55 protein-coding genes and 1 tRNA gene (1 of these 56 cut by a window edge) are annotated in these 56,521 nt (G+C 61.6%); 38 read left to right on the top strand and 18 right to left on the bottom strand.

Annotated elements, in window-relative coordinates:
• The 3 genes in view from SB772_RS16875 to SB772_RS16865 are tightly spaced (at most 16 nt apart) and all read right to left on the bottom strand, a layout consistent with a single transcriptional unit that may run on beyond the window.
• Positions 1-438, bottom strand: the 5' portion of a protein-coding gene (locus tag SB772_RS16875) for a DUF3106 domain-containing protein (RefSeq protein ID WP_410834374.1). The gene continues 315 nt to the left of window position 1, outside the view; the window shows 438 of its 753 coding nt (coding positions 1-438); its start codon is at positions 436-438; its stop codon lies beyond the left edge, outside the window.
• Between the two features lie 16 nt (positions 439-454).
• Entirely contained in the window at positions 455-883 is a 429-nt protein-coding gene (locus SB772_RS16870; protein WP_410834373.1) for a DUF3619 family protein, read from the bottom strand.
• On the bottom strand, positions 880-1,443 hold the full coding sequence (locus tag SB772_RS16865) for an RNA polymerase sigma factor (protein ID WP_341315800.1): 564 nt from the start codon (positions 1,441-1,443) through the stop codon (positions 880-882). The genes SB772_RS16870 and SB772_RS16865 overlap by 4 nt, the downstream gene beginning before the upstream one ends.
• Positions 1,444-1,795: 352 nt before the next feature.
• Here SB772_RS16865 and SB772_RS16860 point away from each other — a divergent pair, with 352 nt between their 5' ends.
• The 6 genes from SB772_RS16860 to SB772_RS16835 all read left to right on the top strand — a co-directional run bounded on the left by SB772_RS16860 (position 1,796) and on the right by SB772_RS16835 (position 8,911).
• Positions 1,796-3,559 carry an acetolactate synthase 3 catalytic subunit gene (locus tag SB772_RS16860; protein ID WP_410834372.1) on the top strand — a complete coding sequence of 588 codons (1,764 nt, stop codon included), beginning with the start codon at positions 1,796-1,798 and terminating at the stop codon, positions 3,557-3,559.
• A gap of 111 nt (positions 3,560-3,670) precedes the next feature.
• Positions 3,671-4,162: an acetolactate synthase small subunit gene (ilvN, locus tag SB772_RS16855; protein WP_410834371.1), complete on the top strand. Its 492-nt coding sequence runs from the start codon at positions 3,671-3,673 to the stop codon at positions 4,160-4,162.
• A 134-nt stretch (positions 4,163-4,296) separates the two neighbouring features.
• The gene (ilvC, locus tag SB772_RS16850; RefSeq protein ID WP_073429564.1) at positions 4,297-5,313 is read left to right on the top strand and encodes a ketol-acid reductoisomerase; all 1,017 of its coding nucleotides are present in this window, start codon (positions 4,297-4,299) and stop codon (positions 5,311-5,313) included.
• 141 nt (positions 5,314-5,454) lie between these two features.
• Positions 5,455-6,093, top strand: coding sequence for a phosphatidylserine decarboxylase (locus SB772_RS16845; RefSeq protein ID WP_410834370.1), 639 nt, complete (start codon positions 5,455-5,457; stop codon positions 6,091-6,093).
• A gap of 23 nt (positions 6,094-6,116) precedes the next feature.
• Entirely contained in the window at positions 6,117-6,986 is an 870-nt protein-coding gene (gene pssA / locus SB772_RS16840; protein WP_410834369.1) for a CDP-diacylglycerol--serine O-phosphatidyltransferase, read from the top strand.
• A gap of 377 nt (positions 6,987-7,363) precedes the next feature.
• Positions 7,364-8,911: a 2-isopropylmalate synthase gene (locus SB772_RS16835; protein WP_410834368.1), complete on the top strand. Its 1,548-nt coding sequence runs from the start codon at positions 7,364-7,366 to the stop codon at positions 8,909-8,911.
• Between the two features lie 120 nt (positions 8,912-9,031).
• Here SB772_RS16835 and SB772_RS16830 read toward each other — a convergent pair whose 3' ends face one another.
• The 3 genes from SB772_RS16830 to SB772_RS16820 form a co-directional block, all read right to left on the bottom strand.
• Entirely contained in the window at positions 9,032-10,612 is a 1,581-nt protein-coding gene (locus SB772_RS16830; protein ID WP_410834367.1) for a SulP family inorganic anion transporter, read from the bottom strand.
• An 83-nt stretch (positions 10,613-10,695) separates the two neighbouring features.
• Complete coding sequence (locus SB772_RS16825) at positions 10,696-11,331, bottom strand: carbonic anhydrase (RefSeq protein ID WP_410834366.1); 636 nt, start codon at positions 11,329-11,331, stop codon at positions 10,696-10,698.
• Between the two features lie 227 nt (positions 11,332-11,558).
• On the bottom strand, positions 11,559-12,110 hold the full coding sequence (locus SB772_RS16820; protein ID WP_410834365.1) for a hypothetical protein: 552 nt from the start codon (positions 12,108-12,110) through the stop codon (positions 11,559-11,561).
• Positions 12,111-12,312: 202 nt separating this feature from the next.
• Between SB772_RS16820 and SB772_RS16815 the strand changes: the two genes are divergently transcribed.
• The 28 genes from SB772_RS16815 to SB772_RS16680 all read left to right on the top strand — a co-directional run bounded on the left by SB772_RS16815 (position 12,313) and on the right by SB772_RS16680 (position 39,587).
• Complete coding sequence (locus tag SB772_RS16815) at positions 12,313-13,608, top strand: branched-chain amino acid ABC transporter substrate-binding protein (protein ID WP_410834364.1); 1,296 nt, start codon at positions 12,313-12,315, stop codon at positions 13,606-13,608.
• A 178-nt stretch (positions 13,609-13,786) separates the two neighbouring features.
• Positions 13,787-14,059 (top strand): 30S ribosomal protein S15, encoded by a 273-nt coding sequence (rpsO, locus tag SB772_RS16810; protein ID WP_011487489.1) that lies wholly within the window; start codon positions 13,787-13,789, stop codon positions 14,057-14,059.
• Between the two features lie 347 nt (positions 14,060-14,406).
• On the top strand, positions 14,407-16,554 hold the full coding sequence (pnp, locus tag SB772_RS16805; RefSeq protein WP_410834363.1) for a polyribonucleotide nucleotidyltransferase: 2,148 nt from the start codon (positions 14,407-14,409) through the stop codon (positions 16,552-16,554).
• Positions 16,555-16,788: 234 nt separating this feature from the next.
• Entirely contained in the window at positions 16,789-17,805 is a 1,017-nt protein-coding gene (locus tag SB772_RS16800; protein ID WP_410834362.1) for an NAD(P)H-quinone oxidoreductase, read from the top strand.
• Positions 17,806-17,948: 143 nt separating this feature from the next.
• Positions 17,949-18,728 carry a triose-phosphate isomerase gene (gene tpiA, locus SB772_RS16795; protein WP_410834361.1) on the top strand — a complete coding sequence of 260 codons (780 nt, stop codon included), beginning with the start codon at positions 17,949-17,951 and terminating at the stop codon, positions 18,726-18,728.
• 82 nt (positions 18,729-18,810) lie between these two features.
• Positions 18,811-19,188, top strand: coding sequence for a preprotein translocase subunit SecG (gene secG, locus SB772_RS16790; protein WP_410834360.1), 378 nt, complete (start codon positions 18,811-18,813; stop codon positions 19,186-19,188).
• Positions 19,189-19,301: 113 nt separating this feature from the next.
• Positions 19,302-19,386, top strand: a tRNA-Leu gene (locus SB772_RS16785).
• Between the two features lie 159 nt (positions 19,387-19,545).
• Positions 19,546-19,905 carry an NADH-quinone oxidoreductase subunit A gene (locus SB772_RS16780; RefSeq protein WP_013339872.1) on the top strand — a complete coding sequence of 120 codons (360 nt, stop codon included), beginning with the start codon at positions 19,546-19,548 and terminating at the stop codon, positions 19,903-19,905.
• Positions 19,906-19,968: 63 nt separating this feature from the next.
• The gene (locus SB772_RS16775) at positions 19,969-20,448 is read left to right on the top strand and encodes a NuoB/complex I 20 kDa subunit family protein (protein WP_006052903.1); all 480 of its coding nucleotides are present in this window, start codon (positions 19,969-19,971) and stop codon (positions 20,446-20,448) included.
• Positions 20,449-20,469: 21 nt separating this feature from the next.
• Positions 20,470-21,072, top strand: a complete 603-nt coding sequence (locus SB772_RS16770) for an NADH-quinone oxidoreductase subunit C (protein ID WP_410834359.1) — start codon at positions 20,470-20,472, stop codon at positions 21,070-21,072.
• 9 nt (positions 21,073-21,081) lie between these two features.
• Complete coding sequence (locus tag SB772_RS16765; RefSeq protein ID WP_410834358.1) at positions 21,082-22,335, top strand: NADH-quinone oxidoreductase subunit D; 1,254 nt, start codon at positions 21,082-21,084, stop codon at positions 22,333-22,335.
• A gap of 131 nt (positions 22,336-22,466) precedes the next feature.
• Entirely contained in the window at positions 22,467-22,952 is a 486-nt protein-coding gene (gene nuoE / locus SB772_RS16760; protein WP_054034960.1) for an NADH-quinone oxidoreductase subunit NuoE, read from the top strand.
• On the top strand, positions 22,949-24,277 hold the full coding sequence (nuoF, locus tag SB772_RS16755; protein WP_410834357.1) for an NADH-quinone oxidoreductase subunit NuoF: 1,329 nt from the start codon (positions 22,949-22,951) through the stop codon (positions 24,275-24,277). Before nuoE ends, nuoF begins: the two co-directional genes overlap by 4 nt.
• A 112-nt stretch (positions 24,278-24,389) precedes the next feature.
• A complete protein-coding gene (gene nuoG / locus SB772_RS16750; RefSeq protein WP_410834356.1) occupies positions 24,390-26,723 on the top strand; it encodes an NADH-quinone oxidoreductase subunit NuoG in 2,334 nt (777 codons plus the stop codon).
• Complete coding sequence (nuoH, locus tag SB772_RS16745) at positions 26,724-27,788, top strand: NADH-quinone oxidoreductase subunit NuoH (RefSeq protein ID WP_410834355.1); 1,065 nt, start codon at positions 26,724-26,726, stop codon at positions 27,786-27,788. It abuts the gene before it with no gap.
• 15 nt (positions 27,789-27,803) lie between these two features.
• On the top strand, positions 27,804-28,292 hold the full coding sequence (gene nuoI / locus SB772_RS16740; protein WP_063495298.1) for an NADH-quinone oxidoreductase subunit NuoI: 489 nt from the start codon (positions 27,804-27,806) through the stop codon (positions 28,290-28,292).
• Between the two features lie 159 nt (positions 28,293-28,451).
• Positions 28,452-29,129: an NADH-quinone oxidoreductase subunit J gene (locus SB772_RS16735; RefSeq protein WP_410834354.1), complete on the top strand. Its 678-nt coding sequence runs from the start codon at positions 28,452-28,454 to the stop codon at positions 29,127-29,129.
• A 20-nt stretch (positions 29,130-29,149) separates the two neighbouring features.
• Positions 29,150-29,455: an NADH-quinone oxidoreductase subunit NuoK gene (nuoK, locus tag SB772_RS16730; RefSeq protein ID WP_410834353.1), complete on the top strand. Its 306-nt coding sequence runs from the start codon at positions 29,150-29,152 to the stop codon at positions 29,453-29,455.
• Between the two features lie 17 nt (positions 29,456-29,472).
• Complete coding sequence (gene nuoL, locus SB772_RS16725; protein ID WP_410834352.1) at positions 29,473-31,527, top strand: NADH-quinone oxidoreductase subunit L; 2,055 nt, start codon at positions 29,473-29,475, stop codon at positions 31,525-31,527.
• A 14-nt stretch (positions 31,528-31,541) separates the two neighbouring features.
• Positions 31,542-33,032: an NADH-quinone oxidoreductase subunit M gene (locus tag SB772_RS16720; protein WP_410834351.1), complete on the top strand. Its 1,491-nt coding sequence runs from the start codon at positions 31,542-31,544 to the stop codon at positions 33,030-33,032.
• Between the two features lie 25 nt (positions 33,033-33,057).
• The gene (gene nuoN / locus SB772_RS16715; RefSeq protein WP_410834350.1) at positions 33,058-34,530 is read left to right on the top strand and encodes an NADH-quinone oxidoreductase subunit NuoN; all 1,473 of its coding nucleotides are present in this window, start codon (positions 33,058-33,060) and stop codon (positions 34,528-34,530) included.
• Positions 34,530-34,826 carry a DUF2818 family protein gene (locus SB772_RS16710; protein ID WP_007175603.1) on the top strand — a complete coding sequence of 99 codons (297 nt, stop codon included), beginning with the start codon at positions 34,530-34,532 and terminating at the stop codon, positions 34,824-34,826. The genes nuoN and SB772_RS16710 overlap by 1 nt, the downstream gene beginning before the upstream one ends.
• Positions 34,827-34,868: 42 nt before the next feature.
• On the top strand, positions 34,869-35,453 hold the full coding sequence (locus SB772_RS16705) for an NUDIX domain-containing protein (RefSeq protein WP_410834349.1): 585 nt from the start codon (positions 34,869-34,871) through the stop codon (positions 35,451-35,453).
• Positions 35,454-35,810: 357 nt separating this feature from the next.
• The gene (locus SB772_RS16700) at positions 35,811-36,236 is read left to right on the top strand and encodes a DUF1178 family protein (protein WP_410834348.1); all 426 of its coding nucleotides are present in this window, start codon (positions 35,811-35,813) and stop codon (positions 36,234-36,236) included.
• Positions 36,237-36,284: 48 nt separating this feature from the next.
• A complete protein-coding gene (locus tag SB772_RS16695) occupies positions 36,285-37,481 on the top strand; it encodes an acyl-CoA dehydrogenase family protein (RefSeq protein ID WP_410834347.1) in 1,197 nt (398 codons plus the stop codon).
• 10 nt (positions 37,482-37,491) lie between these two features.
• Entirely contained in the window at positions 37,492-38,619 is a 1,128-nt protein-coding gene (locus tag SB772_RS16690) for an acyl-CoA dehydrogenase family protein (RefSeq protein ID WP_410834346.1), read from the top strand.
• 36 nt (positions 38,620-38,655) lie between these two features.
• Entirely contained in the window at positions 38,656-39,114 is a 459-nt protein-coding gene (locus SB772_RS16685) for a MaoC family dehydratase (RefSeq protein WP_410834345.1), read from the top strand.
• The gene (locus SB772_RS16680; RefSeq protein ID WP_410834344.1) at positions 39,111-39,587 is read left to right on the top strand and encodes a MaoC family dehydratase; all 477 of its coding nucleotides are present in this window, start codon (positions 39,111-39,113) and stop codon (positions 39,585-39,587) included. The genes SB772_RS16685 and SB772_RS16680 overlap by 4 nt, the downstream gene beginning before the upstream one ends.
• A 92-nt stretch (positions 39,588-39,679) precedes the next feature.
• Here the strand turns inward: SB772_RS16680 and SB772_RS16675 are convergent, their stop codons facing one another.
• The 6 genes from SB772_RS16675 to SB772_RS16650 form a co-directional block, all read right to left on the bottom strand.
• Positions 39,680-40,381: a glutathione binding-like protein gene (locus SB772_RS16675; RefSeq protein WP_410834343.1), complete on the bottom strand. Its 702-nt coding sequence runs from the start codon at positions 40,379-40,381 to the stop codon at positions 39,680-39,682.
• Between the two features lie 152 nt (positions 40,382-40,533).
• Entirely contained in the window at positions 40,534-41,793 is a 1,260-nt protein-coding gene (locus tag SB772_RS16670) for an acyl-CoA dehydrogenase family protein (protein WP_410834342.1), read from the bottom strand.
• A gap of 64 nt (positions 41,794-41,857) precedes the next feature.
• The gene (locus SB772_RS16665) at positions 41,858-42,964 is read right to left on the bottom strand and encodes a phosphotransferase (protein WP_410834341.1); all 1,107 of its coding nucleotides are present in this window, start codon (positions 42,962-42,964) and stop codon (positions 41,858-41,860) included.
• A gap of 20 nt (positions 42,965-42,984) precedes the next feature.
• The gene (locus SB772_RS16660) at positions 42,985-43,701 is read right to left on the bottom strand and encodes a histidine phosphatase family protein (RefSeq protein ID WP_410834340.1); all 717 of its coding nucleotides are present in this window, start codon (positions 43,699-43,701) and stop codon (positions 42,985-42,987) included.
• A 22-nt stretch (positions 43,702-43,723) separates the two neighbouring features.
• Positions 43,724-44,512: an oxepin-CoA hydrolase, alternative type gene (locus tag SB772_RS16655; protein WP_410834339.1), complete on the bottom strand. Its 789-nt coding sequence runs from the start codon at positions 44,510-44,512 to the stop codon at positions 43,724-43,726.
• Positions 44,509-46,065: a 3-hydroxyacyl-CoA dehydrogenase gene (locus SB772_RS16650; RefSeq protein ID WP_410834338.1), complete on the bottom strand. Its 1,557-nt coding sequence runs from the start codon at positions 46,063-46,065 to the stop codon at positions 44,509-44,511. The genes SB772_RS16655 and SB772_RS16650 overlap by 4 nt, the downstream gene beginning before the upstream one ends.
• 125 nt (positions 46,066-46,190) lie before the next feature.
• Between SB772_RS16650 and SB772_RS16645 the strand changes: the two genes are divergently transcribed.
• Positions 46,191-46,838 carry a glutathione S-transferase gene (locus tag SB772_RS16645; RefSeq protein ID WP_410834337.1) on the top strand — a complete coding sequence of 216 codons (648 nt, stop codon included), beginning with the start codon at positions 46,191-46,193 and terminating at the stop codon, positions 46,836-46,838.
• Between the two features lie 118 nt (positions 46,839-46,956).
• Here SB772_RS16645 and SB772_RS16640 read toward each other — a convergent pair whose 3' ends face one another.
• Both SB772_RS16640 and SB772_RS16635 read right to left on the bottom strand, forming a co-directional pair.
• Positions 46,957-48,129, bottom strand: coding sequence for a pyridoxal phosphate-dependent aminotransferase (locus SB772_RS16640; RefSeq protein WP_410834336.1), 1,173 nt, complete (start codon positions 48,127-48,129; stop codon positions 46,957-46,959).
• 127 nt (positions 48,130-48,256) lie between these two features.
• The gene (locus SB772_RS16635; protein WP_410834335.1) at positions 48,257-48,754 is read right to left on the bottom strand and encodes a putative toxin-antitoxin system toxin component, PIN family; all 498 of its coding nucleotides are present in this window, start codon (positions 48,752-48,754) and stop codon (positions 48,257-48,259) included.
• A gap of 57 nt (positions 48,755-48,811) precedes the next feature.
• Between SB772_RS16635 and yaaA the strand changes: the two genes are divergently transcribed.
• Together yaaA and SB772_RS16625 are read left to right on the top strand one after the other, a co-directional pair.
• Positions 48,812-49,594, top strand: coding sequence for a peroxide stress protein YaaA (yaaA, locus tag SB772_RS16630; RefSeq protein ID WP_410834334.1), 783 nt, complete (start codon positions 48,812-48,814; stop codon positions 49,592-49,594).
• 36 nt (positions 49,595-49,630) lie between these two features.
• Complete coding sequence (locus SB772_RS16625; RefSeq protein ID WP_410834333.1) at positions 49,631-50,785, top strand: M14-type cytosolic carboxypeptidase; 1,155 nt, start codon at positions 49,631-49,633, stop codon at positions 50,783-50,785.
• Positions 50,786-50,905: 120 nt separating this feature from the next.
• Here the strand turns inward: SB772_RS16625 and SB772_RS16620 are convergent, their stop codons facing one another.
• The 4 genes from SB772_RS16620 to SB772_RS16605 form a co-directional block, all read right to left on the bottom strand.
• Positions 50,906-51,538, bottom strand: a complete 633-nt coding sequence (locus SB772_RS16620) for a BspC domain-containing protein (RefSeq protein WP_410834332.1) — start codon at positions 51,536-51,538, stop codon at positions 50,906-50,908.
• Positions 51,539-51,706: 168 nt separating this feature from the next.
• Positions 51,707-52,381, bottom strand: a complete 675-nt coding sequence (locus tag SB772_RS16615; RefSeq protein WP_410834582.1) for an energy-coupling factor ABC transporter permease — start codon at positions 52,379-52,381, stop codon at positions 51,707-51,709.
• Between the two features lie 113 nt (positions 52,382-52,494).
• Entirely contained in the window at positions 52,495-53,373 is an 879-nt protein-coding gene (locus SB772_RS16610) for a LuxR C-terminal-related transcriptional regulator (protein ID WP_410834331.1), read from the bottom strand.
• A gap of 217 nt (positions 53,374-53,590) precedes the next feature.
• Positions 53,591-54,805 (bottom strand): DUF2863 family protein, encoded by a 1,215-nt coding sequence (locus tag SB772_RS16605; protein ID WP_410834330.1) that lies wholly within the window; start codon positions 54,803-54,805, stop codon positions 53,591-53,593.
• 270 nt (positions 54,806-55,075) lie between these two features.
• Here SB772_RS16605 and SB772_RS16600 point away from each other — a divergent pair, with 270 nt between their 5' ends.
• Positions 55,076-56,191 carry an AI-2E family transporter gene (locus tag SB772_RS16600; protein ID WP_410834329.1) on the top strand — a complete coding sequence of 372 codons (1,116 nt, stop codon included), beginning with the start codon at positions 55,076-55,078 and terminating at the stop codon, positions 56,189-56,191.
• The last annotated feature ends 330 nt before the right edge of the window (positions 56,192-56,521 follow it).

Genomic DNA, 56,521 nt, shown 5'->3' with positions numbered 1-56,521 from the left:
CTCGCGCGGCAATTCCTTCGAAACCTGGTAGTTTTCGCGTGCGACGCGCCGCTGATCGGGCGTCATGCGCACCCATTCAGCCATCCGGTCGTGCAGGCGTTTTTGCGCATCGGGTGATAACTTCGAGTAACGCGACGCGATCTTGAGCCATTTGCGCTTACGTTCGTCGCTGAAGGAGTCCCATTGGCTGGCGAACGGCGCCAGCGCCACGCGCTCGGCAGTAGTGAGACGCGCCCATGCCATCGGGCTGTTGCTGCCGGGCAGGCTGGGCAAATCGACGGAGAGGGTCGGGGCAGGCGCTTTGGCGGTCGCGCCGCCGGCGGCAGGCGCGGCGGCGGTCGATTGGCTCGGATAAAAGCGCGGATACGTTGCGGCGAACGACACCAGGGCCGCAATCGCACATCCGAAAACAACGGCCAAGCCGCGCTTGTAACTCACCCGAGGAATCTCCCGCTCAGTGCGCGCGCGATAGGTACGCGTTGAAGCCGTGGTCGAGATACGCATTGAGCGGCAGATCGTCGCTCAGCATGGCGGCATCGATATCGGCAAGTTCGGCGGTGCGCTGCTGGTCTTCCCAGTAGGCGATGCCCACGAGGCTCACAACCAGCGCCACGAGCGGCCAGGCGAGCGCAAAGCGGCGCAGCGGCGAACGGCGGCGCTGCGGGGCTTCGAGTTGCGGCATACCGGCCGGCATGCCGGCGCCGGCGAATGCGGGCACGAACACCGGTGCGCTCACCGTTTCGGGCTTCTTGCGGGCAAGCGCCGCGCGGCGCGCCGCTGCAAGTCGATCGACTGCGGCGGGCGGAATGCTGGCGGCGTTTTCGTCGAGCGCCCGGCGTACCTGCCGGGCGAACTCGAGTTCTTTAGTTTCGAGGGAGCTCATAGCGTGATTCCTTTAGCCTTGAGCGCTTGCGCCAGCGTGTGGGTGGCCCGCGAGCAGTGCGTTTTCACACTGCCTTCGGAGCAGCCCATCGCGGCGGCAGTCTCGGCGACATCCATATCTTCCCAATAACGCATGAGAAACGCCTCCCGTTGACGTGCCGGTAATTTTTGGATCTCGTCGTCGATTAACTGTAAGACCTGCTCGCGTTCGAGCTTCTGCTCGTTGCTCTCGGAGCCCGCCGAGCCTTGCTGGGCCTCGAAGGTTTCGAGGGGGTCGAATTCGTCGTCATCGGGGTTGCCGAGCGACGAAAACAGACTGACCCAAGTATTGCGCACTTTCTGCCGACGAAAATAGTCATGCATCGCATTCTGGAGAATACGCTGAAACAATAGCGGCAGTTCGGCGGCCGGACGGTCGCCATATTTTTCGGCGAGCTTGATCATCGCGTCCTGCACGATATCCAGCGAGGCGTCGTCGTCCCGCACGGCGTAGACCGTCTGCTTGAATGCGCGCCTTTCGACGCCCGCCAGAAAATCGGCGAGTTCCTTGTCTGATGCCATCCGTTTGGGGGTCGGCGCAGCGAGCGTGCGCGTAATCGATCGAAAAATGTCGTAAAACTCGCGGATGCTAACAAACTTTTGCGCCGCTGGGGCGAAACGCGGCCTACCTTGCATCTCTATAACAAACTTTCGCTCAATAAGGAGACAGAGGGGCAGGGTGCCAAGGCAATATTTACTTGACCGTCCGGCGTTCTGCAGATATCGTCGCTGGTTCGCAACATAAGTGACTTGTCTCAATTGAGGTGTGGCCCAAGAAGCTCGCCTGTCAACTGGACGCGCCGCTTGAACCCGAGCCACAAGCCCGGCAGAGAGCACCCGATCAATTTTTTGCCGAAAATTCGAAAGGTGAATAATGAATATGCCCAGCGCGGAATTCTCCACGTCGGATACGACTTCCCCTCCTGAAGCTGACTCTATCGGCGCCACCGTGCTCATGAAGGCACTGGCCGACGAAGACGTCGAGTTTGTGTGGGGCTATCCCGGCGGCTCGGTACTTTACATTTACGACGAGCTGTACAAGCAGGACAAATTCCAGCACATCCTCGTGCGCCACGAGCAGGCCGCGGTCCACGCTGCCGACGCCTATGCGCGTTCCACCGGCAAGGTCGGTGTATGCCTCGTGACCTCCGGCCCCGGCGTCACCAATGCGGTGACCGGCATTGCCACCGCCTACATGGATTCGATCCCGATGGTGGTGATCAGCGGGCAGGTGCCGACCGCCGCGATCGGCCAGGATGCGTTTCAGGAGTGCGACACGGTCGGCATCACGCGTCCTTGCGTGAAGCACAACTTCCTCGTGAAGGACGTGCGCGATCTCGCTGCCACCGTAAAGAAAGCGTTCTACATCGCCCGTACCGGCCGGCCCGGCCCGGTGCTGATCGACATTCCGAAAGACGTGTCGAAGGCGCCTTGCCAGTACGAACCGCTCAAGACGGTTTCGTTGCGCTCGTACAACCCGGTCACGAAGGGTCACTCCGGCCAGATCCGCAAGGCGGTTGCCTTGCTGCTGTCGGCGAGGCGCCCATACATCTACACCGGCGGCGGCATTATCCTCGCGGATGCATCGCGTGAGCTGAACCAGTTCGCCGATCTGCTCGGCTACCCGGTCACCAATACGTTGATGGGGCTGGGCGGCTACCGCGCGAGCGACAGGAAATTCCTCGGCATGCTCGGCATGCACGGTACGTACGAAGCCAACATGGCGATGCAGCACTGCGACGTGCTGATCGCCATCGGCGCGCGTTTCGACGACCGTGTGATCGGCGACCCGGCGCACTTCGCGTCGCGTCCGCGCAAGATCATCCATATCGACATCGATCCTTCTTCCATCTCCAAGCGCGTCAAGGTCGACATTCCGATCGTCGGCGACGTGAAGGAAGTGCTCAAGGAGCTGATCGAGCAGTTGCAAACGGCCGACCATGGCCCGGACACCGCGGCGCTTGCCGACTGGTGGAAGGACATCGAGGCCTGGCGCGCGAAAGACTGCCTGAAGTTCGACCGCAAGAGCGACATCATCAAGCCGCAATACGTGGTGGAAAAGGCGTGGGAACTGACCGACGGCAATGCCTTCGTGTGTTCCGACGTCGGCCAGCACCAGATGTGGGCCGCGCAGTTCTATCGCTTCAACAAGCCGCGCCGCTGGATCAATTCCGGTGGTCTCGGCACCATGGGCTTCGGCCTGCCGGCGGCGATGGGCGTGAAGATGGCGCACCCGGACGACGACGTGCTCTGCATCACGGGCGAAGGCTCGATCCAGATGTGCATTCAGGAACTGTCGACCTGCAAGCAGTACGAGACGCCGGTCAAGATCATTTCGCTGAACAACCGCTATCTGGGCATGGTGCGCCAGTGGCAGCAGATCGAATACAGCAAGCGCTATTCGCATTCGTACATGGATGCGCTGCCGGATTTCGTGAAGCTCGCTGAAGCGTACGGCCATGTCGGCATGCGTATCGAACGCACGGCGGACGTCGAGCCGGCGCTGAAAGAAGCGCTGCGCCTGAAAGATCGCACGGTGTTTCTCGACTTCCAGACCGATCCGACCGAAAACGTCTGGCCGATGGTTCAGGCCGGCAAGGGCATCACCGAGATGCTCATGGGTTCGGAAGATCTATAACGACGGCATCTGCGTTGGCTTCGTCATGCGCGCCTCCACAAAGGGCGAAAGCGGACGAAGCGGCGCGAAGCCGCTCGCATACATCGACAAAACATCTGGAAGAAGCGAAACATGAGACACATCATTTCCGTCCTGCTGGAAAACGAACCGGGCGCGTTGTCACGCGTGGTCGGTCTCTTCTCCGCACGCGGCTACAACATTGAAACCTTGACGGTGGCTCCGACCGAAGACCGATCGCTGTCGCGCATGACCATCGTCTCCATTGGCTCGGACGACGTGATCGAACAGATCACGAAGCATCTGAACCGCCTGATCGAGGTGGTGAAAGTGGTCGACCTTACCGAGGGCGCCCACATCGAGCGCGAGCTGATGTTGATCAAGGTGAGGGCGGTCGGCAAGGAACGTGAGGAGATGAAGCGGATGGCGGATATTTTCCGCGGCCGCATCATCGACGTCACCGAAAAGACCTATACGATCGAACTGACGGGCGCGAGCGATAAGCTCGATGCCTTTATCGAAGGGCTCGACGCCACCGCGATTCTCGAAACGGTCCGTACAGGCAGCTCGGGGATCGGCCGCGGCGAGCGCATTCTGAAGGTTTGACGCGCGAGCCGGTTTGCGGTTATCAACCGTCTCGATCGAGGCCGGGCAATGCCGTCGAGAAGCCCGGCCAGGCAACACAACATTCGCAGTATTTGAATTTCACTGATTTCACTGAATTTAGCCAAGGAACCGACATGAAAGTTTTCTACGACAAGGACGCCGACCTCTCCCTCATCAAGGGCAAGCAAGTCACCATCATCGGCTATGGCTCGCAAGGCCATGCGCATGCACTGAACCTGAGCGAAAGCGGCGTGAAGGTGACGGTCGGTCTGCGCAAGGGCGGCGCATCGTGGAGCAAGGCTGAGAACGCCGGTCTGCAAGTCAAGGAAGTGGCAGAAGCCGTCAAGGGCGCGGACGTCGTCATGATGCTGCTGCCGGACGAGCAGATCGCCGAAGTCTATGCAAAGGAAGTGCACGCCAACATCAAGCAAGGCGCTGCGCTCGCATTCGCGCACGGTTTCAACGTGCACTACGGTCAAGTGATCCCGCGTGCGGATCTTGACGTCATCATGATTGCGCCGAAGGCGCCGGGCCACACGGTTCGCGGCACGTACTCGCAAGGTGGCGGCGTGCCCCACCTGATCGCCGTTGCGCAAGACAAGTCGGGCGCGGCACGTGACATCGCTCTGTCGTACGCGGCAGCGAACGGCGGCGGCCGTGCCGGCATCATCGAAACCAACTTCCGCGAAGAAACCGAAACCGACCTGTTCGGCGAACAAGCCGTGCTGTGCGGCGGTACCGTCGACCTGATCAAGGCCGGCTTCGAAACGCTGGTGGAAGCAGGCTACGCGCCGGAAATGGCGTACTTCGAGTGCCTGCACGAACTGAAGCTGATCGTCGACCTGATCTACGAAGGCGGCATCGCGAACATGAACTACTCGATCTCGAACAACGCCGAATACGGCGAGTACGTAACGGGTCCGCGTATCGTCACGGCTGAAACGAAGAAGGCGATGAAGGCTGTGCTGACCGACATTCAGACCGGCGAGTACGCAAAGAGCTTCATCCTCGAAAACAAGGCTGGCGCACCGACGCTGCAATCGCGCCGCCGTCTGACGGCCGAGCACCAGATCGAACAGGTCGGTTCGAAGCTGCGCGCGATGATGCCGTGGATCGCGAAAAACAAGCTGGTCGATCAGTCGAAGAACTAAGCCAGAGTCGCTTTTGTCCGGCGCCGCGCACTGCCGCCGCAGTCGCGTATCAGTCGGGCAATTCAAAAAGCCGTCCAAGGGTGCTGAACCCTGGGCGGCTTTTGCTATCCTACGGTTTTACAAAAAATACAGAAGCCATCCATGAATTACCCTCATCCGATCATCGCGCGAGAAGGCTGGCCGTTCATCGCCATCGCGGCCGTCGTAGCATTGCTGGTCCATGCCTTCGCGGGGTTCGGCTTTGCATGGCTGTTCTGGCTGATCCTGATCTTCGTCGTGCAGTTCTTCCGCGATCCGGCACGGCCGATTCCTACTCAGGCGAATGCCGTGCTGTGCCCGGCCGACGGCCGCATCGTCGCGGTCGAAACAGCGCATGATCCGTATGCCAACCGTGAAGCGCTGAAAATCAGCGTGTTCATGAACGTCTTCAACGTCCATTCGCAACGCTCGCCGGTGGATGGTGCGATCTCGAAGGTCGAATACTTCCCGGGCGCCTATCTGAATGCCGCGGTGGACAAAGCTTCGCTCGAAAACGAGCGCAATGCGCTGGTGATCGAAATGGCCGGCGGTCAGACCGTGACGTCGGTACAGATCGCCGGGCTGATCGCGCGGCGAATTCTTTGCTACGTTCGAGCGGGTGAGCCGCTCACGCGTGGTCAACGTTATGGATTCATCCGTTTTGGCTCGCGCGTCGACGTGTATCTGCCGGTCGGCAGCCGTCCGCGTGTGTCGATCGGCGAGAAGGTTTCCGCGTCGTCCACGATCCTCGCTGAACTATAAAGCGGCACTAAGGAGGTTTTCCGATGGCCGCATTCAAACCGCGTCGACCCCGCAACAATGGGCCGCTACCGCGTCCGTTCCGCCGCAACAAGCCGATCGTGGCGGAGTCGCCGGCAGTCGATAGCCGGCGTGCGCAGCGTCAGCAGTTCCTGAGAAAGCGCGGCATTTATCTGCTGCCGAACGCCTTCACCACCGCTGCACTCTTCTGCGGCTTCTTCGCCGTGGTGCAGGCGATGAACGTGCGCTTCGAGATCGCGGCGATCGCGATCTTCGTGGCGATGGTGCTCGACGGGATGGACGGCCGCGTCGCCCGAATGACGCATACCCAGAGCGCATTCGGCGAACAGTTCGACAGCCTGTCGGACATGGTGTCGTTCGGCGTGGCGCCGGCGCTGGTGATGTACGAGTGGATCCTGAAGGATCTCGGCCGCTGGGGCTGGCTCGCGGCGTTCGTTTACTGTTCGGGGGCGGCGCTGCGTCTTGCGCGCTTCAATACGAACATCGGCGTGGTCGATAAGCGCTTCTTCCAGGGCATGCCGAGTCCGGCCGCGGCGGCGCTGATCGCCGGTTTTGTGTGGCTCGCCACCGATAACCGCGTGCCGCTCAAGCTGGTGTGGCTGCCTTGGGTGGCTTTTGCGCTGACCATCTACGCCGGTGTGACGATGGTGTCGAACGCGCCGTTCTACAGCGGCAAGGCGCTCGACGTGCGGCACCGCGTGCCGTTCGGCGTGATTCTGCTGGTGGTGGTCGCCTTCGTGCTGGTGTCGTCCGATCCGCCGCTGATGCTGTTCGGTCTGTTCGTGCTGTACGGTCTGTCGGGCTATGTGTTCTGGGCCTATCAGGCGGTGCGGGGCAGGGCGAATCCGGCTCGTTCGGTGCAACGCGACAGGTAAGCCAGGCAAGTAAGCGCGGCAGCACATTCGCATGTCGGCAAGATGAAAAAACGGCAGCCTTCGGGCTGCCGTTTCTCGTTGTTCAGGCCGTGTTCCAGGTCGCGCAGGGGCAGGTGTGACGCCAATTGCACGATCGAAGGAATGCCGCTATAGTCGTCGGATGACTGCGCTCCCGCTTCCCGAAACGTTTCAATACGAGCCTCACCAGGCCGGCGCGCCGCTAGGCGTGCTAGCGCTAGCGCGCCTACCGCGCTGATCGCTTACGTTTCCTGCCCTCCGTCTGCCTCGTCTGTGGTTGAGCGTCGCCAGCGGTGGCGCAAACCCCCGAATTCCAATATCCGATCCCCACAATTGACCGACTCCTCAGGAGACCCGACATGGCCGACAAACTGATCATATTCGACACGACCTTGCGTGACGGCGAACAATCGCCCGGTGCGTCGATGACGAAAGAAGAAAAAATCCGCATCGCGAAGCAACTGGAACGGATGAAGGTGGATGTGATCGAAGCGGGTTTCGCGGCCAGTTCGAACGGCGACTTCGATTCGATCCACACGATCGCGGGGCTGATCAAGGACAGCACGATCTGCTCGCTCGCCCGCGCCAACGACAAAGACATCCAGCGCGCCGCCGACGCGCTCAAGCCCGCCGATCGTTTCCGCATCCACACGTTCATCGCAACGTCGCCGCTGCACATGGAAAAGAAGCTGCGGATGACGCCGGACCAAGTATTCGAGCAGGCGAAGCTGGCGGTGCGTTTCGCACGCAAGTTCACCGACGACGTCGAGTTTTCGCCGGAAGACGGCAGCCGCTCGGATATGGATTTCCTGTGCCGCGTGCTCGAAGCGGTGATCGCCGAAGGCGCGACCACCATCAATATCGCGGACACGGTCGGTTACGGCGTGCCGGAACTGTACGGCCAGCTCGTGAAGACGCTGCGCGAGCGCATTCCGAACTCGCATAAGGCGGTGTTCTCCGTGCATTGCCATAACGACCTCGGCATGGCGGTTGCAAACTCGCTGGCCGGCGTGCAGATCGGCGGCGCGCGCCAGGTCGAGTGCACGATCAACGGTTTGGGCGAGCGCGCGGGCAATACGTCGCTTGAAGAAATCGTGATGGCGGTGAAGACCCGCAAGGATTACTTCGGCCTCGATATCGGTCTCGATACGACGCAGATCGTGCCGGCTTCGAAGCTGGTGTCGCAAATCACCGGTTTCGTCGTGCAGCCGAACAAGGCGGTGGTCGGTGCGAATGCGTTTGCGCATGCATCGGGCATCCATCAGGATGGCGTGCTGAAGGCGCGCGACACCTACGAAATCATGCGTGCCGAAGACGTGGGCTGGAGCGCGAACAAGATCGTGCTCGGCAAGTTGTCGGGCCGCAATGCATTCAAGCAGCGTCTGCAGGAACTCGGTATCGCGCTCGATAGCGAAGGCGAACTGAACACCGCGTTCGCGCGCTTTAAGGAACTCGCCGATCGCAAGTCGGAAATCTTCGACGAAGACATCATCGCGATCGTGACCGAGGAATCGGCCGAGGCGCAGGAAAGGGAGCACTACAAGTTCCTGTCGCTGTCGCAGCATTCGGAAACCGGCGAGCAGCCGCACGCGAAAGTCGTGTTCTCGGTCGAAGGCAAGGAAGTGACCGGCGAAGCGCGTGGCAACGGTCCGGTCGACGCCACGCTCAATGCGATCGAAACGGAAGTCGGCAGCGGTTCGGAATTGCTGCTGTATTCGGTGAACGCGATTACCACGGGCACGCAGGCACAGGGCGAAGTGACTGTGCGGCTGTCGAAGAGCGGGCGCATCGTCAACGGCGTGGGCACCGATCCGGATATCGTCGCGGCTTCCGCGAAGGCGTATATCTCGGCGCTCAACAAGCTGTATTCGAACGTGGATAAGGTGAATCCGCAGCGTTCGGAATAACGAGGAAACAGGGCGCCGACTGCGTTCCTGATTCGACGATGTAACTGGAAGCCCTGTGCCGTGAAAAGCGCAGGGCTTCGTTGTTTGCAGCGCGTGTTTTATGTGTCGCGTGCGTCACGGCTACTCCGCAGCAGTCCGCCGCATCGACCAGCCGCGCGCCGCGCGCGCCTGCGCTTGCACCTGATGCCGTACTTCAACGGCAATCCCGCGCCGTGGCGCTTCGGCGACAAACGCGTCGAGCAGTTCACGCACATCGTGATCGACGAAATCGGCACGCGTGGCGTCGACGATCAACGTCGCGCCATCGGGAATCTGTTGCAGATAGTGCTTCAGCGGCACCTTGCCGAGAAACGACACATCTTTGCGAAACGACAGCAGATAGTGATCGCCGTGCTGCGCGAGCACGATCGGGCTGCGCAGGTTCGCATACAGCGCGATCAACACGCTGCACAGAACGCCGAGCACGATGCCGATCAGCAGATCGGTGGCCAGCACGCCGGCCACCGTGACGATGAACGGCGCAAACGGCGCGAAGCCCTGCCTGGCGACAGTGACGAACAACGACGGCTTGGCCAGCTTGAAGCCCGTGAAGATCAGGATCGCGGCGAGGCAGGCAAGCGGAATCAGGTTGATGATGCTGGTGAGCGCGACCCCGCTGACGAGCAGCAAAACACCGTGGATGATCGCCGACAGCCGGCTCTGCGCGCCCGCATGCACATTGGCCGAACTGCGCACGATGACCGAGGTGATCGGCAGGCCGCCGATCGCGCCGGCGATCAGATTGCCGATGCCTTGCGCCTTCAACTCGCGATCCGGCGGCGCGGCTTGCCGTTGCGGATCGATCTGCTCGACCGCTTCGAGACTGAGCAGCGTTTCGAGACTCGCGACGATCGCCAGTGTGATGGCCACGCGCCAGACGTCAGGGTTCACGAGCTGCGCGAAGTGCGGCCCGAAGTCGACCCATTCCAGCGCGACGCTCAACGCGGCGAACGATTCGAGCGGCGGCAGCGCGACGCGATGTTCGGCGGGCGGCGCGAGCGACGGCGCTAGTAGGCCGAGCAGCAGGGTCGCGCCGATGCCAAGCAAAACCACCGCGAGCGGCGCGGGTACGAGGCGCACCAGCGTGAAGCGGCGCAGCGCGCGGGTTTCCCAGCCGGCCAGAATGGCAAGTGACAGCAGCGTGATCGCGCAGGCGGCGAGCGAGATCGAGCCGAACGGCGTGGCGACCGTGCCGGCCGCCTGGGCGGCAGCTAGCGAGGCTTGCGACGCGTGCGGGCCGAACAGTCCGAGAGCAAGCGGGAATTGCTTGACGATCAACAGCACGCCGATTGCCGCCAGCATGCCCTTGATCACTGGCGACGGCACATAGGCGGCGAACCGGCCGGCCTTGAGCATGCCGAAACCGAACTGGATGACGCCCGACAGCAATACGGCCAGCAGAAACGCGGCAAAGCTGCCGAGCTGCGCGATCCCGTCGACGACGATCACGACGAGGCCCGCGGCCGGGCCGCTCACGCTCAGTCGCGAACCGCTCAGCACGGCAACCACCAGTCCGCCGACGATGCCGGACACCAGCCCGGCAAACGGCTCGACGCCCGACGCGTTGGCGATGCCCAGACACAGCGGCAGCGCCACTAGAAAAACGACCGTGCCCGCAAACAGATCACGCTGGAACGTGGAGAAGAAAGCTCGAGGATTCATGGTGGCAGTGCAGTGAGTTGAGGCGCCTTGCCTTACATACGGCGAAGGCGAAATGGGGGCTGGTTCAGTCCGGGTGCGCTGTGCTATGCGGCGCTACGGGAACTCGCTGTGGAGGTCATCGCGCCATCGGCTTCGTAGCCGGACGTGAGCACCTTGATGCGCCCATCGTCGAGCGCGAAGATCCAGCCGTGCACGAGCGGCGCCGGCGCGCCTTCCTGCACGATCGGGCTCGCTCGTAACTGGCGCACCTGTTCAAGCACATTCAGTTCAGCAAGGCGATCGACGCGGGCACGCTCGGCAGTGTGCCCTTCAAGTTCCTCGCGATGGGTTTGCGCCAACTTGCATAAAGGTGCGATCCGGCGATTCACATGCGGCAGCCGTGGTTCCGGCGGCAGCAGCGCCGCTCGCACGCCGCCGCAGCCATAGTGGCCGCAGACGATCACATGACCGACCTTCAAAACCCGCACGGCGTATTCGAGAACGCTTGCGGAGTTGTCGTCGTCCGGATCAAAGAGGTTGGCGATATTGCGGTGAACGAACAGATCGCCCGGCTCGCAATGCGTGATGGTCTCGGCGGGCACGCGGCTGTCCGAGCAGCCGATCCATAGCACGTGCGGATTTTGACCTCGTACCAGATCGCGAAAAAAATCGGGGTTGCGCGCGGCGGTTTCTTGTGCCCAGGCGACGTTGGCGACCAGCAGGCGTTTGGGACGGTTCATCGATAGCGGCTCCGGAAGTGGGGCAGATTCGGCGGGGAATTCGCACCTGCGTCGTGTCGACGTAGTAAGCGAGCGTCAGTACCGAATTTATTCTTACGGATACCTTTCTACCAAAAAAATAAATCCGTTGGTGCGAAATAAAATCCACAAATATGCGCAATAAATGAATAAAAAAGCCGCCCGGGAAGGCGGCTTGGTTGACTCACGCGTATTGAATCCGGGAGCGTTTAGAACAGGTTGCGGCGATCCGGATCGTGCAACGGGTCGGGCGTTTTCTGCGTGAGCCGCAGAACGCCCTGGTCGTCGAAATAGAAGCTGTACATCATGTACCAGACGTTGTCTTCCAGATAGCGGTACGTCCAGACCTCGCGCTTCATCAACGGGAAGTACGAGGTTTCGACCGGGCGGCCGAAATTCACCAGCACGTCGCTGCGGGTCCATTTGCCGATTTCGGCCCGATAGAACTCATTGGGTTGGAGCACCTGACGCACGTTGACGATCTTGCCCGACGCGTCGATGTCCGCGGCAGTGGTGGTTTCGCCCATCGGCTGGGTTGGCCACATCAGCCGCTTGCCGCCGTTAGGCAGATCGTAGCTTTCGCGTGGCGCGCCGAGCCGCGCGACGATAGTCGACTCGTCCGCGCCTTGCTGGTATTGCTGCCACGGCTGTACGCAGCCGGCTAGCGTCAACGCGCTCAGACAGACGAACGCCGCACGGCGCAGGCGCCCAGCGGCCGGTGCCTCGATCGTGGCCGCCGTGGATAGGTGGCGGTTGAACATGAATCCCTCCGATGGCATTTCAATAGCGGTTTTTATCATCGAGCCGCATTATTTTGACACGCGCTGCGGCAAAAGGCTGCGGCAAAAGATTTGCGCTTCGTGCAAGGTTGAGCCGGAATCTGGGTAACGGATCCGCTGGCTTGCTTATTCCGTCCTGAACGTCCTATGATCCGCGCTTCGAACGATTCAGGCGGGCCAGGCGATGGTGGCAAAGTGGCAGCGGGCGGCGGCAGCGGCTCTGGCGGCAGTCTCGATGATGGCGGCTCACGCCGCGGGAGAGCCGGCGGCTGATCTGGCAAACAAGCCCGTGGGGAAGCCGATCCAGTTGGCGCTGATCGAAGGCATGTCCGGCCCGTTTGCGAATGCGGGCGCGGCGGTCGAGCGCAATGTGCGCTTCGGCGTCGAACAGGTGAATGCGCATGGCGGTGTCAAGCTCTCCGACGGCGCGCATCCGCTCGAGCTGGTTGTGCTGGACAGCAAGGGCAGCACCGAAGAGGCGCTGGTGCAACTGCGCGCGGCGGCCGACCGGCATATCGGCTACATCATGCAAGGAAATAGCTCGGCGGTGGCCGCCGCGCTGATCGGCGCGATCGACAAGCAGAATAGCCGCGAACCGGACAACCGGGAGGTGTTCCTCAACTATTCCGCCGACGATCCCGCGCTGACCAATGCCAATTGCAGCTTCTGGCACTTCCGCTTCGACGCGCACGCGGGCATGCGCATGGACGCGCTGGCCGACGTGATCCAGCGCGACAAATCCGTGAAGAAGGTCTATCTGCTGAATCAGGACTACAGCTTCGGCCACGACGTCAGCAACCTCGCGCGCTCGGCGCTAGCTACGAAACGCCCGGATATCGCTGTCGTCGGAGACGAATTTCATCCGATTGGCCGGGTGAAGGATTTTGCGCCGTACATCGCGAAGATCCGTGCGAGCGGCGCGGATGCTGTCATCACGGGCAACTGGGGCAACGATCTGACGCTGCTCGTCAAGGCGGCGCGCGAGCAGGGCCTGGACGCCAGGTTCTACACGTTCTATGGCAATAGTCTCGGTGCGCCAGCCGCGTTGGGCGATGCCGGCGTCAAGCGCGTGATCGCGGTAGCGGACTGGCACCCGAACGCGGGCGGTGCGGCTTCCGACGCCTGGTACGCGGCGTTTCGCGCCCGATTCCCGGCCGCGCAGGACGATTACCCGGTGCTGCGCATGCCGCTGATGATCGAAACCCTGGCCGCGGCGATGGGCCGCGCCGGCAGCGCTGACCCGACGGTCGTCGCGAAGGCGTTGGAAGGGATCAAGTTCGACAACGGCTTCCATGCGTCGTGGATGCGCGCCGACGACCACCAACTGATCCAGCCCCTTTACGTGATGGAGATGGATAGGGCGGGCACGCCGGGCGTGCACTTCGATAACGAAGGCTCCGGCTACGGCTTTCGCACGGTGCTGGCGGTGCCGCCTGAACGTACCGTGCCGCTGAGCGTCTGCCGGATGAAACGGCCGTAAAGCGTCAGTCAGGCATCCGTGATCCGGCCCGGCACAGCAGGGTTCGCGGCCGGTTTGGGCTGTGCTACAATACGCCTCCCGTTGTGAAGCATGGCTGTAGTTATTTGTATTGCACACGGGTAACCCACGGCACGGCCTTTCTTCCGTGACCGCCTGTCTAGTTCTCAAGGAAATCGACATGTCCGCAGTTGAAACAAGCAAGAAGTCCGAAGTCGTTGCGCAATTTGCACGCGCAGCTAACGATACCGGCTCCCCCGAAGTTCAGGTCGCGCTGCTCACGACCCGCATCAACGAACTGACCGTTCACTTCAAGGCCCACACGAAGGACCACCACAGCCGCCGCGGTCTGCTGCGCATGGTGAGCCGCCGTCGTAAGCTGCTCGACTACCTGAAGGGTAAGGACGCGGATCGTTACCGCGCACTGATCGAGAAGCTGGGTCTGCGTAAGTAATCGGCCAGTCGTTCAGCAAGATGCCTGTGTCAGTTCCACTGATGCAGGCATTTTGTTTTTGCGCGGTGCGCTTCATGTGGCGCGCGCCGTCTGTCGTCCGCGGTAGCGTGCATGATCCATGCGGCGGCTGACAGGAAAAAGCAGGAAAAAGCAGGAAAAAGCAGTAAAAAGCAGTAAAAAGAGAGAAACACGGCCGGGCTTCAGGGGCGGAGCTTTGTGTCATTCCAGCGGTTCGCGCGTAGAGCGTGGTTCTCTGGAATGGCATAACACTACTCTTCCCATGTGGCGCCGGTCCTGGCGTTGTCGCGCCGCTTCTGGTCCGCGCGGCATAACGATGAGGAAAAGCAATGACTATGTTCAATAAGATCGTCAAAGAATTTCAGTGGGGACAACATAAGGTTCGCCTCGAAACGGGCGAAATCGCTCGTCAGGCGAACGGTGCGGTGATCGTCGACGTCGAAGACACCGTTGTGCTGGCGACTGTGGTCGGCGCCAAGACGGCCAAGCCGGGTCAGGACTTCTTCCCGCTGACCGTCGATTACCTCGAAAAGACCTACGCCGCCGGCAAGATCCCGGGCGGCTTTTTCCGCCGCGAAGGCCGTCCGTCGGAAGGCGAAACGCTGATTTCGCGCCTGATCGACCGTCCGCTGCGCCCGCTGTTCCCGGAAGGCTTCTACAACGAAGTCCAGGTCGTGATCCACGTCCTGTCGCTGAACCCCGAAATCCCCGCCGACATCCCCGCGCTGATCGGCGCGTCGGCGGCGCTCGCCGTGTCCGGCCTGCCGTTCAACGGCCCGGTCGGCGCAGCACGCGTGGCCTACATCAACAACGAATACATGTTGAACCCGACGCGTCCGCAAATGAAGGAATCGGCGCTCGACCTGATCGTCGCCGGTACGGAACGTGCGGTGCTGATGGTGGAATCGGAAGCGCAGCAGCTGACCGAAGAAGTGATGCTGGGCGCCGTGGTGTTCGGCCACGAGCAGATGCAGATCGCGATCGACGCGATTCATGATCTGGTCCGCGAAGGCGGCAAGCCGGAATGGGATTGGCAGCCGGCGGCGAAGAACGAGCCGCTGATCGCGCGTGTGACGGAACTGGCGCAAGCCGATCTGCTCGCCGCTTACCAGATCCGCGACAAGCAGGCGCGTTCGGCCAGGCTGAAGGAAGTCTACGCAGCAACGTCGGCGAAGCTGGAAGAAGAAGCGGCGGCAGCGGGCACGGTTGCGGCAGACAAAGCAAGCGTCGGCAATGTGCTGTTCGACATCGAAGCGAAGATCGTCCGTACGCAGATCCTGAATGGCGAACCGCGTATCGACGGCCGCGACACGCGCACCGTCCGTCCGATCGAAATCCGCACCGGCGTGCTGCCGCGTACGCACGGTTCGGCCTTGTTCACGCGTGGCGAAACGCAGGCGCTGGTTGTCGCGACGCTGGGCACCAAGGGTGACGAGCAGAACATCGACGCGCTCGAAGGCGAGTACCGCGAACGCTTCATGCTCCACTACAACATGCCTCCGTTCGCAACCGGCGAAACGGGCCGCGTCGGTTCGCCGAAGCGCCGTGAAATCGGTCACGGCCGTCTGGCCAAGCGCGCGCTGGCTGCGTGCCTGCCGAGCGCCGACGAATTCGGCTACTCGATTCGCGTCGTGTCGGAAATCACCGAATCGAACGGTTCGTCGTCGATGGCGTCGGTGTGCGGCGGCTGCCTCGCATTGATGGACGCCGGCGTGCCGATGAAGGCGCACGTCGCCGGCATCGCGATGGGCCTGATCCTCGAAGGCAACAAGTTTGCCGTGCTGACCGACATCCTCGGCGACGAAGATCACCTCGGCGACATGGACTTCAAGGTGGCGGGTACCGAGCAAGGCGTGACCGCGCTGCAGATGGACATCAAGATCCAGGGCATCACGAAGGAAATCATGCAGGTCGCCCTCGCGCAAGCGAAGGAAGGCCGTATGCACATCCTCGGCAAGATGACCTCGGCTGTGTCGGGCGCGAACACGCAACTGTCGGAGTTCGCACCGCGCATGATCACCATCAAGATCAATCCGGAAAAGATCCGCGACGTGATCGGCAAGGGTGGTTCGGTGATCCGCGCGCTGACCGAAGAAACCGGTACGACGATCGATATTTCGGACGACGGCGTCGTCACCATCGCCAGCACCAGCAGCGAAGGGATGGCCGAAGCGAAGAAGCGTATCGAGAACATCACGCTGGAAGTCGAAGTGGGTCAGGTGTACGAAGGCACCGTGCTCAAGCTGCTCGATTTCGGCGCGATCGTGAATATCCTGCCGGGCAAGGATGGTCTGCTGCACATCTCCGAAATCGCCAACGAGCGTATCAAGGACATCAACGACTACCTGAAGGACGGCCAGCAGGTGAAGGTCAAGGTCATCCAGACGGACGAAAAGGGCCGCGTGCGTTTGTCGGCCAAGGCGTTGCTGAACGAAGGTGCAAACGGCGCGCCACAAGGCGAACCGACGCCGCAGTAATGCGGTAGCAAGGCGACGGCCGGCAGCGCGAATGCGCGCCGGCCGTTTTTCTTGCGGGATGCAGGGTGGATTGCGTTACAAACGGGTACTCTGTTTGCTTATGGCGGTTCGCGGCGATTTGAAGCGATTCGCGTTCCCCAATCCCCCAATCCCCCAAGGGGACTTCCTTCGGGGCGGGGGACTTCCTTCGGGGCGCCAGTGTGCAACGCAATCCAAACCTTGGAGTTGACGCAGATGAAAGCGATCGAAATCACTGAATTCGGTGCGCCGGAAGTCCTGAAACTGGCGGAGCGGCCCATGCCGCAGCCGAAGGCAGGCGAGGTGCTGATCAAGGTGGCGGCTTCCGGCATCAACCGTCCGGACGTGTTCCAGCGCAAGGGCGGCTATGCGCCGCCGCCGGGCGCGTCGGATCTGCCGGGGCTGGAGGTGGCGGGCGAGATCGTCGGCGGCGCGATCGACGAGAAACACAATCCGTTCGGTCTGAAAATCGGCGATCGCGTGTGCGCGTTGCTGGCGGGTGGTGGTTACGCCGAATATGCGGCCGCGCCGCTGTTGCAATGTTTGCCGGTGCCTGCCGGCTTGTCGGATGTCGAGGCCGCGTCGCTGCCGGAAACGTTCTTCACGGTGTGGAGCAATGTGTTCGACCGTGCGCAGCTCGGCGCGGGCGAAGGCGGCCCGAACGAAACGCTGCTGGTGCAGGGCGGCTCGAGTGGCATCGGCGTGACGGCGATCCAGATTGCGCATGCGCTCGGCTTTCGCGTGTTCGCCACGGCGGGTTTGGAGGACAAGTGCCGCGCGTGCGAAGCACTCGGCGCCGAGCGTGCGATCAACTATAAGACTGAGGATTTCGTCGAAGTCATCAAATCGCTGACCAACGATCGCGGCGTCGACGTGGTCCTCGATATGGTGGCGGGCAGCTATGTGCCGCGCGAATTGACGGCCTTGGCGGATGGCGGCCGAATCGTGCTGATTGCGTTGCTGGGCGGCGCGAAAGCGGAACTGAACCTCAACGAAGTGCTGCGCCGCCGATTGACGGTGACCGGCTCGACGTTGCGTCCGCGGCCGATTGAGTTCAAGGCGAAGATTGCCGCGCAGCTGAAAGAGCGCGTGTGGCCGCATCTCGAGGATGGCAGCATCAAGCCGGTCGTGCATCGTGTGTTTCCGGCCGCACAGGCTGCCGAAGCGCATGCGCTGATGGAAAGCAGCGCGCACGTCGGCAAGATCGTACTAGCTTGGGGTCAGGACGCTTGACACGGTCGGTTTGACCCGATCCACCCCAAGCAGTAAAATTGCGCGTTTTGCGCACGCCGCATGAATCTGAAGGCGGGCTGTCGGCGCAATCAAGGCACCAACATGGCGCCACGCGAAGTCCGCCGCCACGACAAGACGAGACGATGTCGAAACAACGAGTCAAACTGGTAGTCGGTAACTGGAAGATGCACGGGCGCCTCGCCGACAACGCAACGCTGTTGCAGGCGGTGGCGCAGGGCGTCGGCGAATTGCCGGCCGATGTGCGCGTCGGCGTCTGTGTGCCGTGTCCGTATCTCGCGCAGACGCAATCGTTGCTGGAAGGCAGCCGGGTCGTGTGGGGCGTGCAGGACGTATCCGCATTTACGCACGGTGCCTATACCGGCGAAGTGGCCGCACAGATGGCTGTGGATTTCGGTGCGTCGCTGGCGATCGTCGGGCATTCGGAGCGCCGCGCCTACCATCGCGAAAGCGCGGAACTGGTGGCGGTGAAGACGCAGCGGGCGCTGGAAGCGGGTTTGACGCCGATCGTCTGCGTCGGAGAAACGCTTGAAGAGCGCGAGGCCGGTTCGACCGAGCAGATAGTCGGCGCGCAACTAAATGAAGTGCTGGCGAAATTGTCGGCGCAAGACGCGGCTCGTATCGTTGTCGCGTATGAGCCGGTCTGGGCAATCGGCACCGGTAAGAGCGCGACGTCGGAACAGGCGCAGGCAGTCCACGCGTTTCTGCGTTCGCGTCTTGCGGCAAAGGGTGCGGCTGTTGCGGAGGTGCCGCTGTTGTATGGCGGCAGCGTGAAGCCGGAGAACGCGGAAGAATTGTTCCGTCAACCGGATATCGACGGTGGCCTGATCGGCGGCGCGTCGTTGAAAGACCAGGATTTCCTGGCGATCTGCAAAGCGGCAGGCGTGGCAAGCGTCGCCATTTAAGCAGGGCGCCTCGGCGAGGATGACCCAATCCCGCGCGGCATACTTTGTGTGGTGCGGTTAAATAAAGACTCAGGTGAGTGTGATGCTGTATTTGAAAACATTGATTATCGTCGTTCAGTTGTTGTCGGCGCTCGGGGTTATCGGCCTCGTCTTGCTGCAGCACGGCAAAGGCGCCGATATGGGCGCTGCTTTCGGTAGCGGTGCGTCAGGCAGCCTGTTCGGCGCGACGGGTTCGGCGAACTTTTTGTCGCGTACAACGGCAGTTCTCGCGGCGGTGTTTTTCGTCACGACGTTGGCGCTCACGTACCTCGGCGCGTATCGCTCAAAACCGTCCGCAGGCCTGCTGGGCACGGCTGTGAGCGCACCGGTCGCGGCTTCCGCTGCGTCTGCACCGGCAGGCGGTTCGACTGCATTGGCGGCATCGGCGGCTTCCGTCCCGGCTACGGACGTGCCGAAATAAATTTTCGTACAAAGTGCCTTTTGTGCGTTGAACAAACTGTTTGAACCAGTTAGAATCTAAGTCTTGAAGCGATTCGCGGGTTTTATAAGTTGTTTTCCCGGATTGCATGCAGTGCCGACGTGGTGAAATTGGTAGACACGCTATCTTGAGGGGGTAGTGGCGTAAGCTGTGCGAGTTCGAGTCTCGCCGTCGGCACCAATGTTATCGAATGCCAGCCGATTGCTTTGCTCCGGCTGGCATTTTCACTTCTGGCGCGCTGCTTGCGTTGTGCTTGCGACGCTGAGCATGCCGAAGTGATTTCGCGTCAGAAGTGCTATGCTCCTGACGGCACTCAGAACCAACCGATTGAGGATAGTCTTGAACCTCGCAGCCTATTTCCCCGTCTTGTTGTTCCTCGTTGTGGGCACCGGTTTAGGCGTAGCACTGGTCAGTATTGGCAAGATCCTCGGTCCCAACAAGCCCGATACCGAGAAAAACGCACCGTACGAGTGCGGCTTCGAAGCATTCGAAGATGCGCGCATGAAGTTCGATGTGCGCTATTACCTCGTCGCCATTCTTTTCATCATTTTCGATCTTGAAACCGCGTTCCTGTTCCCGTGGGGTGTAGCTCTGCGCGACATCGGCTGGCCGGGCTTCATGGCGATGATGATTTTCCTGCTCGAATTCCTGCTGGGCTTCGCCTATATCTGGAAGAAGGGCGGCCTCGACTGGGAATGATGGATTAATCGCCGGTTTGCGTGGGCGGCCAAGGCTTGTCGCCCCGTCTGGAGTGGAAAGCAAATGAGTATCGAAGGGGTTTTGAAGGAAGGGTTTGTCACCACCACGGCTGACAAGCTGATCAACTGGACGCGCACCGGCTCGTTGTGGCCGATGACGTTCGGTCTTGCGTGCTGTGCGGTCGAGATGATGCATGCGGGTGCTGCCCGTTATGACCTCGACCGTTTTGGTGTGGTGTTTCGTCCCAGTCCACGTCAGTCGGACGTGATGATCGTCGCCGGCACGCTGTGCAACAAGATGGCGCCGGCGCTGCGCAAGGTCTACGACCAGATGGCCGAGCCGCGCTGGGTGATCTCGATGGGCTCGTGCGCGAACGGCGGCGGCTACTACCACTATTCGTATTCGGTAGTGCGCGGCTGCGATCGGATCGTGCCGGTCGACGTCTACGTGCCGGGTTGCCCGCCTACTGCGGAAGCGCTGGTGTACGGCGTGATCCAGTTGCAGGCGAAGATCCGCCGCACCAATACAATCGCCCGTCAATAAGGCCAACGCCTCCCCCACAATATGGCAAGCAAACTCGAGACTCTGAAAGCGAACCTCGAGGCGGCCTTTGGCGGCCTCCTGCTGAGCACCACCGAGGCAATCGGTGAGTTGACGATCGTCGTGAAGGCGAGCGATTACCTCAATGTGGCGACGCGTCTGCGCGACGACCGCTCGTTTGGCTTTGAGCAACTGATCGATCTGTGCGGCGTCGACTACCAGACCTACGCCGACGGCGCCTACGAAGGCCCGCGCTTCGCGGCCGTTCTTCATTTATTGTCGGTGCAGAACAACTGGCGTCTGCGTTTGCGCGTGTTCGCACCAGACGACGAATTGCCGATCATCCCGTCGGTCGTCGAGATCTGGAATTCGGCCAACTGGTACGAGCGTGAAGCATTCGACCTGTACGGCATCGTCTTCGAGGGTCACCCGGACCTGCGCCGCATCCTGACCGACTACGGTTTCATTGGTCACCCGTTCCGTAAAGATTTCCCTGTCTCCGGCTATGTCGAAATGCGTTACGACCCGGAAGAGAAGCGCGTCGTCTATCAGCCTGTGACGATCGAGCCGCGGGAAATCACGCCGCGCGTGATCCGCGAGGATCGCTATGGCGGTCTGAAACACTAAGAGAACGCCATGGCAGAGATCAAGAACTACACGCTCAACTTCGGCCCTCAGCATCCGGCGGCGCACGGCGTGCTGCGCCTCGTGCTGGAGCTCGACGGCGAAGTCATTCAGCGCGCCGATCCGCACATCGGCCTGTTGCATCGCGCGACCGAAAAGCTGGCCGAAACCAAAACGTTTATCCAGTCCGTGCCGTACATGGACCGCCTCGACTACGTGTCGATGATGGTCAACGAGCACGGCTATGTGATGGCGATCGAAAAGCTGCTCGGTATCGAAGTGCCGGTCCGCGCGCAATACATCCGCGTGATGTTCGACGAGGTCACGCGCGTGCTGAACCACCTGATGTGGATCGGTGCGCACGCGCTCGACGTTGGCGCGATGGCGGTGTTTCTGTATGCATTCCGCGAACGTGAAGACCTGATGGACGTGTACGAAGCGGTGTCGGGCGCACGGATGCATGCGGCCTATTACCGTCCGGGCGGCGTGTATCGTGATCTGCCGGACGCAATGCCGCAATACAAGGCATCGAAGATCCGCAATGCGAAGGCATTGTCGAAGATGAACGAGAACCGTCAAGGTTCGCTGCTCGACTTCATCGACGATTTCTTCACGCGTTTTCCGAAGTGTGTCGACGAGTACGAAACGCTGCTCACCGATAACCGCATCTGGAAGCAACGTCTGGTCGGTATCGGCGTGGTCAGCCCGGAGCGCGCGCTGCAACTCGGTATGACCGGCCCGATGCTGCGCGGCTCGGGTATCGAGTGGGATCTGCGCAAGAAGCAGCCGTATGAAGTCTACGACAAGATGGATTTCGATATTCCGGTCGGCGTAAACGGCGATTGTTATGACCGGTATCTGGTTCGTGTCGAAGAAATGCGCCAATCCACGCGGATTGTGAAACAGTGCATTGATTGGCTGCGTAAGAATCCCGGTCCTGTGATGATCGACAATCACAAGGTTGCGCCGCCGTCGCGCGTCGGCATGAAGTCGAACATGGAAGAGCTGATTCACCACTTCAAGCTCTTCACGGAAGGCTTCCACGTGCCGGAAGGCGAAGCATACGCAGCCGTCGAACATCCGAAGGGCGAGTTCGGGATCTACCTGATCTCGGACGGCGCGAACAAGCCGTATCGCCTGAAGATTCGCGCACCGGGCTACGCGCACCTGTCCGCGCTCGATGAAATGGCGCGCGGTCACATGATCGCCGACGCCGTGACGATCATCGGCACGCAGGACATCGTGTTCGGCGAAGTGGATCGCTAGGACGTATTCATCAGCGCGCGTCTTCAGAGTGCACCGAAGCGCGCGTCAAGCAAAGGAACGCCGGGTCTGTCGCAACATGCAACGCGCGACAGGTTTTCGTTCGGTAGGAATTGAAAGAGTCGTGTCTGAAAATGATCTCAGCTGAAGGCCTGAAAGAAATCGATCGTGCGATCGCGAAGTATCCCGCCGATCAGAAACAGTCCGCCGTGATGTCGGCGTTGGCCACTGCTCAGGAAGAGCATGGCTGGCTGTCGCCCGAACTCATGCAGTTCGTCGCGGACTATCTCGGCATGCCGGCAGTCGCCGTGCAGGAGGTGGCTACCTTCTACACGATGTACGAGACCTCGCCGGTCGGCAAGTACAAGATCACGCTCTGCACGAACCTGCCGTGCCAGCTCGGCCCGGACGGCGGCTCCGACAGCGCTGCTGAATATCTGAAGCAGAAGCTCGGCATCGACTTCGGCGAAACCACGGCGGACGGCAAGTTCACCTTGAAAGAAGGTGAGTGCATGGGGTCGTGCGGCGACGCGCCGGTGATGCTGGTGAACAACCATCGCATGTGCAGCTTCATGAGCCGCGCGAAGATCGACCAGCTGCTCGAGGAACTTTCGAAATGACGTCTTTACACGATCGTCACATCAAACCGCTGATTCTTGCCGGCCTGAACGGCGACAACTGGCGTCTCGAAGACTATGTGGCGCGCGGCGGCTACGCCCAGCTGCGCCGCATTCTCGAAGAAAAGATTCCGCCCGAGCAGGTGATCGCCGACGTCAAGGCGTCGGGTCTGCGCGGCCGTGGCGGCGCGGGTTTCCCGACTGGTTTGAAGTGGAGCTTCATGCCGCGTCAGTTCCCCGGGCAGAAGTACCTCGTCTGCAATTCGGACGAAGGCGAGCCGGGCACGTTCAAAGACCGCGACATCCTGCGTTTCAATCCGCATTCGCTGATCGAAGGCATGGCGATCGGCGCGTACGCGATGGGCATTACGGTCGGCTACAACTATATTCACGGCGAAATCTGGGAAGTCTACAAACGCTTTGAAGAAGCGTTGGACGAAGCACGCCGTGCCGGGTTCCTCGGCGACAACATCATGGGTTCGGGGTTCTCGTTCGAGCTGCATGCGCACCACGGTTACGGCGCCTATATCTGCGGCGAAGAAACTGCGTTGCTCGAATCGCTCGAAGGCAAGAAAGGCCAGCCGCGCTTCAAACCGCCGTTCCCGGCGAGCTTCGGCGTGTACGGCAAGCCCACCACGATCAACAACACCGAGACGTTCGCCGCGGTGCCGTTCCTGCTCGCGATCGGTCCGCAGAATTACCTCGAAATCGGCAAGCCGAACAACGGCGGCACGAAGATCTTCTCGGTCGCCGGCGATGTCGAGCGTCCGGGCAACTATGAGATTCCGCTCGGCACGCCGTTCGCGACGCTGATGGAGCTCGCCGGCGGCATGCGCGGCGGCAAGAAGATCAAGGCCGTGATTCCTGGCGGCTCGTCCGCCCCGGTGATTCCGGGCGACATCATGATGCAGACCGACATGGACTACGACGCGATCGCGAAAGCCGGCTCGATGCTCGGTTCGGGCGCGGTCATCGTGATGGACGAAACGCGTTGCATGGTGCGCTCGCTGCTGCGTCTGTCGTACTTCTACTACGAAGAATCGTGCGGTCAATGCACGCCGTGCCGCGAAGGTACCGGCTGGCTGTACCGCGTCGTGCATCGTATCGAGCATGGGCTCGGCCGTCCGGAAGATCTGGATCTGCTGAATTCGGTTGCTGAAAACATCATGGGCCGCACGATTTGCGCGCTCGGCGATGCAGCGGCGATGCCGGTGCGCGGCATGCTCAAGCACTACTGGGACGAATTCGAATATCACGTCGCTCACAAGCATTGCCTCGTCGGCGGTCACGCCGGTGCGGCAGCGGCGCCGGAAACAGTGGCTGCTTAAGCACGGCCAGTACGCACCAGAAAAACACGTCAACCGCGGGATTCATTGCCTGAAACGGGCGATGAACGGGGCGAACGATTGAGCGGTAACAGGTTAAGGAAGATTGACCATCATGGTTGAACTTGAAATAGACGGCAAGAAAGTAGAGGTGCCTGAAGGCAGCATGGTGATCCAGGCTGCGCATAAGGTCGACACGTACATTCCTCACTTCTGCTATCACAAGAAGCTGTCGATTGCGGCCAACTGCCGGATGTGTCTGGTCGACGTCGAAAAGATGCCGAAGGCCGTGCCCGCATGCGCCACGCCGGTGTCGGCGGGCATGATCGTGCGCACCCAGTCCGAGAAAGCGGTGAAGGGCCAGCAAGCCGTGATGGAATTCCTGCTGATCAATCACCCGCTGGATTGCCCGATCTGCGACCAGGGCGGCGAGTGCCAGTTGCAGGATCTGGCGGTAGGCTACGGCAAGTCGTCGTCGCGTTACAGCGAAGAAAAGCGTGTCGTGTTCCACAAGAATGTCGGTCCGCTGATCTCGATGGAAGAAATGACGCGTTGCATTCACTGCACGCGTTGCGTCCGTTTCGGTCAGGAAATCGCCGGCGTGATGGAACTGGGCATGCTGGGCCGCGGCGAGCATGCGGAAATCACGTCGTTTGTCGGCAAGACGGTCGACTCCGAACTGTCGGGCAACATGATCGATCTGTGCCCGGTCGGCGCGCTGACCAGCAAACCGTTCCGCTACAGCGCCCGCACGTGGGAACTGTCGCGCCGCAAGTCGGTGAGCCCGCACGATTCCGTCGGCGCGAACCTCGTGGTGCAAGTGAAGAACAACCGCGTGATGCGTGTTCTGCCGTTCGAAAACGAATCCATCAACGAATGCTGGATTTCGGACAAGGACCGCTTCTCGTACGAAGGCCTGAACAGCCCGGAACGTCTCACGCAGCCGATGCTCAAGCAAGGCGGCAAGTGGGTCGAGACCGACTGGCAAACCGCGCTGGAATATGTGGTCAAGGGTTTGAAAGGCATCAAGGGCGACCACGGCGCGAACGCGCTGGCCGCACTTGGCAGCGCGCACAGCACGGTCGAAGAACTGTTCCTGTTGAAGCAACTCGCGCAAGCAATCGGCACGCCTAACGTCGACTTCCGTCTGCGTCAGGCGGATTTCTCCGCGCCCGTCAATGGTGCGCCGTGGCTCGGCACGCCGATCGCCGATCTGTCGAACGTCGATGCGGCACTCGTGATCGGTTCGCATCTGCGCCGCGATCATCCGTTGTTTGCCGCACGTCTGCGCCAGGCCGCGAAGAGCGGCGCAAAGCTGACGCTCGTGCAGGCCACCCACGACGACGCACTGATTCCGCAAGCCCAACGCGTGGTCGCAGCACCGTCGGCATGGCTCGACGAGCTCGCCGGCATCGCCGCTGCAGTCTCGGAAGCGAACGGCGTGGCGCTGCCGGAATCGTTCGCCGGCACGCAGCCGACGGACGCCCACAAACAGGTCGCGAAGTCGCTCGCCACCGGCGAACGCCGCGTGGTGCTGCTCGGCAACGATGCGGTCCGTCATCCGGACTTCGCCGCCATTCACGCTGCGGCGCAATGGATTGCAGACGCGACTGGCGCGACGCTCGGTTTCCTCACGGAAGCGGCGAACACGGTCGGCGCGCATATCGTCAACGCATTGCCGGGCGAGGGCGGTCTGAACGCTCGCGAAGTGTTCGAACAACCGCGCAAGGGTTACGTGCTGCTGAACGTCGAACCGGAATTCGATACCGCCAATCCGGCGCAGGCCTTGGCCGCGCTGAACCAGGCTGAAATGGTTGTCGTGCTGTCGCCGTTCCAGACGGGTGCCGACTACGCCGACGTGCTGCTGCCGATCGCACCGTTCGCGGAAACGGCTGGCACGTTCATCAATGCCGAGGGTACGGTGCAGACGTTCAACGGCGTCGTGCGCCCGCTCGGCGATACGCGTCCGGCATGGAAGGTGTTGCGTGTACTGGGCAGCCTGCTGGGTGTGCCGGGCTTTGAATTCGACACCTCGGAAGAGGTACGCGCGGCGGCGCTCGGCGACGGCGAGCTCAAGTCGCGTCTGTCGAACAAGACCGGCGTGACGGTCGCGCGCGGCAAGACGGCCAAAGCAGCAGAGGGCAAGTTCGAGCGTATCGCCGATGTGCCGATCTACCACGCTGACGCGCTGGTGCGTCGCGCTGAGTCGTTGCATCTGACGGCGGCGGCACGCGCCGCGAATTCGGCCGGCCTGCCGGCTGCGCTGTTCGACAAGCTGGGTTTGAAGGAAGGCGACGCAGTGCGCGTGCGCCAGGGCGAGCAATCGGTGCAGTTGCCGGCCGTGCGCGACGCGAATCTTGCGGAGACGGTCGTCCGCGTATCGGCGGCTACGCCTGCCGGTGCAGCGCTGGGCAGCCTGTTCGGTGAACTGGTGGTGGAGAAGGCGTAAATGAGCTTGTTCGATACGATCAACTCGGGCGGCACCCAGCTTCTCGGTGTGGCATGGCCCACGGTGTGGGCGCTGGTGCGCATCCTGGTGGTGGCCGTCGTGATCCTGCTGTGCGTGGCTTACCTGATTCTCTGGGAGCGTAAGCTGATCGGCTGGATGCACGTGCGTCTCGGCCCGAACCGCGTCGGCCCCGCAGGTTTGCTGCAACCGATCGCCGACGTGCTGAAGCTGTTGCTGAAAGAAGTGATTCAGCCGGCCCAGGCAAGCCGCTGGATCTACATGATCGCGCCGATCATGGTGGTGGTGCCGGCCTTCGCGGTCTGGGCGGTGATTCCGTTCCAGGCGGGCGCGGTGCTCGGCGACATCAACGCGGGTCTGTTGTACGCGATCGCGATTTCGTCGATCGGCGTGTACGGCGTGATCCTGGCCGGCTGGGCGTCGAATTCGAAGTACGCGTTCCTCGGTGCCATGCGCGCCGCAGCTCAGATGGTCTCGTACGAAATTTCGATGGGCTTTGCGCTTGTCGTCGTGCTGATGACGTCGGGTAGCCTGAATCTGTCGGACATCGTTACTTCGCAAGAGCGCGGTATCTTTGCCGGCTACGGCTTGAACTTCCTGTCGTGGAACTGGCTGCCGTTGTTGCCGATGTTCGTCGTGTACTTCATCTCGGGCATCGCCGAAACAAACCGTCACCCGTTCGACGTGGTGGAAGGGGAGTCGGAAATCGTGGCGGGCCACATGATCGATTACTCGGGGATGGCGTTCGCGCTGTTCTTCCTCGCCGAGTACATCAACATGATCGTGATCTCGGCATTGGCTGCAACACTGTTCCTCGGCGGCTGGAGCGCACCGTTCGGCTTCCTGTCGTTTATCCCGGGCATCGTTTGGCTCGTCGCCAAGGTTTTCTTGCTGTTGTCGGTGTTCATCTGGGCGCGTGCCACGTTCCCGCGCTATCGCTATGACCAGATCATGCGTCTGGGCTGGAAGATTTTCATTCCGGTCTGCGTGGTGTGGCTGGTGGTGGTCGGCTTCTGGATCATGTCGCCGTTGAATATCTGGAAATAAAGGGCGGATGAACCTATGACCGCAATCCAAAACTTTTTCAAGACCTTCTTCCTGACGGAGCTGCTCAAAGGCCTCGCGCTGACGGGACGTTACGCGTTCCAGCGCAAGATCACGGTGCAGTTCCCGGAAGAGAAGACCCCGATCTCGCCGCGTTTTCGCGGCCTGCACGCGCTGCGCCGCTATGAAAACGGTGAAGAACGCTGCATCGCCTGCAAGCTGTGCGAAGCGGTGTGCCCGGCACTCGCCATCACGATCGAATCGGAAACGCGCGCGGACAACACGCGCCGCACGACGCGTTACGACATCGACCTGACCAAGTGCATCTTCTGCGGTTTCTGCGAGGAAAGCTGCCCCGTCGATTCGATCGTCGAGACGCATATTCTCGAATATCACGGCGAAAAGCGCGGCGACCTGTACTTCACGAAAGACATGCTGCTGGCCGTTGGCGATCGCTACGAAGCGGAGATCGCTGCAAACAAGGCAGCTGACGCACCATATCGTTGAGACGCTTCAGTTTGATGCAGTAAAACGCAAAACGGCCTGTTGTCGGGCCGAGCGCCGCAGCTTCAGTGCCGCGGCATGGCGCAGCTGTGCGGCTTTTTTTGCCAGATGCACGAGCCAAAGAACAATGCCTGACGATGGCCTAACGATGAACCGGTAATCATGGAATTCACGACCGTACTGTTCTACATCTTCGCGCTACTCCTGGTTGTATCAGGGCTGAAGGTGATCACCTCGCGCAACCCGGTGTCGTCCGCACTGTTTCTGGTGCTGGCGTTCTTCAACGCGGCGGCGATCTGGATGCTGCTGCAGGCCGAGTTTCTCGCGATCCTGCTGGTGCTGGTCTACGTCGGCGCGGTGATGGTGTTGTTCCTGTTCGTCGTGATGATGCTGGACATCAATATCGACGTGCTGCGGCGCGACTTCAAACGCTTCGTGCCGATGGCGACCCTGGTGGGCGCGATCATCGTGGTCGAAACCGCGCTGATCCTGTGGCACGGCTACGGCGCGACCGCGACGGCGCTGCGCGACACCTCGGCTGCCGGAAACGCTATGGCCGGCTGGTCGAACACCCGCATCATCGGCAAGATCATCTACACCGACTACATCTTCGCGTTCGAAGTGGCCGGCCTCGTGCTGCTGGTCGCGATCATCGCGGCGATCGCGCTGACCACGAGCCACAAGAAGGACAGCAAGCGCCAGAATGTCAGCCAGCAGGTCAAGGTGCGCGCTCAGGATCGTGTGCGCGTCGTGAAGATGGCATCGGAAAAAACCGCAGCGACTCTCGCAGCGGAAGAAGCCGCGGCAGCGGCCGACTCCGCGGCCGGCAAGAACGGCTGAGCGGACAGGAGATAAAAATCATGTTGACCCTAGCTCATTACCTCGTCCTTGGCGCAATCCTGTTTGCGATTAGCGTCGTCGGCATTTTCCTGAACCGTCGCAACGTCATCATCATCCTGATGGCGATCGAACTGATGCTGCTGGCGGTGAACACCAACTTTGTCGCGTTCTCGCATTACCTCGGCGACGTGCATGGCCAGATCTTCGTCTTCTTCGTGCTGACGGTTGCGGCAGCCGAATCGGCGATCGGCCTTGCAATTCTGGTGACCCTGTTCCGTAGCCTCGACACGATCAATGTCGAGGATCTCGATCAGCTCAAAGGTTAATTTCAGGTAAAGCTGTTATGTCAACGACACTCAATGAAAACCTGCTGCTGGCGATCCCGCTGGCACCGCTGGCCGGCTCCCTGATTGCGGGGTTGTTCGGCAAAGCGGTGGGCCGAGCCGGTGCGCACACGGTGACGATCCTCGGCGTCGCGATCTCCTTCATCCTCTCGGCCATCGTCTTCTTCCAGGTGATGCACGGCGCGAGCTTCAATGCGACCGTCTACGAATGGATGGCGATCGGCAAGACGAAGTTCGAGGTCGGCTTCCTGGTCGACTCGCTGACGGCGATGATGATGTGCGTGGTGACCTTCGTGTCGCTCATGGTGCACATCTACACGATCGGCTACATGGCCGACGACGACGGCTACCAGCGCTTCTTCTCGTACATCGCGCTGTTCACGTTCTCGATGCTGATGCTCGTGATGAGCAACAACTTCCTGCAGCTGTTCTTCGGCTGGGAAGCGGTGGGTCTGGTGTCGTACCTGCTGATCGGCTTCTACTTCACCCGTGAGAGCGCGATCTACGCGAACATGAAAGCGTTCATCGTGAACCGCATCGGCGACTTCGGGTTCCTGCTCGGCATCGGCCTGCTGTTCGCTTTCGCCGGGTCGATGAACTACGGCGACGTGTTCGCGAAGCGCACCGAACTCGCGGCATTGAGCTTCCCGGGCACGGACTGGGGCTTGCTGACGGTCGCCTGCATTTGCCTGTTCATCGGCGCGATGGGTAAGTCAGCGCAGTTCCCGCTGCACGTCTGGCTGCCGGATTCGATGGAAGGCCCGACGCCGATCTCCGCACTGATTCACGCGGCAACCATGGTGACGGCCGGTATTTTCATGGTCGCGCGCATGTCGCCGTTGTTCGAACTGTCGGATAGCGCGCTGTCGTTCGTGACGGTGATCGGTGCGATTACGGCGCTGTTCATGGGCTTCCTCGGGATCGTCCAGAACGACATCAAGCGTGTGGTCGCGTACTCGACGCTGTCGCAGCTCGGCTACATGACGGTTGCACTCGGGGTGTCGGCTTATCCGGTCGCCATCTTCCACCTGATGACGCACGCGTTCTTCAAGGCGTTGCTGTTCCTCGGCGCGGGCTCCGTGATCATCGGCATGCACCACGATCAGGACATGCGCAACATGGGCGGTCTGCGCAAGTACATGCCGATCACGTGGATCACGTCGCTGGTCGGTTCGCTGGCGTTGATCGGTACGCCGTTCTTCGCGGGTTTCTATTCGAAAGACTCGATCATCGACGCGGTGAAGCTGTCGCATCTGCCGGGTTCGGGTTTCGCGTATTTCGCGGTGGTGGCGAGCGTGTTCGTTACGGCGCTGTACTCGTTCCGCATGTACTTCATGGTGTTCCACGGCGAAGAGCGTTTCCGTAATCCGCCGGTGCATAACGGTGCTCACGGCGCGGAAGCAGCGGCGCACGGCCACAATGACAGTCACGCTCATGACGCTCACGGCGATGCTCACGTGCCGCACGAAACCCCGTGGGTGGTGTGGGTCCCGCTGGTGCTGCTGGCGATTCCGTCGGTGGTGATCGGTGCGATCGCTGTCGGTCCGATCCTGTTCGGCGACTTCTTCCAGCACGGCGTGGCGTTCGACAAGGTGATCTTCATCGGCGAAAACCATCCGGCGCTGGAAGAGATGAGCCACGAGTTCGTCAGTTGGAGCCAGATGGGCCTGCATTCGGTTGCCGGTCTGCCGGTGTGGCTGGCGCTCGCGGGTGTCGTGGTCGCGTGGTTCCTGTACCTGGTTCGTCCTGAACTGCCGGCTGCCATCAAGCGTGCGTTCGGTCCGGTCTACACGCTGCTCGACAACAAGTACTACATGGACAAGATCAACGAAGTCGTGTTCGCGCGGGGCGCCGTGGCAATTGGCCGTGGTCTCTGGAAGGAAGGCGACGTCGTGGTCATCGACGGTATCGTCAACGGCAGCGCGCGCTTCATTGGCTGGTTTGCCGGCGTGATCCGCTTTCTCCAATCCGGCTACATCTATCACTACGCGTTCGCCATGATTATCGGCATGTTGGGGCTCCTGACCCTGTTTGTAACGCTCGGCGGCAAATAAGGCGAGGGACACTAATGCACGCTTATCCGATTCTCAGTATTGCGATCTGGTTGCCGATCCTCGTCGGTCTCCTGGTCCTGGCTATCGGTTCCGACCGGAACCCGGCTCCAGCGCGCTGGCTTGCGCTGATCGGCTCGGTCGTCAGCTTCCTCGTGACGATTCCGCTGATTACCGGTTTTGATTCGAGCAGCGCCGAGTTGCAGTTCGTCGAAAAGGCGAACTGGATCGAGCGCTTCAACATCACGTATCACCTGGGTGTCGACGGCATCTCGATGTGGTTCGTCGTGTTGACCGCGGTGATCACGGTGATCGTCGTGATCTCCGCGTGGGAAGTGATCACTAAAAACGTGGCGCAATACCTTGCTTCGTTCCTGATCCTGTCCGGCATCATGGTCGGCGTGTTCAGCGCAGCGGACGGCATGCTGTTCTACGTGTTCTTCGAAGCGACGCTGATTCCGATGTACATCATCATCGGCGTGTGGGGTGGGGCGAACCGCGTGTACGCGGCGTTCAAGTTCTTCCTGTACACGCTGATGGGCTCGCTTCTGATGCTGGTCGCGTTGCTGTACCTGTACATCCAGACCGGCACCTTCGACCTCGCGACGTGGCAGAACACGCAGATCGCCATGACCCCGCAGGTGTTGTTATTCATAGCGTTCTTCCTGGCGTTCGCCGTGAAGGTGCCGATGTGGCCGGTGCATACGTGGTTGCCTGACGCCCACGTGGAAGCGCCGACCGGCGGCTCGGTCGTGCTGGCCGCAATCATGCTGAAGCTGGGCGCGTACGGTTTCCTGCGCTTCTCGCTGCCGATCACGCCGGACGCGAGTCACTTCCTGGCGCCGGTCGTCATCACGCTGTCGCTGATCGCGGTGATCTACATCGGACTAGTCGCGATGGTCCAGTCCGACATGAAGAAGCTGGTGGCGTATTCGTCGATCGCGCACATGGGCTTTGTGACGCTCGGCTTCTTCATCTTCAACCAGCTCGGCGTGGAAGGCGCGATCGTGCAGATGATCTCGCACGGTTTCGTGTCGGGCGCGATGTTCCTGAGCATCGGCGTGCTGTACGACCGTATGCACTCGCGTCAGATCGCCGATTACGGCGGCGTCGTCAACGTGATGCCGAAGTTCGCGGCGTTCGTGATGCTGTTCTCGATGGCCAATTGCGGCTTGCCGGGCACTTCCGGTTTCGTCGGCGAGTTCATGGTGATTCTGGCCGCAGTCCAGTACAACTTCTGGATCGCAGGCGGTGCGGCAGTCACGCTGATTCTCGGCGCGGCCTACACGCTGTGGATGTACAAGCGCGTGTACTTCGGCGCGGTCGCCAACGACCACGTGAAGGGCCTGCTCGACATCAACCGCCGCGAGTTCTTCATGATGGCGGTGCTCGCCGCGCTGACGCTGTTCATGGGCCTGTATCCAAAGCCCTTTACCGATGTGATGCACGTATCCGTGGAAAACCTCCTCTCCCACGTCGCGCAGTCAAAGCTGCCGTTGCCACAGTAATGCAGAGCGGAGGAATTTAAAGACCATGCAAAACGCCCCTATGACTGCTCTGTTGCCCGACGCGCTGGTGATGCTCGCCGTTGTCGTCGCGTGGCTTAACGACACGTTCGTCGGCCAGGCCGGTCGCCGCACCACGTATTTCATCGCGCTGTTCTCGACGCTGATCGCCGGCGTCTGGTTCGCGATGAACGCTTTCGACCCGCAAGTGCGTTATTTCTTCGGGCACATGTACGTGGTGGATTCGTTCGCCAATTTGATGAAAGCGGTGGTGACGCTCGGCTATGCGCTGTCGATCGTTTATTCGCGCAAGTACCTCGAAGATCGCGAGCTGTTCCGCGGTGACTTCTTCCTGCTGGGCATGTTCTCGTTGCTCGGCCAACTGGTGATGATCTCCGGCAACAACTTCCTGACGCTGTACCTCGGTCTGGAACTGATGTCGCTGTCGCTGTATGCCGCGATCGCACTGCGTCGTGAAGCGGCGCCGTCGAACGAAGCTGCAATGAAGTACTACGTGCTCGGCGCGCTGGCTTCGGGCTTCCTGCTGTACGGCATCTCGATGCTGTACGGCGCGACCGGCTCGCTCGACCTGAACGAAGTGTTCAAGGCGATCGGCACGAGCCACTACGATCCGAGCGTGCTGCTGTTCGGCGTGATCTTCATCGTGGCCGGCGTGGCGTTCAAGATGGGCGCGGTGCCGTTCCATATGTGGGTGCCGGACGTTTATCAAGGCGCACCGACGGCCATGACGCTGATGGTCGGCGGCGGTCCGAAGGTCGCGGCTTTCGCGTGGGGCCTGCGCTTCCTCGTGATGGGTCTGCTGCCGCTCGCGGTCGAATGGCAGCAGATGCTGGTGATCATGGCCGCGCTGTCGCTGATCGTCGGCAACATCACGGGTATCGTGCAACGCAACGTCAAGCGCATGCTCGCGTACTCGGCGATCTCGAACATGGGCTTCGTGCTGCTGGGCCTGCTGGCAGGCGTGGTGGATCAGAAGACGACCGGCGCGGCCAACGCGTACGGCTCGGCCATGTTCTACAGCATCGTCTACCTGATCACGACGATGGGCACCTTCGGCATCATCATGCTGCTGGCGCGCCGCGATTTCGAAGCGGATACGCTCGAAGACTTCAAGGGCCTGAATCAACGCAGCCCGGTGTTCGCATTCGTGATGATGGTGATGATGTTCTCGCTCGCCGGCATCCCGCCTGCGGTCGGCTTCTACGCCAAGCTCGCCGTGCTGCAGGCTACGATGAACGCCGGCTTGACGTGGCTGGCCGTGTTGGCTGTGATCACGTCGCTGTTTGGCGCGTTCTACTACTTGCGTATCGTCAAGCTGATGTACTTCGATGAGCCGCAAGACAAGTCGCCGATCCACGCTGACACGAGCACGCGTGCCTTGCTCGCGCTCAACGGTGTCGCCGTGCTGGTGCTCGGCATCGTGCCGGATCCGCTGCTGAAGGCTTGCCTGCAGGCAATCCAGCACACGTTGCTGCTCTGATGTCGGCTGCGGGTTGGTTTATCGTGTTGTTGGCGCTGGTCGGCGCCAACCTGCCGTTCCTGAATCAGCGTCTGTTCGCCGCGGTGCCTTTGAAAGCGGCGAAGAAGAGCGCGTGGATCCGGATTGCCGAACTGATCGTGCTGTACTTCGTGGTCGGCGCGCTCGGTTTCCTGCTCGAAGCGCGTGCTGGAAACCGCTTCGAACAAGGGTGGCAGTTCTATGCGATCACGTTCGCTCTGTTCGTCGTGTTCGCGTTTCCCGGCTTCACCTTTCAGTATCTCGTCAAACGCCGCTGACGGCGTCACGCCGTCGCGCACCAAGCTGTCCTGAGGTCGCAAATGGCTGAACTTCCCGATCACGACGCTGTACTCACCGAGACCTGCCTCGAGAGCAGAACGGTCTATCAAGGGCCGTTCCTCACGCTCAAATGCGATACCGTCCGCTTGCCGGACGGCAAGCACGCAACTCGCGAATACGTTCAGCATCCGGGCGCCGTGATGGTGATCCCGCTATTCGACGATGGCCGCGTGTTGATGGAAAGCCAGTACCGCTATCCGATGGGCAAGGTCATGGTCGAGTATCCGGCGGGCAAGCTCGACCCGAACGAAGGCGCGCTGGCATGCGCCAAGCGCGAGTTGCAGGAAGAAACCGGCTACACCGCGCGCGAATACGTCTATCTGACGCGCGTCCACCCGATCATTTCCTACTCGACAGAATTCATCGATATCTACCTCGCGCGCGGTTTGACCGCCGGCGAGCGCAAACTCGACGACGGCGAGTTCCTCGAACTGTTCACGGCCGGCGTCGCCGATGTGTCCGAATGGGTGCGCACCGGCAAGATCACCGACGTCAAAACGATCATCGGCACGTTCTGGCTGGAGAAGGTTTTGTCGGGAGCGTGGCCGACTGCTGAGCCGCAATAGCGCTCGGCGGTTAGCCCGCCAGAGGGATAGACGCGCGTCGCCGCCAGTTGGAAGGTCCGCAAAAAGCCCCTGTTGGTCGATGCACCGGCAGGGGCTTTGTTATTGCCGGGTACGGTATCGAATCGGTGTGCTTCACTAATACGGGCCTTGGTGCGCCAGCCTATCCTGCGGCCGATTTCGTCAGTCATTTGCCGCTGAGCCTGCCTTCGGCAGCCTGCTGCGCAAAGAGTTAAAATCGCCCACGCGTTCGATTTATTCAGCAACGCCCGGCGTCAATGCGCCGTCCGTAAAACTTTACGAACGACCGTTCACAAATTTCCATTTTGCGCTAAACTGGCACGCAAGCCCTGATTCCACATGAAGGTCCTCGATTTACAGTGTCCGCATGGCCATCGGTTCGAAGGCTGGTTTGCTTCGGCTGATGACTTCGAATCGCAGCAGTCCCGCAAGCTCGTCGAGTGTCCGATGTGCGGTGCGAACGAAGTGAGCCGTTTGCCGTCGGCGCCCCGCCTGAATCTGTCGGGTGCGACTGACACGAAAGTCCCTGCGGGCGCGGAGGACATGCAGGCGCGCGTGATGCGCGCATTGCGCGAGGTACTGGAAAAGACTGAGAACGTGGGCGACCGCTTCGCCGAGGAAGCGCGGCGCATTCACTACAACGAAGCGCCCGCACGCAATATTCGCGGTGTCACGACACCGGAAGACGCGAGAGCCTTGGTCGAAGAAGGCATCGAAGTGATGCCGCTGCCGGTCCCGGCTGCCTTGAAGGAACCGCTGCAATAGCGCAGTGGCTCCCTGGCGGTGGGCGGTTGCGGCCAGGAGACACTACGTATGAATCTGGACTATTCCCCCGCTGACGACGCGTTCCGCGCCGACATCCGCGCCTGGCTCGAAGCGAATCTGCCTCGCGAGCTGAGCGACAAGGTACTCAATCACAAGCGTCTGAATCGCGACGACTTCGCAAGCTGGCACAAACTGCTCGGCACGCGCGGCTGGTCGGTGGTCGCCTGGCCAAAAGAATACGGCGGCCCGGGTTGGGACGCGACGCAACGGCACATCTGGGACGAAGAGTGCGCGCGTATCGGCGCGCCTTCCGTGCTGCCGTTCGGCGTCTCGATGGTGGCGCCGGTGCTGATGAAGTACGGCAACGACGCGCAGAAGCGTCATTATCTACCGCGTATTCTCGACGGTACGGATTGGTGGTGCCAAGGCTATTCGGAGCCGGGCTCCGGGTCGGATCTGGCCTCGCTGCGCACCCGCGCCGAGCGCGTCGGCGATCATTACGTCGTCAACGGTCAGAAGACCTGGACCACGCTCGGCCAATACGCCGACATGATGTTCTGCCTCGTGCGCACCGACAGCGGTGCGAAGAAGCAGGAGGGCATCTCGTTCCTGCTGATCGACATGAAAACGCCGGGCATCACCGTGCGCCCGATCATCACGCTCGACGAAGATCACGAAGTCAACGAGGTCTTTTTCGAAGACGTGAACGTGCCGGTCGACAATCTGATCGGTGAAGAGAACCGCGGCTGGACCTATGCGAAGTATCTGCTCGGGCACGAGCGCACGGGCATTGCCCGCGTCGGCCAATCGAAGCGCGAACTCGTATTCCTGAAGCGCCTCGCGCTCGATCAGAAGAAGAACGGCAAGCCGCTGCTGCACGATCCTGTGTTCGCCGCGAAAGTCGCGAGCCTGGAGATCGAGTTGATGGCGCTCGAAGTCACCGTGCAACGCGTCGTCGCCAATGAGACGGGCGGACGGGGGCCGGGACCTGAGGCATCGATGCTCAAGATCAAGGGCACGGAAGTGCAGCAAGGTCTGACCGAATTGATGTTCGAGGCGATCGGGCCACTCGCCGCGCCATTCGACGTGCGATTCCTCGAAGGCGAACGCGAACATAGCCTCGCCGGTGACGACGACGCCGCGCCGCTGGCCGCGTACTACTTCAATTTCCGCAAGACGTCGATTTACGGCGGCTCGAACGAAATTCAAAAGAACATCATCGCGCAGATGATTCTCGGACTTTGAGGAGCGGCGCATGGACTTCACTTTCAACGACGAACAACAGCAATTTGCCGACGCGCTGCGCCGCTACCTGGACAAGAGCTACGGGTTCGAAGCGCGCCAGGCGATCGTGCAATCGGAAGCCGGCGTGTCGGATGTGCACTGGTCGGCCTTCACGGAACTCGGCCTGACCGCGTTGCCGGTGCCGGAGGCTCAAGGCGGCTTCAATGGCAACCCGATCGACATGCTGGTGGTCATGCAGGAGTTGGGACGCGCTTTGGTCGTCGAGCCGTATTGGGCGACCGCCGTGGGTATCGAAGCACTGCGGCTGGCTGGCACGGAGCAGGGCGAGGATGCATCGCTGCTCGAACGCGCGGCCCAGGGCGAGATCAAGCTGGCGGTGGCATTTCACGAGCCGCATGCCCGCTACGATCTGTTCGAGGTCGAGACGGCAGCGACCGTGCAAGGCGAGCAGCACACGCTGAATGGCACGAAGTCGGTCGTGCTGCACGGCGCGCAAGCCGACTACTGGATCGTGCCGGCCCGGCTGAGCGGCGAGATCGCGCTGTTCATGGTCGCACGCGCTGCGGCCGGCGTCAAAGTCACCGACTATCGCACGATCGACGGTCAACGCGCCGCAACACTCGAGTTCCAGGGTACGCCGGCACGCCGGCTCGCCGGCAAACACGCCGGCGCGGCCACACTCGAACACATCGCGGATTACGGCACGGTGCTGCTGTGTGCGGAGGCGGTTGGCGCGCTCGATGCGCTGAACCACGCCACGCTCGACTACACCAGGACGCGCCAGCAGTTCGGCCAGCCGATCGCGCGGTTTCAGGCGTTGCAGCACCGTATGGTCGAGATGCTGATTCACGCCGAGCAGGCTCGTTCGGTGACTTATCTGGCGGCCGTGCGCTACACCAGCGCGGACGCGGACGAACGCCGTCGTGCTGTGTCCGCTGCGAAGGTGCGAGTCGGCCAGGCCGCGCGTTTCGTCGGCCAGCAGGCAGTGCAGTTGCATGGTGGCATGGGCGTCACGAACGAAGTGGCCGCGGCACATCTGTTCAAACGTCTTGCGATCATCGAAACCACGTTGGGCGATGTCGATCACCATCTCGCGCGTTTTGCTGCGTTGCCTGGGTTTATCACCGCCGAAGCCTGATTAGCCGGTTGGATCGAACAAAGAAGAGGTGCGACGATGGGTTTGAGTTTTGAGGACATGGTGGTCGGCACGACTGCCGAAATCGGCAAGCATACGTTCACGCGTGAGGAGATCGTTGCGTTTGCGGAGCAGTTTGATCCCCAACCGTTTCACGTCGACGATGCGGCCGCCGCCGAGTCGTCGTTCGGCGGTCTGGTCGCGAGCGGCTGGCATACCTGTTCGGTCATGATGGGCATGCTGGTGCGCAACGTGATCGCCGGTTCCACGTCGATGGGCTCGCCCGGTATCGACGAGATTCGCTGGATGAAACCGGTGCGCGTCGGCGACACGATCACCATGATGCATGCGGTGCTCGATAAGCGCGTCTCGACGAGCAAGCCGGATCGCGGCATCGTGACGACGCAGTGGGAAGGCATCAATCAGCACGGCGAAACGGTGATCATTGTGCGCTCGAAGGGGTTGTTCGGACTGCGTAATCCGGGCGCCGCGTCATGACGGGCGGCGCGGCGGCTGCCGCGATGTTAGGTGACGCGCAGGCATTGCGTGCGCTGGTGGGCGCGCAACCGCTCATCAGCGACTGGCTGGCGGTCGATCAGCTTAGCGTCGATCGTTTCGCCGAGGCCACCGGCGATCATCAATGGATTCACGTCGACCCCGAACGGGCGCGGCGCGAGTCGCCGTTCGGCGGTCCGGTCGCACATGGCTTCATGACGCTGTCGTTGATTCCAGCACTGCTGGGAAAGACAGTGACGCTCAAGCAGCGCATGGGCGTCAATTACGGCTTGAATCGGGTGCGATTCACATCGCCGGTGCCGGTCGGCTCGCAGGTGCGCGCGCGTTTTGCGGTGGAGTCAGTCGAAGATGTCGACGACGCCGGCGTGCAGGTCGTGTGGAATGTGACGCTGGAACGGCTGGGCAGCGAGCGGCCCGTGTGTATCGCGGAGTTCATCACGCGGCATTACTTCTAGTCCTTTCAGCTGGTGCATGTGGGACAAAAAAGCGCGAGCGGCATCGATGCCGGCTCGCGCTTTTTCGTCGTGTCGATCGCCGCGGAGAACGATTAGTGCTTCGCGTACTGCGTCGCGCCGAACAGCACCTCTTTGGCCTTGTCGTCCATGAGCGGTTTGCGGGCCGACGCCAGCACGTCGACGCCGCGCACCACCGCCGGACGCGCGGCGATTTCCTCATGCCAGCGTTTCACGTTCGGAAACGCATCCAGTTCGATGCCCTGGTTCTGCCACGAGCGTGTCCAGGGGAATGCGGCGATATCCGCGATCGTGTAATCGTTGCCCGCCAGATGGCGCGTCTTGCCGAGTTGCGTTTCCATGACGCCGTATAAGCGCCGCGCCTCGTTCGTGTAGCGATTGATCGCGTATTCGATCGGCTCCGGCGCATAGATGCGGAAATGATGCGTTTGTCCGAGCATTGGACCCAGTCCGCCCATCTGGAACATCAGCCACTGCAGCGTTGCATAGCGCGCGGCCGGGTCGGTGGGCAGGAACTTGCCGGTTTTCTCGGCCAGATAGATCAGAATCGCACCCGATTCGAACAGCGCGAACGGTTTGCCGTCGGCGCTCTTCGGGCCGTCAGAATCGACGATGGCCGGAATCTTGTTGTTCGGGCTGATGGCGAGGAATTCGGGTTTGAACTGGTCGCCCGCGCCGATATTCACGCCGTGCACGGTGTACGCGAGGCCCGTTTCCTCGAGCATGATGTGAACTTTGTGGCCGTTCGGGGTCGCCCAGCTATAGACGTCGATCATCGTGGCTCCTTTGTTTCGTGAGAGCGGCGCCGCAAAGGGCGCCGCAACTGGCGAAAATTAGAGCACAGATCGAACGATGCTGCTGGCGACGGCGCCGCGCGCAAACTCGACCTCGCGGCGCCGGAACCAGCCCTGAATTCTCGCGTTCAACCTCAAACCCGCGTAACCGGCATCTCCACCCGAGCCGCTGCACCCGGATCCATATGGCGCGCGAGTTCAAGCTTGGCGATTGCGTTGCGGTGCACTTCGTCGGGACCGTCGGCAAAGCGCAGCGTCCGTGCGGACGCATACGCATAGGCCAGCGGAAAATCGTCGCTGACGCCGCCGCCGCCGTGCGCCTGGATCGCCCAGTCGATCACCTGGCACGCCATGTTCGGCGCGACCACCTTGATCATCGCGATCTCGCCGCGCGCGCCCTTGTTGCCCACCGTGTCCATCATGTATGCGGTCTTCAGCGTCAGGAGGCGAGCCTGTTCGATCATGCAACGCGCTTCGGCAAGGCGTTCCTGCGTGACGCCTTGCGCGGCGACCGGCTTGCCGAACGCAACGCGTTGCATCGAGCGTTTGGCCATCAGTTCGAGCGCGCGCTCGGCGAGACCGATCAAACGCATGCAGTGGTGGATCCGTCCCGGTCCGAGGCGGCCTTGCGCGATCTCGAAGCCGCGTCCTTCGCCGAGCAGCATATTGGCCGCCGGCACCCGCACGTTTTCGAGTGTGATTTCCATGTGGCCGTGCGGCGCGTCGTCATAGCCGAAAACGGTAAGAGGGCGGTGCACGGTGATGCCGGTGACGTCCGCCGGCACCAGAATCATCGACTGCTGTTGATGGCGCGGCGCTTCGGGATCGGTCTTGCCCATCACGATATAGACCTTGCAGCGCGGATCGCCCGCGCCGGACGACCACCACTTGTGGCCGTTGATCACATAGGCGTCGCCATCGCGCACGATGCTCGTCTGGATATTGGTCGCGTCCGACGACGCTACTTCCGGCTCGGTCATCAGAAACGCCGAACGGATCTGACCTTGCAGCAACGGTTCGAGCCATTCGCGCTTGTTGTCGTCGCTGCCGTAGCGCTCGATCGTTTCCATGTTGCCGGTATCGGGCGCATTGCAATTGAACACTTCCGGCGCCCAGGGCACGCGGCCCATGATCTCGCACAGCGGTGCGTATTCGAGGTTCGTCAGACCGGCACCACGCACGGATTCAGGCAGGAACAGATTCCACAAACCGGCGTCGCGCGCCTTCAGTTTCAATTGCTCGATCAGTTCGGTCGGTATCCATGCGTTGCCGTTCTCACGATTGCGCGCGATTTCGGCGTAGAACGCCTGCTCGTTCGGGTAAATGTGCTCGTCGAAGAAGGCGAGCAGTTTCTCGCGCAGCGCCTGAACCTTCGGGGTGTAATCGAAATTCATGTATGACCTCGCGGATGACGAATGACACGTTTGATCGGGCGCGCAACTCAGTGCGCCGATTCGGTTAGCGCACCTTCTGTGCGTAGCGCCAGGCGAGTTCCGCCATCGGCCTGGCACGACGGCCGGCATCGAGCGCTTGCGCGCTGGCTGCGGTGCCGTCGACGACGCGTTTCATGATCCCTTGCAGGATCGCGGCAATCCGGAACATGTTGTACGCCAGATAGAAGTTCCAGTCGCCGTGGATCTCGAAGCCGGTGCGCTTGCAATATCGCTCGACATACTGCGCTTCGTCGGGAATGCCGAGCGCTGCCCAGTCGAGTCCGGCGATGCCGCGAAATTGCGTCGGATCGACGTGCCACGCCATGCAGTGATACGCGAAATCGGCGAGCGGATCGCCGAGCGTCGACAGTTCCCAGTCGAGCACCGCCAACACGCGTGGTTCGTCGGGATGGAAGATCAGGTTGTCGAGCCGGTAGTCGCCGTGCACGACCGAGGCGCGTTCGCTCGTTTCGGCCGGCATATGCTGCGGCAGCCATTCGATCAGGTGCTGCATCGCGTCGATCGGTTCGGTTTCGGATGCGATGTACTGCTTGCTCCAGCGGCCGATCTGGCGTGCGAAGTAATTGCCCGGCTTGCCGTAGTCCGCGAGGCCGACTGCCGCGACGTCGACGCTATGCAACGCGGCGATCACGCGATTCATTTCGTCGTAAATCGCCGCGCGCTCCGACGGCGTCATGCCGGGCAAGGACTGGTCCCACAACACGCGGCCTTCGACGAACTCCATCACGTAGAACGCCCGGCCGATCACGCTTTCGTCCTCGCACAAGGCGAGCATCTTCGCGACCGGCACGTCGGTGTCGGCAAGCGCATGCATCACGCGGTATTCGCGCTCGACGGCGTGCGCGGAAGGCAGCAGCTTCGCGGCCGGCCCGGGCTTCGCGCGCATCACATATGAGCGCGACGGCGTGACCAGTTTGAACGTGGGATTCGACTGGCCGCCGGCGAATTGCTCGAGCGTGAGCGGCCCGGAAAATCCGTCGACATGCTGGGCCAGCCACGCGGCGAGCGCATCGCTGTCGAAGCGTTGCCGCTCGTTGACCGGGCGCGTGCCCTCGAAGGCCGAATAATCCGGTTTGTGTTCTGGTTCGCCGGTCTGTGTGGCTTGCACCATATGTCTCCTCCAGTTCGGTTTCAGCTACGCCTGTAATGAATGAATTGTGCGTAGAGCATTTCCATCGTCGTATTACGGACGTCGCGATGCAGCGGCGACGGCGGTGAATAGTTGATCGTGCGCAGCACCCAGTCGCGCGGCGCGGCGCCGACGTCGAGCGCGTTGATGCAGCCGGTGGCCTGCGCCAGATGGCCGAAGAAGGTGCGTCCGCCGGCGGTAAGAGCGTGTGACAGAATCGCGCGATTCACGCCGCCGTGCAGCACGAGCAGCACGGTATCCCACGACGTGTCCTCGCGCAGCGCCGCCACCGAGGGCAACACGCGATCGAACAACTCGCCGATCGTTTCGCCGTCGAGAAAGCGTGTGCTTTCCGGCACGATGCCGTCGAATACACCGAGAAATGCCGCTTCGATATCTTGCGGCGGAATGCTGCCCAGCTTGCCGCCGCGAATTTCCTGCCACGCGGGTTCGATCTCGAGTTCAATCTGTTGACCGGTTTGCGCCAATACGCGCTGTGCGGTTTCGACCGTGCGCGGCAAACCGCTGACGATCACGCGATCGAAATGGACTTGCTGCTCGGCGAATACGCGGCCCGCCGCGCTTGCCTGCTCGCGACCGTTGGCGTTCAGCGGCACGGTTTCGGGCTCGATCGCGCGGCCAGAAACGTCGAAGTAGGTCACGTCGCCGTGACGCATCAGAAAGATGCGGCGGCGTTTGGGGAGTCGATATTCAGGCATGGTCCCGTTATTCACTCGCTATTCACTTGTAGATCGGCGCGCGTTTTTCGAGGAACGCGGAAATCCCCTCGAGCCCATCACGATGATGCAGCGACGCGACGAAATTGTCGCGCTCCGCTACCAGGTGCTCCGCGAGTGGTTGTGCGCCGGCTGCGCCGATCAACCCTTTGATGCGCGCAACGGAATTCGGCGAAATCTTGCCGAGCTCGTCTGCCCAGGCCACTGCGGTATCGCGCACGGCACCGGCCTTCGCCAGTTTGTTGACGACGCCTAGATCGTGCAGACGCGCGGCGCCGATCGGCTTGCCTTCGATCAATACTTCGGTTGCCAGTTGACGCGGCAAAGCCTGCGCGAGAAACCACGAACCGCCGCCATCCGGCGTCAGGCCGACGCGTGCGTAGGACATCACGAACTTGGCGTCGTCTGCGGCGACGATCAGGTCGCACGCGAGCGCCAGCGAAAAACCCGCGCCGGCGGCGGCGCCTTCGACTGCGGCGATCACCGGTTTCGACGACAGGCGTAGCGCCGAAATCCACTCGCCGAGCAGGTCGATGCTTTCCGCCTGCGCCGACGGATCTTTCGCGCGGTTTTCCAGCAAGCGATTCAGATTGCCGCCGGCGCAGAAGAACTGGTCCGCGCCGTTGATCACGACGGCGCGGATCGACGGATCGCGTTCCACCGAGCCGAGCGCTTCGATGCCGGCGGCGTACATGTCCGGATGCAGCGCGTTGCGAGCGCCGGGGTTCGACAGCGTGAGAACCAGAGTCGATTCGCTTTCGGTCGGGCGCGAGGTCAGCAGTTCAGCGCTCATTGTTGCGTCTCCGTTTGGGTATCGGCAGCGTCGCGTTGTGTCAACGACAGGCCCAGTTGCGCTCGCCGCGCGAGCCAGGGCGACGGACGGTAGCGCGGATCCCCGAGCACACTGAAGATATTGCGCAGGATCGTCAGGATCGTTTTCGCGCCGAGCGCATCGCCGAGTGCGAGCGGCCCGCGCGGATAACCGAGGCCGAGCGTCACGGCGAGATCGATATCTTCGGGTGTGGCGATCTGCTTTTGCGCGATATCGCAGCCGATGTTGACGATCGTCGCCACCACGCGTTGCGCAACGAAGCCGGTCGAATCGCGGATCACGGTGACGGGGATGCCGTCGGCGGCAAACAGCGCGTGCGCGGCATGCCGTGCGGCGGGCGTCGTGGCGGGTGTCGTCATCAGCGTGCGGCGTTGCGCGCCGACCAGCGGGAATAGCGCGTCGACGGCGACCACGCGGCTCGCATCGAGCGCTTCGTCGACGGCGGCGGTGGTCGCGTCATGACCGAACGGTGTCACGACGATCAGCGAATCCGCCGCGGGCGTGGCGCCTTCGTCGAGCGTCACGCCGGCTGTGGCGACCAGTTGCACAACGGCTTCGTGTGCTTCCGGATAACGCCTGCTGATCCACACGCTTTCAGGCAGTTCAGTTGGCGCAGGTGCTTCGGCGGGCACCTGCTGCTTGCCGTCTTCGTAGCGGTAAAAACCTTCCCCCGTCTTGCGGCCGATCAGGCCGCCCGCGAGCCGCGTGCCGGTGATCGGCGACGGCGTGAAGCGCGGCTCTTCATAGAACTGGTGATAGATCGATTCCATCACCGGATGCGACACGTCGAGCGCGGTCAGATCGAGCAGTTCGAACGGCCCGAGCCGGAAGCCCGCCTGCTCGCGCATGATGCGGTCGATGTCGGCGAAGCTTGCGACACCTTCGCCCGCCACGCGCAGACCTTCGGTATTCATCCCGCGGCCGGCGTGATTGACGATGAAGCCGGGCATGTCCTTCGCACGTACCGGCGTGTGGCCCATGCGGCGGGCGAGGTCCATCAACGTGTCGCCGGCGGCTGGATCGCTGCGCAGTCCGTCGATCACTTCGACGACCTTCATCAACGGCACGGGATTGAAGAAGTGGTAACCGGCCACGCGCGACGGATTGGTGCAACCCGCGGCGATCGCGGTGATCGACAGCGACGACGTGTTCGACGCCAGCACACAACGGCCGCTCACCACCGTTTCGAGTTCGCGGAACAGGGCCTGTTTCACGTCGAGCTTTTCGACGATCGCCTCGATGACCAGATCGCAATCGGCCAGATCGCCGATGGCCAGTGCGCCGCTCACGTTCGCCAACGCGGCGAGCGAGCGGGCGTGGTCGAGCTTGCCTTTGGCGCTCAACCTCGCGAAAGTCTCGGCAAGGTAGTCGCGCGCGGCGCCGATCGCGGCGGGGTTCGCGTCGTAAAGACGCACGGTGAGGCCCGCCAGCGCGGCAATCTGGGCAATACCGCGGCCCATTGCACCGGTTCCGACAATGCCGATAGTCTCGATGCTGTAATTGCGAGAGGTCATTGTGATGCTCGACTCCATGGTTATTTTAGAATAGCACGATCGTGCAATTTACTGGATGATTGATCGAGGACCGCCGCATTGAGTCTGGCGAGCGGTCTGAACAACCCGAAGGAAGGAGACACCCGATGATCAAGCTGTGCGGTTTTGCGCTGTCCAATTACTACAACAAAGTGAAGTTCGTGTTGCTCGAACACGGCATTCCGTTCGAAGAAGTGTCCGTGCTGCCGAGCCAGGACGAGGCCATGCTCGAACATTCGCCGCTCGGCAAGGTGCCTTATATCCAGACCGAGCACGGCGATCTGTGCGAGTCGCAATGCATCGTCGACTATCTGGCCGCGCGTTTTCCCGACAAGGCCATCTTCTCGCCGGACCCGTGGGAAGCGGCCAAGGAGCGCGAACTGATCATGTTCGTCGACGTGCATCTCGAACTGACCGCGCGCAATCTCTACAAGGAAGCGTTCTTCGGCGGCACGGTGAGCGACGCGACCAAGGCGCGAGTCGAGAAGTTGCTCGCGCATCACATCGCCGGTTTCAAGAGAATCGCGAAGTTCGGGCCTTATTTGCGCGGCGAGCGTTTCAGTGTCGCCGATACGGCGGGTTACGTCAGTTTGCCGCTGGTGGGCATGGCGACGCAGACGATCTACGGCCGCGATCTTCTGCTCGAGGCCGGCGTCGACTGGAAAAGCTATGTGAAGGCGATCAACGACCGGCCGGCCGCGCAGCGCGTGACCGAGGACCGCAAGGCGTATATCGCGGCGGCGCGTGCGGCTTAAGTGCTGGCGTAAGGTCGGGCGTGAGGTCGGGCGTGAGGACAGGCTTGCAACGCACGCCTTGGCCGCTGCGCGCGATGGCGAGGAACGTGGATTCGTTCGCGGCATCGCGCGGGGCGTCCTAGAGGCGCGCCAGCCGGTCGAGCGCGGTGGCTAGCGTGCTTTCCTGCTTGGCAAAGCAGAAGCGCACCACGCCCGATTCATGTGCTTCACGATAGAACGCCGACACCGGAATCGCCGCGACGCCAACCTCGCTGGTCAGCCACTGCGCGAATTCTGCTTCGGGCAGATCGCTGATCGCCGAATAGTCGACGCATTGAAAGTACGTGCCCGTGCAAGGCAGCAGCTTGAAGCGAGAATTCGCCAGACCGGCGCGGAAGAAGTCACGTTTCTTCTGATAAAACGCCGGCAGATCCAGATACGGTGCCGGATCCCGCATGTATTGCGCAAGACCGAACTGCATCGGCGTGTTGACGGTGAATACGTTGAACTGGTGCACCTTGCGGAATTCGGCGGTCAGTGCGGCGGGCGCGGCCACATAGCCCACCTTCCAGCCCGTCACGTGATAGGTCTTGCCGAAGCTCGACACCACGAAACTGCGCTGCGCCAGTTCCGGATAACGCGCAACGCTTTCGTGCGGTGCGCCGTCGTACACCATGTGTTCATAGACTTCGTCGGACAGGATCAGCACGTTGGTGCCGCGCACGATTTCTTCGAGCTTGCGCATGTCTTCGGCGCGCCAGACCGTGCCGGTCGGATTGTGCGGCGTGTTGATCAGCAGCAGCCGTGTTTTCGGTGTGACCGCGGCAGCGAGCTTGTCGAACGGAATCGCGTAATCAGGCGCGTCGAGCGTGACGAATACCGGCTTGCCGCCCGCCAGTTCGATCGACGGCAGGTAGCTGTCGTAGGTTGGTTCGACCACGATCACTTCGTCGCCCGGATGCACGGTGCAGAGAATCGCGGTCAGCAGCGCTTGCGTCGCGCCTGCAGTCACGGTGATTTCGTTGGTGGCGTCGTAGCGGCGGCCGTACAGGCTTGCAATCTTTTCCGAGATCGCCTGGCGCAGCGGCGCGACGCCGGCCATCGGCGGGTATTGATTGTGGCCGTCACGCATGGCGTTCGCGACCGCATCCACGATTCGAGGGTCGCAGCCGAAGTCGGGAAAGCCCTGGCCGAGATTCACCGCGCCTTTTTCGGCAGCGAGGGCGCTCATCACGGTGAAAATCGTCGTGCCGACGTCCGGCAGGCGAGACGGAAACGAGGGACTCATGGGCGGGTCGTGCGGTGCATTCATGGCGCTGTCCGGAGCGTGGGCGAGTGAGTTGGCGAAAGACGTCGTTCGAAAAGGATGAAGTCTGATTGTAGGGAATCGCGGCGTTGCGTGCGCGCCATCGGTCCCCTGTTGGCCATTCGGCCAGGGGTCACGCGGGCGCGGGCTCGCCGGCGGCCGTCAAAGAGGCGCCGACTACTGTGACGAAGGGCGCCGGCTGGGCGATCTGGAAACCGAAGTCCCGCGCGATGCGCTTGGCGAGCTTCAACACCGCACGATCTTTCGACACTAGCCAGTCGGCCTGCGCGGCATGCGCGAGTTCGAGAAACTTCTGGTCGTCGCGGTCTTTGCATTTGGGCAGCGGCCTTGCGTCTTCCGCCGGCGCGGCAGGTTCGACCAGCTGCGCGAGGCGCGCGACGACGGCAAGCGCCGTTGCCTTGTCGACATTTCGATGCACGAATTGCGGATAGTCGAGCACGTAGGTCAGTTCGGCGAGACAGCGCGCGTCGATCAGCGCGGCGAGAGCACCGCTTTCGAGCGCGGCGCGGATCGGCCGCGTGTGCGGATCGTCGAACACGAGAATATCGATCCAGACATTGGAATCGAGGACGACGCGCAAAGCGCCGCGTGAGGCATGGGAACCGGGCATTCGTTACAATCTGGCTTTCGTCTTTGACCGCCAGGCACGGCGTGCCTGCAAGCCTCTATGATAATCGTTCTGTCGCCGGCGAAATCGCTCGACTACGAAACCCCGCCGCACGTCAAAAAGCACACGCTCCCCGATTTTGTCGACGACGCAGCCGAATTGATCGGCGGATTACGCCGTTTGTCACCGCAGCAGATCGCCACGCTGATGAGCATTTCGGATCCGCTCGCGCAACTCAATTTCCAGCGCTACGCCGAATGGTCGCCGACCTTCGGCACGCACAACGCCAAGCAGGCGGTGCTCGCGTTCAACGGCGACGTGTACGAAGGCTTCAACGCGAAGACACTGTCGTCGGCTGATCTGGATTACGCGCAAAACCACGTGCGGGTGTTATCCGGTTTGTACGGATTGTTGCGGCCGCTCGATCTGCTGCAGCCGTACCGGCTCGAAATGGGCACGCGCTTTGCCAATACGCGCGGCAAGGATCTCTACGCGTTCTGGGGCGAGCGGATCACGCAGGCGTTGAACGCGCAACTGAAGAAGAACGCTGCCGCCTCGCGCGTGCTGGTGAATTGCGCATCGGGCGAGTACTTCAAGTCGGTCAAGCCGAAGCTGCTCGAGGCGCCGGTCGTCACGCCCGTGTTCGAAGACTGGAAGGGCGGCCGCTACAAGATCATCAGCTTCCACGCGAAGCGCGCGCGCGGCCTGATGGCGCGCTACGCGGTCGAAAACCGCCTTGACGCGCCGGAGCAATTGAAAGGCTTCGACGCCGAAGGCTACGCGTTCGAGCCCGAAGCTTCGAACGATTCCACCTACGTATTCCGCCGCCGCGTCGCTGACTAAGCGATTGCCGTGCACACACAAGCAGGGAAGAACACTATGACGTTATCGATTACGAGCAACTTCGACGCAGGTGCCATCGAAGTGCTGTCCTGCGAAGAGGCCGGCAATATCCGTTTGCGTGTGCGGCCCGACAGTCAAGCCGAGTTCGCGCAATGGTTCTACTTCCGGGTGTCCGGCGCCGCTGGCGAGCGCTGCGTGATGACTTTCGACAATGCCGCTGCATGCGCGTTCGCCGAAGGCTGGCGCGACTATCAGGCGGTGGCGAGCTACGACCGCGTGAACTGGTTCCGCGTGCCGACCTCTTACGACGGCCGCGTGCTGACGATCGATCACACGCCGGATTTCGACCGCATCTATTACGCGTATTTCGAGCCGTATAGCGAAGAGCGGCACTCGGCGTTTCTCGGCGCGGTCCAGCAGATGCCGCAGGCTTCGCTCACGGAGTTGGGCAAGACCGTCGAGGGCCGGCCGATGTCGCTGTTGACGCTCGGCACGCCGCAAACCGGCGACACGCCCAAGAAAAAGATCTGGCTGATTGCCCGCCAGCATCCTGGCGAGACGATGGCTGAATGGTTTATCGAGGGCCTGGTGAAACGTCTGGCGGGCTGGGGTGATTGGGCGGGCGACCCGGTCGCGCGCAAGCTGTACGATCACGCAGTGTTTTACATCGTGCCGAACATGAATCCGGACGGTAGCGTGCACGGCAATCTGCGCACCAACGCGGCCGGCGCGAACCTGAATCGTGAATGGATGGAACCGGATGCCGCCCGCAGCCCGGAAGTGCTGGTGGTGCGCGATGCGATTCACGCGACCGGTTGCGATCTGTTCTTCGATATTCACGGCGACGAGGCGCTGCCGTACGTGTTCGTGGCCGGCTCCGAAATGCTGCCGGGTTTCACTGAGCGGCAAGGGGTGGAGCAAAAGGCGTTCATCGAAGCGTTCAAGCATGCGAGCCCGGATTTTCAGGACAAGTATGGCTATGCCGCGAGCAAGTATCGCGAGGACGCGCTGAAGCTGGCTTCGAAGTACATCGGCAACGAATTCGGCTGCCTGTCGTTGACGCTCGAAATGCCCTTCAAGGACAACGCCAATCTGCCCGACGAGCGGGTGGGCTGGAACGGCGAGCGCAGCGCGTCACTCGGCGCCGCGATGCTGCAGGCGATTTTGCGGCACGTCGAGACGTTTGCCTGACGTTTACTCGACGTTCGTTCGCTAAGCGGACGCGCCACAAAAAAGCGAGGCACGCACTTCAGAAGTGCGTGCCTCGCTTTTTTGTGTATGCATGACCGGCGGCGCGGCCTGTTTCACCTGTTATTGGGTCTTTTTCGCGGGTGCTTTCTTCGCGGCCGATTTGCTCGAAGTGGTTTTGCCGGAAGATTTGCCTGACGCTTTCCTGGTTGTCTTGCCGCTCGCCGAGTGCTTGCCCTTTACGCTCTTGTGCTTACCCGACGACACCCTGGCCCCGGTAGACCCGGTGCTGTGCGCGCGAGCCGGCGGCACCGGATCGTTCCAGCTGAACGCCAGCATCTGAGTGCCGACATAGCCACAGCGGAATTTGAGATCGGCTGGATCGCCGTCGCCGTTTTGACGGATACCGAGCCCTTCGACGGTGACGATACTATCCACCTTGACGCGCTGCTTGCCCTGGTCGAACGAGTCGTTCCAGGGTGTGACAGACGCATGCGCGCTATCGAAGGAGCTGGGTGGAAATTCGACACGCTCGAAGGCGGTCGATGTGCTGGCGACAAAGTTGCCATGAGCTGCGCAGTCCGCGACCAGCGGGTCCGCGTGCATGTCATTGACAAATCTGTTGACGAGATCGTTGTGCTGTTCGAGTTGATCGGCGAATGCGGGAGTGGAGCACATGAGCGAGAGACTCGCTGCACATGCCGCTAACCGGCCGACCAACCGCAGCAATCGGCGCGGTACGTTGGTGCTATCCATCTAGTTCGTTAGACGCTAATGAGACATCAGGCACGTAAGATGCCCGACGCGAGGAAGGAGTTCAATCCTGACACAAATATTTTGCCCTGTCGTGGTGCGCAGGCTCGGACGCGTTGCGCGTCGAAGTGGCCGATTGTCGCCGATACGCGCTTCATGGAGCGCCGGATGTCAGGTGCGTGGTCCGCCCAGGCGATATCGGCGCACGTCGTAGGTGGTGACCCATGCGGGCCGGTAGACCGCGATCAACGCCGTCGACATGCCGGTGAACCATGCTTCGCCGGTGGCTAGCAGAAGCACGCTGAATGCATAGCCGACCGGCACCACGGTCATCGAACCGTCAGCAAGCGCGATGTGAATGCCAAGTGCCGCAGAGGCGGTGAGCGACACGGCAATAGCCGGCGACACAAAACCCTGGCCGAAGATAAACATGAACATGTTGCGTGGCAGCCAGGCGATGCTGGCGCGCTGAACCAGCGTCGAGATGCCGACAGGCAGCGCACCGAATACAAGGAAAGTCAGCGCGATGCCCTGCCAGGGTGCGTCGAAAACGACGGCGGCAAGACCGGTGACCACTGCCATGGCAATCAGCGCCAGCGCCCAGTCGAATAGTGTGACGACCAGTGTGGCGCCGAGCAGATGCATGACGGTGCCGTCATCTAGCCACGCATTGCTGGCCCACAGCACGGAAATCGCGACAACGATGGCGAGCCAGACGTGCTGCAGCGTGCCGTCCTGAAGTCGTTTGAAGGGGTTTTTCCAGAGCGCGAGCGCGACCACTATCGCGGTGGCGATCCAGCCACCGACAGCGACCCAAAACGGAAGCGGTGTGTAGAGGAAACCCATGTTTCTCATATTACTCGTTGGACGGCGAAAGGTGTGAGCGGATTCCATGCCAGCCGGCGCAAACGCTGCCAGGACGGCGCGCGTCCTGATATCGGCGCGGGCGCCGGCTGCTGTCATGTCGGGCCTTCCGTAGCCGGTTCCGATGCCGAACCGGCGGGCGGTGGATCGCCAAAGGGCGTGCTCGGTTCGGCTGCCATAGGCGGCGCGTCGGTCGTGTCGTTAGCTGGCAACGGATACTGGAAATGCCGCCGCGTGCGGCGTCGCAATGGCACCACGCCGACTTGCCCCATCACCGGCCGAACCGGGCTTTCGCCATCATTGCGCAGTACCTGCAAATGGGCCGACAGCCAGCCGTTGTAAAGCGCGACCGCGGCGGCGCGATTGGGTGCCCCGAGTTGCTGGAATATGCTGGTTAGATGAATCTTGACGGTGCCTTCGCTGATACCGAGCGTGCGCGCGATCATCTTGTTCGTGCTGCCCATGTGGACGCAGCGCATGATCTGCTCCTGGCGTGGCGACAGGCCGCTGGAAAGCCGGGCGCGACGAGGTGGAGGATTCTTCTCGTCGAACGGGCGGATGGCGGCATCCGGCGGCAGAGGGGGATTGAGCGCCAACGCGCCTGCCGGCACATAATGACCGCCCAGGAGCACTATCTCGAAAGCGCGCACGATCAGGCACGGGTCGGTTTCGCGCGGCACCACGCCGAGCACGCCTTCGTCCATCAGGTCCCGCACGCAGGCAGGCGAGACCTCGTCGGCCAGCACGGCAATGCGCAGGCCCGGATGGTGACTGAGCAGGCGGCGAGCATCCGCCACCGACATCCAGTCTTGCCAGTCGATTACCAGCAAGTCGGGCTGCTGACGCTTGAGCGTGCGTTCTACCTGGCGCCAATCTTGTGCTTCATTGAAGCGCGCCAGCCTGTCGATTTGCCGCAGTAGCGCTTTGAGCCCATCGCGTCGTTCCGCGTCTGAGTTGAGTATCAAGAATCGCATGCCATGTCTCCTGATGAATCGGCTGAAGTGGCGCGATGCAGGCGAGCCGGCGAAGGGGCCGGGCGCGTTGCGATGCATCCCCGGGCCTATGATGACAAATTCCCTTCAACTTGACGGCCTGTCCAAAAGGCATAAGAAGAAAGCCATAAAAAAGCCCCGCGCACGGCGAGGCTTCTTCATTTCGACGACCAGACGCCGGGGCGGTGGCGCCGCCGCGTCAATGGAAGTGCGGCTGAGCGGGCTCCGCGTCCTCCGGCATTTCGGCGTGGACGATTTCGCCGAGCGGGTCTGCGTAGAGCGGGACGCCGCAGTCGTCGCAATATTCCGGCTCGAAGCGGCCTGCGTGGCGGCGCACGTCGGTCACGCCGGTCTCTTTCAGCAACGCGACGATTTCTTCGAGTGGATCGTCCGACGCGGCGGTCTCTTGCGGCTCTTCGTCGATGCCCGGTTCACCGTTCTCGCGGCCGTACAGTGGCCACACGACGCCGTAGATCACTTCATTGCTGCCCCGGCGTGTGAAGCCGACGCGGTATTCGTCTATACGGCGTTCGCCGAAGCCTGCGACAACCGCGCGCAACTCCTCGGGCGCTGCGCCGATTGTGTCGAACAGGTAGCGTACGGCGGTACGTACCGTGTGAGGGCGCACACGTTCGTCGGCGTCGCGGCAGGCCGAATAGTACGCATCGGGCAGCAGGCACTCGAATTCGCAACCGGGCAGCACCAGCGACAGATTGGCGCCTCCTTGCGTTGCCCATTGTTCGAGGCATTGCCCGCGTTCGATCCGGTTGCCGTGTTCTTCTTCCTGCCAGCGGAATGTCGGCTCGCCGACCGGTGCGGCAACGACGGCCAGCAGGAAGCGCGGATCGGCCAGAATCGGCGAGGTTTCCGGCAATTCGCCGAAATTGAGCTTGACGTTGCCGCCACCCATTGCCGCTTGAGCGAGTTGCTGGGCAAGGCGCCACGTTTCGACGTGGTGACGCGGCAGTTGATCGATGCTGTATAGGAACGGCGCCATCGCGACACGGGTGTTGGCCGCGAGAACATGTGCCTGCAGATGTGCGCGCAGGGCGTCGGCTGCGTCGCCTTTGAGCGGACCGGACGGAATCATATAGCGAGTCCAGGCCAGCACGGGCGCGGCAATCAGCAGCGCTTCATACGGAACACCTTCGTGGTCGACAACGAACGATTCGCTGTGCGTTTCCGCCATATCGGCGAGTGCGCCGTAAGCATCAGGGTGGTTTTGCTGCAGATGATCGAGCGCGGCGTCCAACGTAGTCTGGTTGGCGTTGCGGACGATCTTGGCCAGCAGCGCATCGAGCTTCGCTTCCCAGAAGCGGTCTTCGGTGCGGCTGCCCGACGCGAATAGCGCGAGCGAGAGACCGACAAGCTTGTCGGCATCGGGGGGGAGACGTTTGGCGATTCGCGAGCGCATAAATCCGGAATTTGGGGTGCAGAGAACCTTGTATTGTAGTCTTTTCTATGCCGCCATATCATTTGGCCGGCAATGCCGGATGAATTAGGACGTTTTGACATGAAAAAAACGGCCTGCCGCGAACACCGTGAGGTGCGTTGCGCCAGCTTGGCCGGATGATATAAGACGTCTCCGGCGCAGCAACTCGCTTCTATACTGACAGCTTTCAGTACGCACCCGGCAAGCGTATGTTCATTCGTCGCCGTGGTCTGGAGCAACAGGAGATTGATTGTGAAATCGGACCAACTGATCGAACGTCTCGCCGCCGTATTCGCTTTGATTATATTGGTGGGCGGTTCACTACTGGTGCTGGCACCGTTCACGACGGCGCTGCTGTGGGGCGCAATTCTGAGCTATAGCTCGTGGGGCCTGTACCGCCGACTGACAGCGGTAGTTGGCGGGCGGCGCAAGTGGGCGGCGACGTTGATCGTGATCATCATTTTGGTCGTGGTGCTTGGGCCGTTCGTCTATGCGGGTTTTGCGTTTGGCGCGCGTGTTCACGAAATCGTTGCGCTGGTGGAAAGGCTTTTTGACGCTGGCTTGCCGGATTTGCCGCCGTGGGTCGGAAGAATTCCCCTGGTTGGTTCGAATATCGAGGCGTTTTGGGGGCATCTGACAAGCAGCAACTCTGAGCTGATCGCGCAATTGCGTATGCTCGCGGCGCCGGCCGGCAAGTGGATTCTGGCGGCGGCAATTGCTGTCACGCACGGTCTGGGGTTGTTGGCGCTGAGTATTGTGCTGGCGTTCTTCTTTTATACCGGTGGAGAGGGCGCAGCTGCCTGGTTGAATGCGGGCATGCGGCGAATTGCCGGCGAACGCGCCGATTATCTGCTGGCGTTGGCGGGCAGCACAGTGAAGGGCGTGGTCTATGGGATTCTTGGCACTGCGCTCGTGCAAGGCATCCTTGCCGGTTTCGGTTGCTGGATCGCCGGTGTGCCGGCGCCGGCGTTGCTCGGGCTGGCAACTTTCTTCCTGTCGGTGATACCGGGCGGCCCGGTGGTCGTGTGGTTGCCTGCGGCGATCTGGCTGTATCACGGCGGCGCAACCGGCTGGGCAATCTTTCTGATCGTGTGGGGCGTGTTGGTCGTCGGCATGGCCGACAATGTCATCAAGCCGATTCTGATCGGCAAGAATAGCGACATGCCGCTGATCCTGGTGATGTTGGGTATCCTGGGCGGCGCGTTTGCTTTTGGCTTTCTCGGTGTTTTCATTGGCCCGACTTTGCTGGCGGTTGCTTATACCGTGCTGCACGATTGGACGATCGGGGCCCCAGCTGCGCGAGCCTTGGCGCCAGACATAAAAGCGCCAGTTGCCGATGAATCGGGGCGAATAGAAAAGGCGCCTTGAATAATTTCAGATAACGCTTGCAAGCCGTCGTCCGGCTCGCTAGAATCTCGCTCTTTCGCGCTTCGGACAACGGGGCGCGGGAGGCGGGAGAGCCAGCAATGGCGGGGGTTTGCGGCAGGCCGGGCAGGTTCGGGAAGTTAAAAAAACCTGTTGACGGCGTAGCGGAAGTTCTCCATAATCTCGCTTCTCTGCTGCAGATGCAGCGACGCAGAACGAAGCGGTGCCGGTGGTTGCGATGGATGTGCAGCGCGGTGCGGGTTCGGTAGTGAATGCGGAACCGATCTTTAAAAATTAACAGCCGATAAGTGTGGGCGCTTGATGCGCGACGCG

It is taken from the genome of Paraburkholderia sp. SIMBA_030, from assembly GCF_046535245.1.
Lineage (GTDB): Bacteria > Pseudomonadota > Gammaproteobacteria > Burkholderiales > Burkholderiaceae > Paraburkholderia.
Note: the sequence above shows the minus strand (reverse complement) of the source record. Positions and strands in the feature narration are given on the sequence as shown.

Excerpts from the sequence above, each read along its gene's own strand:
- SB772_RS16770 (WP_410834359.1), top strand. The coding sequence starts at position 20,470 with ATGGCAAGCAAACTCGAGACTCTGAAAGCGAACCTCGAGGCGGCCTTT.
- nuoF (WP_410834357.1), top strand. The coding sequence starts at position 22,949 with ATGACGTCTTTACACGATCGTCACATCAAACCGCTGATTCTTGCCGGC.
- SB772_RS16620 (WP_410834332.1), bottom strand. The coding sequence starts at position 51,538 with ATGGATAGCACCAACGTACCGCGCCGATTGCTGCGGTTGGTCGGCCGG.
- nuoK (WP_410834353.1), top strand. The coding sequence starts at position 29,150 with ATGTTGACCCTAGCTCATTACCTCGTCCTTGGCGCAATCCTGTTTGCG.
- SB772_RS16650 (WP_410834338.1), bottom strand. The coding sequence starts at position 46,065 with ATGACCTCTCGCAATTACAGCATCGAGACTATCGGCATTGTCGGAACC.
- tpiA (WP_410834361.1), top strand. The coding sequence starts at position 17,949 with ATGTCGAAACAACGAGTCAAACTGGTAGTCGGTAACTGGAAGATGCAC.
- SB772_RS16710 (WP_007175603.1), top strand. The coding sequence starts at position 34,530 with ATGTCGGCTGCGGGTTGGTTTATCGTGTTGTTGGCGCTGGTCGGCGCC.
- SB772_RS16775 (WP_006052903.1), top strand. The coding sequence starts at position 19,969 with ATGAGTATCGAAGGGGTTTTGAAGGAAGGGTTTGTCACCACCACGGCT.
- SB772_RS16765 (WP_410834358.1), top strand. The coding sequence starts at position 21,082 with ATGGCAGAGATCAAGAACTACACGCTCAACTTCGGCCCTCAGCATCCG.
- SB772_RS16705 (WP_410834349.1), top strand. The coding sequence starts at position 34,869 with ATGGCTGAACTTCCCGATCACGACGCTGTACTCACCGAGACCTGCCTC.
- SB772_RS16735 (WP_410834354.1), top strand. The coding sequence starts at position 28,452 with ATGGAATTCACGACCGTACTGTTCTACATCTTCGCGCTACTCCTGGTT.
- rpsO (WP_011487489.1), top strand. The coding sequence starts at position 13,787 with ATGTCCGCAGTTGAAACAAGCAAGAAGTCCGAAGTCGTTGCGCAATTT.
- SB772_RS16825 (WP_410834366.1), bottom strand. The coding sequence starts at position 11,331 with ATGAACCGTCCCAAACGCCTGCTGGTCGCCAACGTCGCCTGGGCACAA.
- yaaA (WP_410834334.1), top strand. The coding sequence starts at position 48,812 with ATGATAATCGTTCTGTCGCCGGCGAAATCGCTCGACTACGAAACCCCG.
- SB772_RS16830 (WP_410834367.1), bottom strand. The coding sequence starts at position 10,612 with ATGAATCCTCGAGCTTTCTTCTCCACGTTCCAGCGTGATCTGTTTGCG.
- SB772_RS16860 (WP_410834372.1), top strand. The coding sequence starts at position 1,796 with ATGAATATGCCCAGCGCGGAATTCTCCACGTCGGATACGACTTCCCCT.
- SB772_RS16685 (WP_410834345.1), top strand. The coding sequence starts at position 38,656 with ATGGGTTTGAGTTTTGAGGACATGGTGGTCGGCACGACTGCCGAAATC.
- nuoL (WP_410834352.1), top strand. The coding sequence starts at position 29,473 with ATGTCAACGACACTCAATGAAAACCTGCTGCTGGCGATCCCGCTGGCA.
- SB772_RS16670 (WP_410834342.1), bottom strand. The coding sequence starts at position 41,793 with ATGAATTTCGATTACACCCCGAAGGTTCAGGCGCTGCGCGAGAAACTG.
- ilvN (WP_410834371.1), top strand. The coding sequence starts at position 3,671 with ATGAGACACATCATTTCCGTCCTGCTGGAAAACGAACCGGGCGCGTTG.
- SB772_RS16865 (WP_341315800.1), bottom strand. The coding sequence starts at position 1,443 with ATGGCATCAGACAAGGAACTCGCCGATTTTCTGGCGGGCGTCGAAAGG.
- SB772_RS16645 (WP_410834337.1), top strand. The coding sequence starts at position 46,191 with ATGATCAAGCTGTGCGGTTTTGCGCTGTCCAATTACTACAACAAAGTG.
- SB772_RS16635 (WP_410834335.1), bottom strand. The coding sequence starts at position 48,754 with ATGCCCGGTTCCCATGCCTCACGCGGCGCTTTGCGCGTCGTCCTCGAT.
- SB772_RS16720 (WP_410834351.1), top strand. The coding sequence starts at position 31,542 with ATGCACGCTTATCCGATTCTCAGTATTGCGATCTGGTTGCCGATCCTC.
- SB772_RS16605 (WP_410834330.1), bottom strand. The coding sequence starts at position 54,805 with ATGCGCTCGCGAATCGCCAAACGTCTCCCCCCCGATGCCGACAAGCTT.
- SB772_RS16665 (WP_410834341.1), bottom strand. The coding sequence starts at position 42,964 with ATGGTGCAAGCCACACAGACCGGCGAACCAGAACACAAACCGGATTAT.
- pssA (WP_410834369.1), top strand. The coding sequence starts at position 6,117 with ATGGCCGCATTCAAACCGCGTCGACCCCGCAACAATGGGCCGCTACCG.
- nuoE (WP_054034960.1), top strand. The coding sequence starts at position 22,467 with ATGATCTCAGCTGAAGGCCTGAAAGAAATCGATCGTGCGATCGCGAAG.
- SB772_RS16820 (WP_410834365.1), bottom strand. The coding sequence starts at position 12,110 with ATGTTCAACCGCCACCTATCCACGGCGGCCACGATCGAGGCACCGGCC.
- SB772_RS16610 (WP_410834331.1), bottom strand. The coding sequence starts at position 53,373 with ATGCGATTCTTGATACTCAACTCAGACGCGGAACGACGCGATGGGCTC.
- SB772_RS16690 (WP_410834346.1), top strand. The coding sequence starts at position 37,492 with ATGGACTTCACTTTCAACGACGAACAACAGCAATTTGCCGACGCGCTG.
- SB772_RS16695 (WP_410834347.1), top strand. The coding sequence starts at position 36,285 with ATGAATCTGGACTATTCCCCCGCTGACGACGCGTTCCGCGCCGACATC.
- secG (WP_410834360.1), top strand. The coding sequence starts at position 18,811 with ATGCTGTATTTGAAAACATTGATTATCGTCGTTCAGTTGTTGTCGGCG.
- SB772_RS16815 (WP_410834364.1), top strand. The coding sequence starts at position 12,313 with ATGGTGGCAAAGTGGCAGCGGGCGGCGGCAGCGGCTCTGGCGGCAGTC.
- SB772_RS16845 (WP_410834370.1), top strand. The coding sequence starts at position 5,455 with ATGAATTACCCTCATCCGATCATCGCGCGAGAAGGCTGGCCGTTCATC.
- nuoG (WP_410834356.1), top strand. The coding sequence starts at position 24,390 with ATGGTTGAACTTGAAATAGACGGCAAGAAAGTAGAGGTGCCTGAAGGC.
- SB772_RS16675 (WP_410834343.1), bottom strand. The coding sequence starts at position 40,381 with ATGATCGACGTCTATAGCTGGGCGACCCCGAACGGCCACAAAGTTCAC.
- SB772_RS16700 (WP_410834348.1), top strand. The coding sequence starts at position 35,811 with ATGAAGGTCCTCGATTTACAGTGTCCGCATGGCCATCGGTTCGAAGGC.
- SB772_RS16835 (WP_410834368.1), top strand. The coding sequence starts at position 7,364 with ATGGCCGACAAACTGATCATATTCGACACGACCTTGCGTGACGGCGAA.
- SB772_RS16660 (WP_410834340.1), bottom strand. The coding sequence starts at position 43,701 with ATGCCTGAATATCGACTCCCCAAACGCCGCCGCATCTTTCTGATGCGT.
- SB772_RS16640 (WP_410834336.1), bottom strand. The coding sequence starts at position 48,129 with ATGAATGCACCGCACGACCCGCCCATGAGTCCCTCGTTTCCGTCTCGC.
- SB772_RS16870 (WP_410834373.1), bottom strand. The coding sequence starts at position 883 with ATGAGCTCCCTCGAAACTAAAGAACTCGAGTTCGCCCGGCAGGTACGC.
- SB772_RS16800 (WP_410834362.1), top strand. The coding sequence starts at position 16,789 with ATGAAAGCGATCGAAATCACTGAATTCGGTGCGCCGGAAGTCCTGAAA.
- SB772_RS16680 (WP_410834344.1), top strand. The coding sequence starts at position 39,111 with ATGACGGGCGGCGCGGCGGCTGCCGCGATGTTAGGTGACGCGCAGGCA.
- ilvC (WP_073429564.1), top strand. The coding sequence starts at position 4,297 with ATGAAAGTTTTCTACGACAAGGACGCCGACCTCTCCCTCATCAAGGGC.
- nuoN (WP_410834350.1), top strand. The coding sequence starts at position 33,058 with ATGCAAAACGCCCCTATGACTGCTCTGTTGCCCGACGCGCTGGTGATG.
- nuoH (WP_410834355.1), top strand. The coding sequence starts at position 26,724 with ATGAGCTTGTTCGATACGATCAACTCGGGCGGCACCCAGCTTCTCGGT.
- SB772_RS16615 (WP_410834582.1), bottom strand. The coding sequence starts at position 52,381 with ATGGGTTTCCTCTACACACCGCTTCCGTTTTGGGTCGCTGTCGGTGGC.
- SB772_RS16655 (WP_410834339.1), bottom strand. The coding sequence starts at position 44,512 with ATGAGCGCTGAACTGCTGACCTCGCGCCCGACCGAAAGCGAATCGACT.
- nuoI (WP_063495298.1), top strand. The coding sequence starts at position 27,804 with ATGACCGCAATCCAAAACTTTTTCAAGACCTTCTTCCTGACGGAGCTG.
- pnp (WP_410834363.1), top strand. The coding sequence starts at position 14,407 with ATGACTATGTTCAATAAGATCGTCAAAGAATTTCAGTGGGGACAACAT.
- SB772_RS16625 (WP_410834333.1), top strand. The coding sequence starts at position 49,631 with ATGACGTTATCGATTACGAGCAACTTCGACGCAGGTGCCATCGAAGTG.